This window comes from Mucilaginibacter sp. P1_D10 (genome assembly GCF_056406215.1).
The window spans coordinates 173,014-230,684 of the sequence record NZ_JBFUAP010000009.1 but is presented as its reverse complement, the minus strand read 5'-3'; the positions used below and the strand labels follow the sequence as shown (position 1 = coordinate 230,684).

General features: G+C 47.0%; 56 protein-coding genes and 1 pseudogene (2 of these 57 only partly in view). 32 read left to right on the top strand and 25 right to left on the bottom strand.

Annotated elements, in window-relative coordinates; all coding sequences use genetic code 11:
- Positions 1-1,655, bottom strand: the 5' portion of a protein-coding gene (locus tag AC1DYT_RS16300) for a M1 family metallopeptidase (protein ID WP_477470635.1). The gene continues 949 nt to the left of window position 1, outside the view; only the first 1,655 of its 2,604 coding nucleotides appear in the window; the start codon lies at positions 1,653-1,655; its stop codon lies off the left edge, out of view.
- 159 nt (positions 1,656-1,814) lie between these two features.
- Here AC1DYT_RS16300 and AC1DYT_RS16295 point away from each other — a divergent pair, with 159 nt between their 5' ends.
- The 6 genes from AC1DYT_RS16295 (at position 1,815) to rseP (ending at position 8,715) form a co-directional block, all read left to right on the top strand.
- Positions 1,815-2,765 (top strand): glycosyltransferase family 2 protein, encoded by a 951-nt coding sequence (locus tag AC1DYT_RS16295; protein ID WP_477470634.1) that lies wholly within the window; start codon positions 1,815-1,817, stop codon positions 2,763-2,765.
- Positions 2,766-2,876: 111 nt separating this feature from the next.
- The gene (locus tag AC1DYT_RS16290; RefSeq protein WP_477470633.1) at positions 2,877-3,845 is read left to right on the top strand and encodes a glycosyltransferase family 2 protein; all 969 of its coding nucleotides are present in this window, start codon (positions 2,877-2,879) and stop codon (positions 3,843-3,845) included.
- Between the two features lie 9 nt (positions 3,846-3,854).
- Positions 3,855-4,634, top strand: coding sequence for a hypothetical protein (locus AC1DYT_RS16285; protein ID WP_477470632.1), 780 nt, complete (start codon positions 3,855-3,857; stop codon positions 4,632-4,634).
- 2 nt (positions 4,635-4,636) lie between these two features.
- On the top strand, positions 4,637-6,139 hold the full coding sequence (locus AC1DYT_RS16280; protein WP_477470631.1) for a GH3 auxin-responsive promoter family protein: 1,503 nt from the start codon (positions 4,637-4,639) through the stop codon (positions 6,137-6,139).
- 38 nt (positions 6,140-6,177) lie between these two features.
- Positions 6,178-7,374 (top strand): 1-deoxy-D-xylulose-5-phosphate reductoisomerase, encoded by a 1,197-nt coding sequence (locus AC1DYT_RS16275; protein ID WP_477470630.1) that lies wholly within the window; start codon positions 6,178-6,180, stop codon positions 7,372-7,374.
- 6 nt (positions 7,375-7,380) lie between these two features.
- On the top strand, positions 7,381-8,715 hold the full coding sequence (gene rseP / locus AC1DYT_RS16270; protein WP_477470629.1) for an RIP metalloprotease RseP: 1,335 nt from the start codon (positions 7,381-7,383) through the stop codon (positions 8,713-8,715).
- A 237-nt stretch (positions 8,716-8,952) separates the two neighbouring features.
- Here rseP and AC1DYT_RS16265 read toward each other — a convergent pair whose 3' ends face one another.
- The 7 genes from AC1DYT_RS16265 to AC1DYT_RS16235 all read right to left on the bottom strand — a co-directional run bounded on the left by AC1DYT_RS16265 (position 8,953) and on the right by AC1DYT_RS16235 (position 13,860).
- A complete protein-coding gene (locus AC1DYT_RS16265) occupies positions 8,953-9,492 on the bottom strand; it encodes a DUF4199 domain-containing protein (RefSeq protein WP_477470628.1) in 540 nt (179 codons plus the stop codon).
- 117 nt (positions 9,493-9,609) lie between these two features.
- A complete protein-coding gene (locus tag AC1DYT_RS16260) occupies positions 9,610-10,074 on the bottom strand; it encodes a helix-turn-helix transcriptional regulator (RefSeq protein WP_477470627.1) in 465 nt (154 codons plus the stop codon).
- Between the two features lie 76 nt (positions 10,075-10,150).
- Positions 10,151-11,305, bottom strand: coding sequence for an acyltransferase family protein (locus tag AC1DYT_RS16255; protein ID WP_477470626.1), 1,155 nt, complete (start codon positions 11,303-11,305; stop codon positions 10,151-10,153).
- A gap of 17 nt (positions 11,306-11,322) precedes the next feature.
- Positions 11,323-11,880, bottom strand: a complete 558-nt coding sequence (locus AC1DYT_RS16250; RefSeq protein ID WP_477470625.1) for a hypothetical protein — start codon at positions 11,878-11,880, stop codon at positions 11,323-11,325.
- 1 nt (position 11,881) lies between these two features.
- Positions 11,882-12,217 (bottom strand): STAS domain-containing protein, encoded by a 336-nt coding sequence (locus AC1DYT_RS16245; protein ID WP_477470624.1) that lies wholly within the window; start codon positions 12,215-12,217, stop codon positions 11,882-11,884.
- Entirely contained in the window at positions 12,214-13,350 is a 1,137-nt protein-coding gene (locus AC1DYT_RS16240) for a SpoIIE family protein phosphatase (protein ID WP_477470623.1), read from the bottom strand. The genes AC1DYT_RS16245 and AC1DYT_RS16240 overlap by 4 nt, the downstream gene beginning before the upstream one ends.
- Positions 13,351-13,359: 9 nt before the next feature.
- Positions 13,360-13,860: a hypothetical protein gene (locus AC1DYT_RS16235; RefSeq protein WP_477470622.1), complete on the bottom strand. Its 501-nt coding sequence runs from the start codon at positions 13,858-13,860 to the stop codon at positions 13,360-13,362.
- Positions 13,861-13,931: 71 nt separating this feature from the next.
- Here AC1DYT_RS16235 and AC1DYT_RS16230 point away from each other — a divergent pair, with 71 nt between their 5' ends.
- Both AC1DYT_RS16230 and AC1DYT_RS16225 read left to right on the top strand, forming a co-directional pair.
- A complete protein-coding gene (locus tag AC1DYT_RS16230) occupies positions 13,932-14,855 on the top strand; it encodes a glycosyltransferase family 2 protein (protein ID WP_477470621.1) in 924 nt (307 codons plus the stop codon).
- A complete protein-coding gene (locus tag AC1DYT_RS16225) occupies positions 14,852-16,027 on the top strand; it encodes a glycosyltransferase family 2 protein (protein ID WP_477470620.1) in 1,176 nt (391 codons plus the stop codon). The genes AC1DYT_RS16230 and AC1DYT_RS16225 overlap by 4 nt, the downstream gene beginning before the upstream one ends.
- Positions 16,028-16,089: 62 nt before the next feature.
- On the opposite strand, the gene AC1DYT_RS16220 is transcribed toward AC1DYT_RS16225, so the two are convergent.
- The 5 genes from AC1DYT_RS16220 to AC1DYT_RS16200 form a co-directional block, all read right to left on the bottom strand.
- Complete coding sequence (locus AC1DYT_RS16220) at positions 16,090-17,133, bottom strand: adenylate/guanylate cyclase domain-containing protein (protein WP_477470619.1); 1,044 nt, start codon at positions 17,131-17,133, stop codon at positions 16,090-16,092.
- Positions 17,133-17,516: a response regulator gene (locus AC1DYT_RS16215; RefSeq protein WP_477458822.1), complete on the bottom strand. Its 384-nt coding sequence runs from the start codon at positions 17,514-17,516 to the stop codon at positions 17,133-17,135. The genes AC1DYT_RS16220 and AC1DYT_RS16215 overlap by 1 nt, the downstream gene beginning before the upstream one ends.
- Positions 17,517-17,538: 22 nt before the next feature.
- A complete protein-coding gene (locus AC1DYT_RS16210) occupies positions 17,539-19,731 on the bottom strand; it encodes a sensor histidine kinase (RefSeq protein ID WP_477470618.1) in 2,193 nt (730 codons plus the stop codon).
- A gap of 12 nt (positions 19,732-19,743) precedes the next feature.
- Entirely contained in the window at positions 19,744-21,045 is a 1,302-nt protein-coding gene (locus AC1DYT_RS16205; protein WP_477470617.1) for a sensor histidine kinase, read from the bottom strand.
- Between the two features lie 155 nt (positions 21,046-21,200).
- Entirely contained in the window at positions 21,201-21,767 is a 567-nt protein-coding gene (locus tag AC1DYT_RS16200) for a Crp/Fnr family transcriptional regulator (RefSeq protein WP_477470616.1), read from the bottom strand.
- A gap of 143 nt (positions 21,768-21,910) precedes the next feature.
- Here AC1DYT_RS16200 and AC1DYT_RS16195 point away from each other — a divergent pair, with 143 nt between their 5' ends.
- Positions 21,911-22,075: a hypothetical protein gene (locus AC1DYT_RS16195; RefSeq protein ID WP_477470615.1), complete on the top strand. Its 165-nt coding sequence runs from the start codon at positions 21,911-21,913 to the stop codon at positions 22,073-22,075.
- A gap of 2 nt (positions 22,076-22,077) precedes the next feature.
- Positions 22,078-22,557, top strand: coding sequence for a hypothetical protein (locus tag AC1DYT_RS16190; RefSeq protein ID WP_477470614.1), 480 nt, complete (start codon positions 22,078-22,080; stop codon positions 22,555-22,557).
- Positions 22,558-22,642: 85 nt separating this feature from the next.
- Here the strand turns inward: AC1DYT_RS16190 and AC1DYT_RS16185 are convergent, their stop codons facing one another.
- On the bottom strand, positions 22,643-23,875 hold the full coding sequence (locus tag AC1DYT_RS16185; protein ID WP_477470613.1) for an RNA polymerase sigma factor: 1,233 nt from the start codon (positions 23,873-23,875) through the stop codon (positions 22,643-22,645).
- A 141-nt stretch (positions 23,876-24,016) separates the two neighbouring features.
- On the bottom strand, positions 24,017-24,367 hold the full coding sequence (locus tag AC1DYT_RS16180; RefSeq protein ID WP_477470612.1) for a YciI family protein: 351 nt from the start codon (positions 24,365-24,367) through the stop codon (positions 24,017-24,019).
- 518 nt (positions 24,368-24,885) lie between these two features.
- Between AC1DYT_RS16180 and AC1DYT_RS16175 the strand changes: the two genes are divergently transcribed.
- The 9 genes from AC1DYT_RS16175 (at position 24,886) to AC1DYT_RS16135 (ending at position 34,085) form a co-directional block, all read left to right on the top strand.
- Complete coding sequence (locus tag AC1DYT_RS16175) at positions 24,886-26,031, top strand: acyltransferase family protein (protein ID WP_477470611.1); 1,146 nt, start codon at positions 24,886-24,888, stop codon at positions 26,029-26,031.
- Between the two features lie 61 nt (positions 26,032-26,092).
- On the top strand, positions 26,093-27,262 hold the full coding sequence (locus AC1DYT_RS16170; RefSeq protein WP_477470610.1) for a tetratricopeptide repeat protein: 1,170 nt from the start codon (positions 26,093-26,095) through the stop codon (positions 27,260-27,262).
- A 121-nt stretch (positions 27,263-27,383) separates the two neighbouring features.
- A complete protein-coding gene (locus AC1DYT_RS16165) occupies positions 27,384-27,950 on the top strand; it encodes a hypothetical protein (RefSeq protein WP_477470609.1) in 567 nt (188 codons plus the stop codon).
- Positions 27,951-28,211: 261 nt separating this feature from the next.
- The gene (locus tag AC1DYT_RS16160) at positions 28,212-28,655 is read left to right on the top strand and encodes a hypothetical protein (RefSeq protein ID WP_477470608.1); all 444 of its coding nucleotides are present in this window, start codon (positions 28,212-28,214) and stop codon (positions 28,653-28,655) included.
- Positions 28,656-28,710: 55 nt separating this feature from the next.
- On the top strand, positions 28,711-29,544 hold the full coding sequence (locus tag AC1DYT_RS16155; protein WP_477470607.1) for a DUF7003 family protein: 834 nt from the start codon (positions 28,711-28,713) through the stop codon (positions 29,542-29,544).
- A 469-nt stretch (positions 29,545-30,013) separates the two neighbouring features.
- The gene (locus AC1DYT_RS16150; RefSeq protein ID WP_477470606.1) at positions 30,014-30,469 is read left to right on the top strand and encodes a Clp protease N-terminal domain-containing protein; all 456 of its coding nucleotides are present in this window, start codon (positions 30,014-30,016) and stop codon (positions 30,467-30,469) included.
- 172 nt (positions 30,470-30,641) lie between these two features.
- Positions 30,642-32,036 (top strand): arginine decarboxylase, encoded by a 1,395-nt coding sequence (locus AC1DYT_RS16145; protein WP_477458777.1) that lies wholly within the window; start codon positions 30,642-30,644, stop codon positions 32,034-32,036.
- A gap of 386 nt (positions 32,037-32,422) precedes the next feature.
- Entirely contained in the window at positions 32,423-32,995 is a 573-nt protein-coding gene (locus AC1DYT_RS16140; RefSeq protein WP_477470605.1) for a Crp/Fnr family transcriptional regulator, read from the top strand.
- Positions 32,996-33,047: 52 nt separating this feature from the next.
- On the top strand, positions 33,048-34,085 hold the full coding sequence (locus AC1DYT_RS16135) for an alpha/beta hydrolase family protein (protein ID WP_477470604.1): 1,038 nt from the start codon (positions 33,048-33,050) through the stop codon (positions 34,083-34,085).
- A gap of 224 nt (positions 34,086-34,309) precedes the next feature.
- Here the strand turns inward: AC1DYT_RS16135 and AC1DYT_RS16130 are convergent, their stop codons facing one another.
- Complete coding sequence (locus tag AC1DYT_RS16130) at positions 34,310-35,242, bottom strand: AraC family transcriptional regulator (RefSeq protein WP_477470603.1); 933 nt, start codon at positions 35,240-35,242, stop codon at positions 34,310-34,312.
- A gap of 158 nt (positions 35,243-35,400) precedes the next feature.
- On the opposite strand from AC1DYT_RS16130, the gene AC1DYT_RS16125 reads away from it, so the two are divergent.
- Together AC1DYT_RS16125 and AC1DYT_RS16120 are read left to right on the top strand one after the other, a co-directional pair.
- A complete protein-coding gene (locus AC1DYT_RS16125) occupies positions 35,401-36,903 on the top strand; it encodes an aldehyde dehydrogenase family protein (RefSeq protein ID WP_477470602.1) in 1,503 nt (500 codons plus the stop codon).
- A 94-nt stretch (positions 36,904-36,997) separates the two neighbouring features.
- A complete protein-coding gene (locus AC1DYT_RS16120; RefSeq protein WP_477470601.1) occupies positions 36,998-37,372 on the top strand; it encodes a DUF779 domain-containing protein in 375 nt (124 codons plus the stop codon).
- 74 nt (positions 37,373-37,446) lie between these two features.
- Here the strand turns inward: AC1DYT_RS16120 and AC1DYT_RS16115 are convergent, their stop codons facing one another.
- Positions 37,447-37,911, bottom strand: coding sequence for a DUF6265 family protein (locus tag AC1DYT_RS16115; RefSeq protein WP_477470600.1), 465 nt, complete (start codon positions 37,909-37,911; stop codon positions 37,447-37,449).
- A gap of 149 nt (positions 37,912-38,060) precedes the next feature.
- On the opposite strand from AC1DYT_RS16115, the gene AC1DYT_RS16110 reads away from it, so the two are divergent.
- Positions 38,061-39,725: an ATP-binding protein gene (locus tag AC1DYT_RS16110; protein WP_477470599.1), complete on the top strand. Its 1,665-nt coding sequence runs from the start codon at positions 38,061-38,063 to the stop codon at positions 39,723-39,725.
- Between the two features lie 26 nt (positions 39,726-39,751).
- Here AC1DYT_RS16110 and AC1DYT_RS16105 read toward each other — a convergent pair whose 3' ends face one another.
- Positions 39,752-41,107: an APC family permease gene (locus AC1DYT_RS16105; protein WP_477470598.1), complete on the bottom strand. Its 1,356-nt coding sequence runs from the start codon at positions 41,105-41,107 to the stop codon at positions 39,752-39,754.
- 163 nt (positions 41,108-41,270) lie between these two features.
- A complete protein-coding gene (locus AC1DYT_RS16100) occupies positions 41,271-42,425 on the bottom strand; it encodes a hypothetical protein (RefSeq protein WP_477470597.1) in 1,155 nt (384 codons plus the stop codon).
- Between the two features lie 121 nt (positions 42,426-42,546).
- Between AC1DYT_RS16100 and AC1DYT_RS16095 the strand changes: the two genes are divergently transcribed.
- The 5 genes and pseudogenes from AC1DYT_RS16095 (at position 42,547) to AC1DYT_RS16075 (ending at position 45,307) form a co-directional block, all read left to right on the top strand.
- A complete protein-coding gene (locus tag AC1DYT_RS16095; protein ID WP_477470596.1) occupies positions 42,547-43,284 on the top strand; it encodes a DUF5020 family protein in 738 nt (245 codons plus the stop codon).
- Between the two features lie 378 nt (positions 43,285-43,662).
- Positions 43,663-44,086: pseudogene (locus AC1DYT_RS16090) on the top strand (secondary thiamine-phosphate synthase enzyme YjbQ).
- 89 nt (positions 44,087-44,175) lie between these two features.
- Positions 44,176-44,583: a pentapeptide repeat-containing protein gene (locus AC1DYT_RS16085; protein WP_477470595.1), complete on the top strand. Its 408-nt coding sequence runs from the start codon at positions 44,176-44,178 to the stop codon at positions 44,581-44,583.
- Between the two features lie 59 nt (positions 44,584-44,642).
- Entirely contained in the window at positions 44,643-44,885 is a 243-nt protein-coding gene (locus AC1DYT_RS16080) for a MoaD/ThiS family protein (RefSeq protein ID WP_477470655.1), read from the top strand.
- A 2-nt stretch (positions 44,886-44,887) separates the two neighbouring features.
- Positions 44,888-45,307 (top strand): molybdenum cofactor biosynthesis protein MoaE, encoded by a 420-nt coding sequence (locus AC1DYT_RS16075; protein ID WP_477470594.1) that lies wholly within the window; start codon positions 44,888-44,890, stop codon positions 45,305-45,307.
- 84 nt (positions 45,308-45,391) lie between these two features.
- Here the strand turns inward: AC1DYT_RS16075 and AC1DYT_RS16070 are convergent, their stop codons facing one another.
- The 4 genes from AC1DYT_RS16070 to AC1DYT_RS16055 all read right to left on the bottom strand — a co-directional run bounded on the left by AC1DYT_RS16070 (position 45,392) and on the right by AC1DYT_RS16055 (position 48,810).
- A complete protein-coding gene (locus AC1DYT_RS16070) occupies positions 45,392-46,309 on the bottom strand; it encodes a ribonuclease Z (protein WP_477470593.1) in 918 nt (305 codons plus the stop codon).
- An 18-nt stretch (positions 46,310-46,327) separates the two neighbouring features.
- Complete coding sequence (locus AC1DYT_RS16065) at positions 46,328-46,705, bottom strand: STAS domain-containing protein (protein ID WP_477458261.1); 378 nt, start codon at positions 46,703-46,705, stop codon at positions 46,328-46,330.
- Between the two features lie 52 nt (positions 46,706-46,757).
- On the bottom strand, positions 46,758-47,702 hold the full coding sequence (locus tag AC1DYT_RS16060) for a phosphoribosylaminoimidazolesuccinocarboxamide synthase (protein WP_477470592.1): 945 nt from the start codon (positions 47,700-47,702) through the stop codon (positions 46,758-46,760).
- Between the two features lie 142 nt (positions 47,703-47,844).
- Entirely contained in the window at positions 47,845-48,810 is a 966-nt protein-coding gene (locus AC1DYT_RS16055; protein WP_477470591.1) for a PhoH family protein, read from the bottom strand.
- A gap of 102 nt (positions 48,811-48,912) precedes the next feature.
- On the opposite strand from AC1DYT_RS16055, the gene AC1DYT_RS16050 reads away from it, so the two are divergent.
- Positions 48,913-49,689: an SAM hydrolase/SAM-dependent halogenase family protein gene (locus tag AC1DYT_RS16050; protein WP_477470590.1), complete on the top strand. Its 777-nt coding sequence runs from the start codon at positions 48,913-48,915 to the stop codon at positions 49,687-49,689.
- Between the two features lie 47 nt (positions 49,690-49,736).
- Here the strand turns inward: AC1DYT_RS16050 and AC1DYT_RS16045 are convergent, their stop codons facing one another.
- A complete protein-coding gene (locus AC1DYT_RS16045) occupies positions 49,737-50,525 on the bottom strand; it encodes a hypothetical protein (protein ID WP_477470589.1) in 789 nt (262 codons plus the stop codon).
- 190 nt (positions 50,526-50,715) lie between these two features.
- On the opposite strand from AC1DYT_RS16045, the gene AC1DYT_RS16040 reads away from it, so the two are divergent.
- On the top strand, positions 50,716-52,551 hold the full coding sequence (locus tag AC1DYT_RS16040) for an ABC transporter ATP-binding protein (protein ID WP_477470588.1): 1,836 nt from the start codon (positions 50,716-50,718) through the stop codon (positions 52,549-52,551).
- 112 nt (positions 52,552-52,663) lie between these two features.
- The gene (locus tag AC1DYT_RS16035) at positions 52,664-54,064 is read left to right on the top strand and encodes an MBL fold metallo-hydrolase (protein WP_477470587.1); all 1,401 of its coding nucleotides are present in this window, start codon (positions 52,664-52,666) and stop codon (positions 54,062-54,064) included.
- A 136-nt stretch (positions 54,065-54,200) separates the two neighbouring features.
- On the opposite strand, the gene AC1DYT_RS16030 is transcribed toward AC1DYT_RS16035, so the two are convergent.
- The gene (locus AC1DYT_RS16030) at positions 54,201-54,914 is read right to left on the bottom strand and encodes a tRNA1(Val) (adenine(37)-N6)-methyltransferase (protein WP_477470586.1); all 714 of its coding nucleotides are present in this window, start codon (positions 54,912-54,914) and stop codon (positions 54,201-54,203) included.
- Positions 54,915-55,010: 96 nt separating this feature from the next.
- Here AC1DYT_RS16030 and pbpC point away from each other — a divergent pair, with 96 nt between their 5' ends.
- Positions 55,011-57,410, top strand: a complete 2,400-nt coding sequence (pbpC, locus tag AC1DYT_RS16025) for a penicillin-binding protein 1C (RefSeq protein ID WP_477470585.1) — start codon at positions 55,011-55,013, stop codon at positions 57,408-57,410.
- Positions 57,411-57,594: 184 nt separating this feature from the next.
- A protein-coding gene (locus AC1DYT_RS16020) for a 3'-5' exonuclease (RefSeq protein ID WP_477470584.1) crosses the window boundary here: on the top strand, positions 57,595-57,671 show its start. Its footprint extends 631 nt past the window's final position; only the first 77 of its 708 coding nucleotides appear in the window; its start codon is at positions 57,595-57,597; the stop codon falls past the right edge of the window.

The following is a 57,671-nucleotide window of genomic DNA, read 5'->3' as shown; positions in this document are numbered from 1 at the left end:
CACTCGTTCCAAAACCAGCTTAGGTCCTCTCCTGCCGCGTTATCCATGCTGTGGAAGAAATCCCATGGCGTAGGGTGCTTAAAAGCCCAGCGTTTGATGTATGTTTTAAATGCATAATCGAAGCGTTCTTCGCCCAGTATCTGTTCGCGCAGTATCATCAGCCCCTGTGCGGGTTTTTCGTAGGCTGCGTTGCCCAGGTAATCGCCCTGTATCACATCCGGGGTGTTCATTATCGCATCGGCATTATCGCTGAATACGTAAGATGCGCCGCCTTGCACGTCGTCTTTGGTATAATACTCGCCTTTGTTGAACACCTTGGTATCCACTTTATTGATAAAGGTATTGAAGCCTTCGTCCATCCAGGCGTACTTGCGCTCGTTAGAGCCTACGATCATAGGGAACCAGTTGTGGCCGAACTCGTGGTTGGTAACCTCCCACAGGCCGCCGCCCTGGCTCTCGTGGCTGCAGAACACGATGCCGGGGTACTCCATGCCGCTTACCGGCCCGCCTACGTTGGTAGCCACCGGGTAAGTGTATTCGAACCATTTGCCCGAGTAAAGCTCAATGGATGCCTTAACATATTCGGTCGAACGGCCATAAGCGCCCACGCCGCCACTGGCAATTGGATAAACCGATTGCGCAAGGGCTTTTTTGCCGTTAGACAGGTTGATGCGCGCGGCATCCCACACAAATGCCTTCGATGCGGCCCAGGCTACATCGCGCGAGTTTTTGCAAGAGAAATGCCAGGTAAGCGATGGCTTTTTAACATAGGCGTTGCCTGCCAAAACCTCGGCCGAATCTTTTATCATTACGGTTTTATCGCTGGCTTTGGCTTGCGCAAGGCGTTTTAATGCGGTCGGTGTAAGCACCTCGGTCGGGTTAACCAACTCGCCCGAACCCACCAGCACCATGCTTGCCGGAGCGGTAATGGTATAATCGAAGTTGCCGTACTCCAGGTAAAACTCCGATGAGCCTAAGTAAGGGATGGTGTTCCAGCCGCTGATATCGTCGTAAACCTCCATGCGGGGATACCATTGGGCAATATCATATATCCAGCCCTGCGGGGTCTTCAGGCGGCCGGTACGGTCGGTACCGTACTCGGATATATCATAAGCGTAATCGATCTTTATCTGCAGTTTGGCACCGTTTGCCCTAAGGGTATCTTTAAGGCGTATTTGCATACGGGTATCGTTTACGATGTAATTGGCCGCCTGGGCCTTGCCGTTGCTGATGAGCGTTACCGCTTTTATTTCATCGCCTTTGGTAAAGCTGGTGTTGGCAAAGCGCCCGCCACCTATTGCCGATGTAGCCTGCCCGCGCGAAGCTTCGCGGTAGATGTTCTGATCTGTTTGCAGCCACAAAAAGTTGAGAGCATCGGGGCTGTTGTTGGTGTAGGTGATGGTTACACTGCCGGTTAGGCGGTGCTTTAGGGTATCAAGGATTACGTCGATTTTGTAGTCGGCACGGTTTTGCCAGTACTTTGCGCCCGGCGCGCCCGAGGCCGAGCGGAATAGGTTGCCCCTATCCGGGTAAAACAAGGGGCTGAACACCTTGTGCTGATCGTACTTGGGTGCGGGTTTATCGGTGTTTTGCGCTTTTGCGCCTATAGCGCAAAGCATCAGGAGCAGGCTGAGGGCCTTTTGATAACTTTTCATTTTTTAAGCAGTATGATTTAAAGGCTAATATATTGTTTTTTAACAAGCGGGCACGCTATTATATAAAGATGGCGTTAAACCCATGCCTATTTTTTATATTTTTGCAGTAATGCAGTTATGCCGCCAACAGGCATAACTGCTTTTTTCTTTCCCTAATAAATGGATATATCAGTTGTAGTACCGCTGTACGATGAAGTGGAATCATTGCCCGAGCTTACCTCTTGGATAAGCAAGGTGATGGCCGAGAACCGCTATTCGTACGAGATAATTTTAGTTGACGACGGCAGCAAGGATGGGTCGTGGGAGATGATCTTGAAGCTGAAGGAGGGCAACCCGCATATTCGGGGCATCAAATTCCGGCGCAATTACGGCAAATCGGCCGCATTGAATATGGGCTTCGAAGCTACCAAAGGCGATGTGGTGATTACCATGGATGCCGACCTGCAGGACAGTCCCGACGAGATACCCGGCCTATACCGCCGCATCACCGACGATAAATACGACCTGGTATCGGGCTGGAAAGCCAAACGGTTCGATCCGCTTAGCAAAACCATACCTACCAAGCTTTTCAACGCGGCCACTCGCAAAATGAGCGGGATTGACAACCTGCACGATTTTAACTGCGGGCTTAAAGCTTACCGCAAGGCCGTAGTAAAAAATATAGAGGTGTACGGCGAAATGCATCGCTACATACCCGTTTTGGCCAAATGGGCAGGCTTCACCAAAATTGGGGAGCAGGTAGTGGAGCACCGGGCACGTAAATACGGCAAAACCAAATTTGGCATGAGCCGCTTCGTTAACGGTTTCCTGGATTTGTTATCGATATTCTTCGTGGGCAAATTCGGTAAGCGGCCTATGCACTTTTTCGGCATGATGGGTACGATAAGTTTTTTAACAGGTTTGTTTATTGCGATATGGATTATCAGCGAAAAGCTGTACCTGATTGCCCATAATCAACATTACCGCGACATTACAGACAACCCTCTGTTTTACCTTGCACTGGTAGCCATCATACTCGGTTCGCAATTGTTCTTAACCGGCTTTGTTGCAGAGTTGGTTTCGCGAAGCGCGCCGGAACGCAATAAATATCAAATTGAGGACTCAATTTAGATATGAGATTTGAGATGTTAGATATGAGACAGGACATTGCATCCGGCCTCTTCTCTATTACTTTTTGCTTCGGTCTCAAATCTCAAATCTAATATCTCACATCTAAGAAGAATGTTTTTCTCCATCATCATCCCTTTATATAACCGCCCGCAGGAGATCGACGAATTGCTCGGTACGCTTACCCTGCAAACGTATAAGGCGTTTGAGGTATTGGTTATTGAGGATGGATCTACCCAAAAGGCAGGGGAAATTGTAAAAAAATATGCCGATGATCTGGATATTCGATACTTTGAGAAACCAAATGAGGGCCAGGGATTTGCGCGCAACTTCGGCTTTGAGCGGGCAAAGGGCGATTACTTTATCATCTTCGATTCGGATTGTTTGATACCTGCCAATTACCTGCAGATCGTAAACGATTCATTGGCCGCCGACTGGTTGGATGCTTATGGTGGCCCCGATGGCGCGCACGAATCGTTCACGCCCATCCAAAAGGCCATCAGCTACAGCATGACTTCCCCTTTCACCACCGGCGGCATCCGTGGTAATAAAAAAGGTATCGGGCAGTTCCATCCGCGCAGCTTCAATATGGGCATATCGCGAAAAGTGTGGGAAAACGCAGGCGGTTTTATCATCACCCGCCTGGGCGAAGATATAGAGTACAGCATACGCATACATTCTTTAGGCTATAAGATAGGCCTTATCCCCGAAGCCATCGTGTACCATAAACGCCGCACCAGCTTCCTTAAATTTTATAAGCAGCTGCACTTTTTTGGCCGGGCCAGGATAAACGTATATAAGTTTTTCCCTGATCAGTTGAAGGCCGTGCACTTCTTCCCGGCTATATTTACGCTGGGCTTATTATTCACTATTATCGCCAATTTATTAGGCTGGCCAATAGCTATTTTTTGTAATATCATAGTCATGCTTATTATTTTGTTGATATTTTTTCACTCGTTGTGGCAAAACAAATCGGCAAAAGTCGCATTTTTGAGCATTATTGCTGCCTTCACTCAACTGACTGCCTACGGGTTAGGGTTTATACAGGATTATTGGAAGCGGGTTGTGTTAAAAAGATCTTAAGAACGTAGTATGTACCATCCATTTTCAATTATAGAGACTATCAAATCCGCTTGGGATGTACTCAAGAAGAATTATATTTCTCTTATCATTTACTCTATAATTACTTTAGTACTATACCAGTTCATCAGCATCTTAACTTCCTTGTTCTACTTCACCGATAACTTGTACAGCAAAATGGTGGTGGTACTGTTTATGATGCTGGTTCAATCGTACCTCACGCTAAGTTTCTATAAACTAATCCTGACGCTTATCCATAAAGAGTATTACGAATTCGAGTTTAAAGATATCGTACCAACTTTCAAGATGGCACTGAATTTCGTGAGCGTGGCCTTGGCGTTCGTAATTTTGATAGGCGTGGTAATCCTGATAAACTTCTTCCTGAGGGAGAACACAACACTGATGTTCATACTCGATAAAGTTGAGATACTGTCATTGACGTATTTGCTCATCAGGTCTGTTTTTTGCCTGTGCTTTATCGTAGACGACGATTCGGGTCCGTTCGAAGCTTTGGTACAGAGTTTCAGGATTACCAAAAACAATTTCTTTAAACTGGTAGCTATTATTTTGATTGTGTTCCTGTTCATCGCCATACTACTGTTGATTATCAACGGTGTTATCACGCTTTTTATCAGCGAAGAAAGCAAGAGTATGGCCTACGTGCTAAAGATTGCCGGCATTATATGGTTTGCCATTTCGTTCCCCACCGTGCAGGTGATGATTATGACCACTTATAAAAGATTGGTTTATAGCCATCAGGACGTTGACGATGATATTGCCGAAACCAATTAACAATGGGCCTGAAAGCGATACTGAGCAAGGCATTTGCCTTTTTTGTGAACCGGCAATTAGATAATATCCGCCAAAACGGCCTTGCCCTGCAACAAAAAACCTTTACCGACCTCATCCATGCCGCAAAAAATACCGCCTTTGGTGAAGACCACGGCTTTGCTGCAATCAACAATTACGAAGATTTCAAGAAACAAGTCCCCATCCGCGATTACGAGGATCTGCGCCCCTACATCGAACGCGTAACCAACGGCGAAGCCGATGTGCTGTGGCCCGGCAAACCCGCTTACCTGGCCAAAACATCGGGCACTACCTCGGGTGTAAAATATATCCCTATTTCTAAAGAAAGCATGCCGCAGCATATCAAAGCCGCACGCAATGCTTTGCTCAGCTATATCCACGAAACAGGAAAGGCGGATTTTGTAGATGGCAAAATGATTTTCCTGCAGGGAAGCCCGGTGCTAAGCGAAAAAGAAGGTATCTCCGTAGGCCGTTTATCTGGCATCGTGGCGCACCATGTGCCGCAATATCTGCAAAAGAACCGCATGCCTTCCTACGAAACCAATTGCATAGAAGATTGGGAGCAAAAGGTTGATGCAATTGTGCAGGAAACCGTAAAAGAGGATATGCGCCTCATCTCGGGCATACCGCCCTGGTGCCAAATGTATTTCGACCGGCTTTCGGCCGCGTCAGGAGGCAAGAAGGTGAAGGATATCTTCCCGAACTTCAAGCTATTCGTACACGGGGGCGTAAACTACGAGCCTTATCGCGCCCGTATGGAAGAGGTAATTGGTGATAAAATCGACTCTATAGAAACCTACCCGGCATCAGAAGGCTTCATTGCTTTCCAGGATTCGCAGCGCGAAAAAGGCCTGCTGCTGATGGTAGATGCGGGCATCTTCTACGAGTTTATCCCCAGCGACGAGTACTTTAACGATACCCCTACCCGCATCAACCTAAAAGATATAGAACTGGAGCGCAACTACGCCCTCATCATGAATACCAGCGCCGGCCTTTGGGGTTATAGCCTGGGCGATACCATCAAATTCGTATCGAAGAACCCGTATAAAATTGTGGTAACCGGCCGCATCAAGCATTATATATCCGCCTTCGGCGAGCACGTAATAGGCGAAGAGGTGGAGCAGGCCTTAATGGGCGTTGCCGCAGCCGAGGGTGTGGACGTGATAGAGTTCACCGTGGCGCCGCAGGTAACGCCAAAAGCGGGGGAACTGCCTTACCACGAATGGTTTATAGAATTTGGCAAAGAGCCAGCCGATATAAAGGCCTTCGCCCTGAAAGTAGATGCCGCATTGCAAAAGAAAAATATTTACTATTTCGATCTAATAGAGGGTAACATTTTGCAGCCTTTGATAGTCAATAAGCTAAAAAAAGATACCTTTATAAGCTATATGCGCGGCCAGGGTAAGCTTGGGGGGCAAAACAAAGTGCCGAGGCTATCGAATGACAGGAAGATAGCAGACGAGTTAGTTTTATATATAAAGGAATAAAAACAAACGTCATTGCGACGCGCAGATAAATAAGATAATTGAGTACTCCAATTAAAAACATTGCCATACTCGGCTCTACCGGTAGCATAGGCACGCAAACGCTGGATGTTATTAAAGATAACCCCGGCCTTTTCCGTGCGTTTATGATAACTGGGTACACCAATGCCTACTTGTTGATACAGCAGGCGATAGATTTTTTGCCCGAATATGTTATCATATGCGATGAAAGCAAATATGCCGAAGTAAAGGCTGCACTCGCTCATTTACCCATTAAAGTATTGGCCGGTTACCAGGCCATAAAAGATATGGTTACCCATCCGGATATCCATATCGTGCTTACGGCAATGGTTGGCTTTGCCGGACTGGAGCCCACCATCAATGCCATAAAGGCGGGCAAAGACATAGCCCTGGCAAACAAAGAAACGCTGGTAGTTGCAGGCGAACTAATTACGGGCCTTGCCAAAGAGCATAACGTAAAGATATTACCGGTAGATAGCGAGCACTCGGCCATATTCCAGTGCCTGGCGGGCGAAGAGAACAACCCAATAGAGAAGATAATCCTTACCGCATCAGGCGGACCTTTCCGAGGCAAAACCACGGAGTTTTTGGCAGGCGTTACGCGCGAGCATGCCCTTAAGCACCCTAACTGGGTAATGGGTGCCAAAATCACCATCGATTCGGCCTCTTTGATGAATAAGGGCCTGGAGGTTATTGAAGCCAAATGGCTTTTCGGTTTGGAGGCACAGCAGATAGACGTTATCGTGCACCCGCAATCCATCGTCCACTCGCTGGTGCAATTCGAAGATGGTTCTATAAAGGCGCAGATGGGCTTGCCCGATATGAAGCTGCCTATACAGTACGCCCTCTCCTATCCAACCCGCATCAAAAACAATTTCAAGCGCTTCGATTTTACGAGCTATCCCAACCTTACCTTCGAGAAACCGGATATGGACACCTTCCGTAACCTGAAGATGGCTTACGAGGCGCTGGATCGCAAGGGGAATATGCCCTGCATCGTAAATGCGGCCAATGAGGTGGCGGTGGCAGCTTTCCTGAACAACGACACCGGCTTTTTGGCCATGAGCGATATTATAGAAACCTGCATGGCCAAGATAGCTTATGTAGCACAACCCACGCTTGCCGACTATTTGAATACCGATAAAGAAACACGCATATTTGCGCAAAATTTAATAATGCAAATGCCGTTAAAGGCATACGATCTTAACGAGAAATAACAACGGATGGATATATTGATTATGGTGGGCCAACTGATACTTGGTCTTTCGATTTTAGTGATACTGCACGAATTTGGGCATTTTATAGCTGCCCGCGCCTTTGGGATAAGAGTAGAGAAGTTTTACCTGTTCTTTGATGCATGGAATTTCAGCCTTTTTAAATTTAACTATAAAGGAGTTGAATACGGCATAGGCTGGCTGCCCCTTGGCGGCTACGTAAAAATATCGGGGATGATAGATGAATCGATGGATACCGACCAACTGGCCGGCCCGCCGCAACCCCACGAGTTCCGCTCAAAACCGGCCTGGCAGCGCCTCATCGTAATGCTTGGTGGTATTATCGTAAACATTATCGTAGGCATATTTATATTCTGGATGCTGGTAGTTAAATACGGCGAAACTTATACGCCTAACGCCAATGCTAAATACGGTATAGTGCCGGGCGTTATCGGCAAGAAAATAGGTTTGCGGGCGGGTGATAAAATCCCCACTATAAACGGCAAAACAGTAGAGCGCTTCGACGACCTGAGCAACTCTAAAGTGCTGCTGGATAACACAGTATTGAACGTTGAGCGTGGTACCGAGCATTTGGACATCAAGGTGCCATCGACCATCCTGAACGACCTTTCTGACGATGGCATCGAAGACTTTATAAGCCGTGCGCCGCGCAGCAAGTTCAGTGTAGATTCGGTTTTTGGCGATTCGAAAAAGGCAGGGCTGCAAAAGGGCGATAGCATACTGGCCGTAAACAGCAAGCCCGTGCAATTCTTCGATGAGTTCCAGGCTCTTTTACAAGCCAACAAAAATAAACAGGTGCAGCTTTCGGTAAAAAGGAGAGACACTACCGTAGCCATAACTGCCAAAGTTGACAGTACCGGACGCATTGGTTTTTACCGCCCAAAAAAGGAAGTGTTAGGTAACCTGGTTACCGCTAAATACAGTTTTTTTGCCTCGCTGCCTATTGGGGCAGCCAAAGCATGGGATATGTTCGCGAGCAATGCCAAGGGCATCAAAAAAATATTCTCGGGACAGGTTAAGGCCACTAAGGCAGTATCCAGCCCGATACGCATAGCGCAGATGTTTGGTGGTACCATCGATTGGATACGCTTCTGGACGCTCGTTGGCTTCCTCTCGATGGTATTGGCGCTCACCAACCTTTTGCCTATACCCGGTTTGGATGGCGGGCACACGGTGTTCCTCCTCATAGAGATGGTAAAAGGCAAACCGCTAAGCGATAAATTTTTAGAACGTGCGCAGATCGTGGGTTTCGTATTGCTGATATCCCTGATGGTTTTCGCCTTTGGGAATGATATCTTCAGGATATTTACAAAGCATAAATAACGTAAATACGCGCCTATAACCACAAAGCGCACAGAGATTTAAACACAAAGGCCACAAAGAAAAAACTTTGTGGCCTTTGTGTTTACAAATACGCAGATACTTGGTTAAATAGAAAACCCTACCCCGGCATTTTATATAGCTGTATCAAATTACAGCTTGGTTTTCCGTGTAGAATTGCAGCGCCTTCTCCTGGTCATCTACTAAAATACTGGTTACGGTAATCTTCATAAAGTATAATTATGCTGTTGCTAAAGTATCTGTGTTGGTTTTCTTTTTCAGGATCAATGCAGTAATGGCCGATACGATGAGTCCCACCGGGAAAATCTCCATATAGGTGTACCCCGCAAACACAAAAGGGTTGTTGTACGACACTGCCATATCTTTATAATATTTAGTTTTTTCGGCAATTACTGCAGCGCTGGCGTGGCTGTTGTGGAGCTCCTGTATTTCTTTAGCGGTGTACCTATCCATAAAATCGGGCATGTAAAAATGGTATTCTACCGCCCATGCAATTACGTACATGGTAGAGCAGATGAGGCTAATGAGCAGGCCAATCTTAAACGCTTTGCCAAAACTGATAACGCCACCGTCGTACTTATCCCGCTGATTTTTTACTGCCACGAATATCAGCGAGAAGGCCAGCAACATAGCCGAATATCCCACCACCATGCTGCCACCAGAATGCCCCGGCTGGTAACAGTAAGCCATACTGCCTGTCATAAAAACGGATATCAGCAAGCCGCTGATCAATCCAAATACCCATACGTTCTTTTTCATGTGTTTTATGTTTTAAAGTTTATGGCTCAAAGGTGATTGTTCGGTTCGTCTTTCCCCTCATACTTTAGGGTGATTTTGGCATCATGGCCCGTATTCATACCAAAGTACTATAACAATTCAGGGTATCAGGCTAAGGCGTTTAGCTTTTTCTATGGCTTGCGTGCGCCTTTCCACTTCCAGTTTCTCGAACACTTTAGACGAATGCGTTTTGATGGTATTGAGCGAAACGAAAAGCTTTTCGGCAATTTGCTGGTTGCTCAGGCCTTCGGCCATCAGTTCAAGCACCTCCAGCTCGCGGCGGCTCATGCCTGTTTTGGCTAAGGCGCTTTCATCGAATACGAATGTTGTAGTGTTAATAATGACTTGTTTCTCTATCGTGATCACTTTGGGTTTGCTCAGTTTAAGGGCCAGCCAAATACCCAGGCCGGTAAAAATAAAAGCTACGATGCCGGCGTAGATTTCGAAGGCATGATCCAGTATGATGAACTGCCACTCCAGCCATTTCATCAACAGCAACAAAGCCGCAAGCGATACACCGTAGAGGATAACGGAACGGTTTTTGGCCCAGAAGCTTATTGCCATACGATTTTGCATTGGTTGTTTAAAAGTATGAAAATGCGGGGGAATACCGGAACGATGCTGCGGAATTTATGATGCCTTAAAAATCAGTGGCCGGTTTGTTTTGCGTCACTTTTTGGAAACGCGACTTTATGCGCAAAAAGTATCGCTCGAAGCCGAAGTACGAAAGTGATGCAAGCCCAATTACCAATGCGAAGGTGCCGGTATAAATTACCAGGTTTTGCCACAATACGGGTGCAGCGGGCATATATTGCTTTACCAAATAAAGCATCAAGAACAGCGGGTATTTATGCAGCAGGTACACCCCGTATGATATTTTGCCGGAATACACCATGTATTTATTGCCGAGGAGCAACTTGCCGCTGTCCGGTTCGCACAGGCCCACCATCAGCAGGGCGGCTAAAAGTGCTATCAGCAAATCGCCCTGCCCTATTTCGCGCTTAAGGAAAAAGGTGATGAACGCCGTTATGCTTATCAGCAAAGCAATCTGCACATATTTATTGAATAATAGGTTGAACCAACGCTGCAATGCAAATGAAAAGCTTTGGTGTTTGGTATTGTAGTACAATACCGCTACTATGGCACCAATCATCATGTCGTCGAAGCGGGTAAAATAGAGGAACTGATTAAGCCCGGCCATGAAATCGTTGTATAAGCGATAATGCCGCACTATTAAATTAATCGCGACCAGCACCACCAAAATACCCAACAAGGTATAAAGGATATGCTCCGTTTTCTTCCGCCGGAAAATATGCGGGTGGAACAGGTAAAACTGCTCCTCCACGCCTATCGACCATATAGGGTCGAAGATATAAGGCAGCAGTTTAAGGCAAAATGCCAGGTTAGGCAGCAGGAAAATACTCAGCAACAGTGCCTTTGGCGATCCCTCCGCCGGGTAAATAAAAAAACCTATGATAATCAACAGGAAATACAGCGGCCATATGCGCAGCACCCGCCGTATATAAAAGTGCTTGAGCGATACATTGCCGAAACCACGCCTTTCTTCGAGCAATAAATAACTGATGAGGAAACCGCTCAGGGTAAAAAACAGCGTTACCCCCACCTTGCCCAGGTTCTTGAAATCGACCCAATCGGTGTTTTGGATGCCCTGTAGCCCTTTATGGAGTTGTATATGCGACAGTACCACCATCAGGGCGGCAATAGCCCTCAGCCCATCCAAATTGGCGAAGTAAACGTAGCTTTTTTTGAATGTTTGGGGTGCCGTATCGCCCATTAAACAGGTTGCTTTTTTTATGTTTCCAGGCCAACCGCAAGCGTGGCCGTAAAATTATTGGTACAGGTTGCTATATCAAATTCGTATTCGAATGCCAGGCATGCCCGGGTCATGATCATCAGCCCAAAATGCTCGGGCAGGTTGTATAACGCCTCGGCTGCCGGTTTTATGTTTTCTTCTATAAAAAACCTTATGCGGCGGCCATCTGCGAGGCTGCCTTTCAGGGTGCAGGTGCCATCGCCGTAAATGGATATGCTGCGCCCGCCCTGATGTACGCCTGGCAACGGCCATTTATAAAGTAAACCATCGCACCGCAGCCCTAATGCTTCGCCAATATCGCTTTTTTTGATGATAATTTTGTCTTCTGCCGCAATTACCTCTAGGGTGCATTCGGCCGCGCCGCCGTGTTTGATGGCGTTGGTCAGCAATTCTATCAGCACCACCCTGGCCTTTTGCGCAGTCGACTCGTCTATGGCCGCCTCATTTTTGATATGGCTCAGTATTTCTATAGTGAGCGGATAAAGCTGCTCGGCCTTGTTGCCGAAAGCAAATCTGGCTGTTTCTACGGTATGCATATTAGCGGTTTTGCAAGGCTTCAGATGCCGTGCTGTATATTTTGAAAGCCTTATCCAGCCGTATCAGTTGGAAAAGCCCCAGTACGTCCTTATTCAGCCCGCATACTACAATCTCGGCTTTGTTGATAATGGCGTGCTTAAGCGCGGATACCAACGCGCCCAAAAAGGAACTATCTACATACACCACCTTTTCCAGGTCTACCGCCACGTATTTGGCACCGCCATCTATCAGAGCAAGCAGCTCTGTCTTAAAAGCATCGGCTACGGTTAGATTGGCTTCATTAACCTCTACGCGTGCCGTAACGGCATCTGCGTGCAATTGGGTCTTCAATATCATCCTGCTGTTTTTTGTAAAAATATTAAGCTGCAATCATCCACCTGGTTGTTTGCTTTTTCGGCGAAGAACGTGCTTTTCTTGAATTCGGCAAAAGGCACCCCTAAATAGGGCGATACCGCCGCCTCGAAGGCCGCATAATCCGTTTTTTTACCCTCCGGGGTTTCCGTATCTATCAGGCCATCTGTAAAAATAAAAAGCTGGTCGCCGGTGCCGAGCGTAAGTTCTATTTCGTCGAAATCCCCGTCGGGCATCAAACCAAGCAGCATCCCTGCCGAACGCACTTGCCGTACCTGCTTATCCTCGTTGTTATAATAAAGCAAGGGCAAATCTCCTGCGCCGGAGTATTTCAACGTCCCCTCGGCGCCATCCAATAGCACCAGCGATAAGCTCGAAAGCACATCGCTCACTACGGGGTCGTGGTACACCACGGAGTTTATTTTTTGCAGGATGTTCCTGGTAGAGAAATTCCCTTCGGCAATGCAAATACGCACTGCTGCGCGGATATAGCTTAGGAAACCGAAGGAGAAGTACCAGGCCCCCCACTTCTTGCCCATCACATCGCCCAGCACCATAAAGGTGTACCGCTCGTCTATCTTAATAAAATCTATAAAATCCCCTCCCGGATAATTCTGGAAAGGCTTATGCCAAAAATCCGCCTCGAATCCCTTCATCTTTGGCAACGCCTTGGGTACCGAATGCAGGTTGAGCGACATAGCCGCTTTGCTTAGCTCTTTAAGCGTGCGTTCGTGCTGCTCGCGCACGGTGTTCAGGAAGTTATTGATTTTACTTACAATTACTGCTACAGGCGTATCTTTCAGTATATAATCAACGGCATCCAGATTTATGCCTTGCAGCATCAACTGGTTGTCGACCTCGCTGGTGAGGAACATGAACGGTATATCCCGGTAAGCCGCATCACCAAGCAACTGCTGGCGGAATTGGAAGCCATCCATTTCGGGCATGTGGTAGTCAGACAGGATAATATCAGGCCGTTGCTGTTGCAGCATTTGGGTAGCCTGCTTCGCCGAAGTTGCCTTCATGCAATCGAAACCCTCTTTGCCCAGCGCGCGGCCCATCATCTCCAGCACCAGCGGGTTATCATCAACCAATAATATTTTTTTGGATGCAGGCATTTGGGTGGCTTATGCGCCCGGTTTTTTAATAACCGAACTCAGGAACAAATATACGCCCGTAAACACGATAAGCAGCGATATGATATCCATTATGGTTACGCCATCGTTGGGGTTAAAATAAAATACTGTAAACATTTCGAAATACGGCGGCGCGGGCATAATGATCATGGCCATACCCAGTGTTATCATAATGATGCCGATGATGACGACCACCATTTTTTTGACGCGTTCGCGGGTGATGAACTTTTTGGTAACTTCGCTATCCAGCTGGTGCTGCGAAAGCAGGTACTCGAAACTATTGAGTAACTCCAGCCTATCCTGATTGGTATCAAGCTCTTTAAATGCTTCTATCTTTTGGGGCAGCGATGCGGCATCGAAAGCGTTGATAACTTTTTGCTGTATGGCTTTCATGCGGTCTACATCCATCCCTCCTTTGCGCAGCAAAAGCATCAGTTCCTCTGCCTTGGTCTCCAGCAGGTCCGCATCATCAATGAGTTGTTTATCGTCCAAAGTGAATTTTCCTTATAAAATGCCTAACTTTTGCTAATATTATAGCGTAAAACACACAACAAAACAATTGCATGAAAAGGGTTTCCGTAGTTACCATCAATTTCAACCAGGATAAGATAACAGAGGAGCTGTTAGATTCTATCGCAGAAACCAACACCTACGAAAATCTGGAGGTAATTGTGGTAGATAATGGCAGTACCGTAAACCCCGTGCCTAAATGGGCGCCCAAATACCCTAACGTTAAGTTTATACGCTCCGAAGCCAATTTGGGTTTCTCTGGCGGCAATAATATCGGCATAAAACCAGCCACCGGCGATTATTATTTTTTGGTGAACAACGATACCGAATTTTCGCCCGGCCTGGTGCAGAAACTGGTTGATGTGCTGGATACGCACCCAGAGGTGGGCATCATATCGCCCAAGCTGGTTTACGATTTCGACCGGAGCCTGATCCAGTACATGGGCTTTACCCTGGTAGATTATTATACCTGCCGTAACCGGGCCGTTGGCAAAGGCGAAAAAGACACCGGCCAATACGATAACTTTTTGGGCCAAACCGGCTACTGCCATGGTGGTGCCATGATGGTAAAGCGCGAAACCTGCGAAAAAGCCGGACTGATGGCCGATAACTTTTTTATCTACTACGAAGAGGTAGATTGGGGCGAGCGCATCAACAAATCGGGCTACCAGGCCTGGGTACACGGCGGCGCGGTTATCTATCACAAAGAATCGATGACGGTGGGCAAGAACAGCCCGTTCAAGGAATATTTCATGAACCGCAACCGCATCCTTTTCATCCGCCACAATGCGCCTGCCTTTAAGGCCTTTGTGTTTTATATATACTTTATGGTGATGGTGGTACCGCGCAACCTGATCAAATACATTAAAGAGAAACGTTATAACTTCATCGGCCTGCTTTTTCGCGCCATATGGTGGAACATCACCCATAAAAAAACCAGTACCGAATTAGGCTACACCATCAATAAAGTTTCATGAAAATCGCATTCTGGCTCAGCCTGTTCATTGCCTTCTATACCTTTGTGGGTTATGGCATACTGCTGCTTATTATCATCAAGATAAAACGGGCCGTAAAAGGCCGCAAAGTGCCAACTGATATTGCCGACGAACTGCTGCCCTATTGCACCCTGGTGGTTGCAGCCTACAACGAAGAGCATTTCATCAGCCAAAAGATTGCCAACAGCCTGGCCCTGAACTATCCCGCAGGTAAGCTGAAGCTGGTTTTCGTCACGGATGGCTCATCTGACCGTACTGCCGAAATCATAAGCCAGTACGCGCAGATACAACTTTTGCACCGCCCGGAGCGTGCAGGCAAGATCGCCGCCGTGCACCGCGCCATGGAATACGTAGATACCGAAGCCGTAGTTTTTACCGATGCCAACACCTTTTTGAATCCCGAAGCCATCAGGAAGATATGCCGGCATTATGCCGACCCAACCGTAGGCAGCGTTGCCGGTGAAAAACGCGTACAGATTGATGCTAACGCCGATGCCAGCGCCGCCGGCGAAGGTTTTTACTGGAAATACGAATCGGCGCTGAAGAAGTGGGATTCGGAACTGTACTCGGTAGTGGGTGCCGCGGGCGAATTGTTCAGCGTGAGGCGTAGCCTGTACCAGGATGTGCCGCCGGATACCGTGTTGGACGATTTTATGATATCGATGCTGATAGCCGCTAAAGGCTACCGCATTATTTACGAACCGGAAGCTTACGCGCTGGAAACCGCATCTGAAAACGTTGCTGAAGAACTTAAACGCAAAATACGCATAGCCGCAGGCGGCATGCAATCTATCCTGAGGCTGAAGCCCCTCCTGTTCTCGTTTAAATACCCTCTGCTATCCTTCCAATACGTGAGCCATCGCGTGCTACGTTGGACGGTTACGCCCTTCTTTTTGATATTAGCCCTCATCACCAACTTTGCCTTGGCTTTTGCGGGGCAGGGCATTATTTACCAGCTTTTATTTGCCGGGCAGGTGTTCTTTTACCTGTTAGCTTTTTTAGGCTTTATTATGGAGAAAAGGCATATCCGCGTAAAGGCCCTGTTTGTGCCCTATTACTTCTGCGTAATGAACTATGCAGTGCTGGCGGGCATTATCCGTTATTTCACCAAAAAGCAAAGCTCCGTTTGGGAAAAAGCGCAGCGGAAGATGTAAAGGCTGGTGAGTGGTACACTAAACCAAAATTCAGTAATCCCTTATTCGGTCTTCGCCTACGCCTATTCCAATACTTCGTATATGGTAACGGGTTTGGCTTTGTTCTTGAGGTTTACTTCGCCTATTTTTTCGCAGCTGAACGATTCCTTGGCTTTATGGAAAGTTTCTTCGGAGATGATAATCTGCCCTGCTTTTGCCGCCGACTGCAGGCGTTGCGCCAAATTTACGGCATCGCCTATAACGGTATAATCCAGGCGCTTTAAAGAAGCCGAGCCGATATTGCCCGATATAACCTCGCCCGCATTGATGCCAATGGCAATCTGTGGCCGGTATTCTTTATCGCCGGCGTGTACGGAATCCATGCCAGCTATATGGGCGCGGGCAGCGAGGGCGGCATCAATAGCCCTATCCAAATGGTAATTACCACGGAAAACGGCCATTACGGCGTCGCCCATAAATTTATCCACATGCCCGCCCTGTGCCACTATTTCTTTTACGATATGATCGAACAGGTTATTGATGAGCGTTACCACGGTATTGGCCGGTACGTTCTCGGTAATGGCGGTAAAGCCGCACACATCAACGAACATAATGGTGGCATCGATGGTTTCGTTCTTTAGCAGGCTGTTTTCAAATTCCTTGTGCGTCATGAAGTTGAGCACGTTCTCATCCACGTACATCTTCAGGATGTTGTTCTCTTTGATGGCTTTGATGGTTTCCTGCAATTGTTTCACGTGGAGAATGGTTTTCTCCATCGTCAGGTCCAGGTCCTCAAAATCTACGGGCTTAGTTACAAAATCGAAGGCGCCGCGGTTCATGGCCACACGTATATTTTGCATATCGCCATATGCCGATACCACCACCGCCTTTACCATAGGGTTTGCCTCGGGCAATCGGCTTAACAGGGTAAGCCCATCCATTATGGGCATGTTGATATCGCTGAGGATAATATCCAGGTCGGGATGCTCCTTTACTCTTTCCAGGGCCTCTTCGCCGTTTTGCGCGAATACGAATTCGTAGATATTCTCCCTTATCTTTTTCCTGAACTTTTGTTTTACCAGCAGTTCCAGGTCAGCCTCGTCATCTACTACTAATATCTTGGCCATTATTGCTCGGTATAGGTTTTTAGTTTTTCTTTCAATAGGTTAAAATCCAATGGCTTGGTTAAAAAGTCGTTGGCGCCTTTTTCCATAGCCTGGCGGTGGTTCTCTTCGTCGCCATAGGCGGTTATCATCATCACCACTGGCGGCGGCGGACTGTGGAAATCCTCGCGGATGTGGCCAAGCAGCTCGATACCACTCATGCCGGGCATATTGATATCGCTAAGGATAAGCACCACTTCAGACTGCTTCTGATGCAGGTAATTTAACGCCTCTTCGCCCGACTGGGCAAAACTGAACTCTATCTCGCTGTTACGTATTTCTTTACGGAAACGCTGCAAAAAAAGCGGCTGCACGTCCGCTTCATCGTCTACTACCAATATCTTCATAAGCTTTGTAAATATAGCTGTTTTAAGTTGTAGCCGGGATGGAAATTGTAAATTCTGTGTATTCCCCCTCTTTACTTTCTATCTCAATTTTGCCACCATGTGCTTTCACAATAATATCATAACTGAGCGATAAGCCCAGCCCCGTGCCCTCGCCGGTTGGCTTGGTGGTGAAGAAAGGCTGCAATATCTTATCCTTGATATTTTCCGGGATGCCGATGCCGTTATCACGGACAACAACTACAGCCCCCCGACCTCCGTTGGCTAACGGAGAAGCGAATGTTCTGATAGATATAGCCGGTTTATAGTCGGATCCCGCAGTTTTCTGCTTTTGTTGAACCGCGTAAAACGCGTTGGTGAACAGGTTGAGCAGTACACGGCCGATATCCTGCGGCACAACATTTACCAGCGGCAAGTTTTGATCAAAATCAGTTATCAATTCGGCGTTGAAGGTTTTATCTTTTGCCCGCAGGCCGTGGTATGCAAGCCGAAGGTACTCCTCTGCCAATTTATTAATATCGGCAAGTTCTTTTGCGCCACCCGTAGCACGGCTGTGCTGCAGCATGCCTTTTACAATGCCATCGGCGCGTTTGCCGTGGTGCAGTATTTTTACCAGGTTTTGTTTTACATCGCCGGCAATGGCAATGGCTTCTTCTGTGTCGCCTCTATTCAACTCCACTTCCAGTTCGTCCAGCAATTCTACACTCACCTCCGAGAAATTATTGACGAAGTTGAGCGGGTTTTGTATCTCGTGGGCAATGCCGGCTGTAAGCTCGCCCAACGATGCCATTTTTTCAGATTGCACCAACTGGTTTTGGGTCTGCTTCAGGTCGGTAAGAGATTGGTGTAGCTCTGCGGTGCGTTCGATAACCTGCTGCTCCAGCTCTACTTTCTGCGAGGCAATCAGCTCCAGGCGCTCGGCCTCGTGTTCACGGGCCAGCACTTCGCGTTCCAGTGCTTCCTGCAAGATTTGCTTTTGCAAGATTTGAAAACGCTGGATCATCTTCCACAGGAACAATATTACCAACCAGTAAAAGCAAAGCAGGGTGATATCACCGCCATAAGTATGCACAAATATCACAAAGCCGTTGTTTGCACCCGCGCCTGTACCGTAAATAATATCGGCAATGAGGTAAACAATGCCAATAAACAAAAATGGCAGCGCGGTAACCAATTTAAATACCTTTTCCTCTTTACTTTTGAATAAGCTAAATGAGAGTATAACAAACGCGTTTACAATAAATAAAGCTACTATGCTAGCCAAAACTCCCGATAATGCGATATTCGTTATAATTGAAGGCAATAGCATATTAATAGCTGATACAAATATGCAATAGCTAAGGTAATTGCTCACCTTATACCAACGCGGGTAGAGCATTGTAGCCTTGTAAAATACCGACAGGAATTTCCATAGAAAAAGCCCACAAAACGACGCGAGAACGAAATTGAACCGCGATAGCACCGGAATTTCCTTAAAAAAGACATCGTACAACGGGTAATTACCCGCGAGCAGCGAGTAAAAAAAGCCAAAAAGAGCAAAGTACAAGTGTACCTTTTCGCGGCTTACGCTGTAAAAAAACAGGTTTACAAGTGATGCGAGGATGAGAATGCCGCACAGGAATGAGATGATGCTTACATCTTTTAAACGGTCCTCGTAAAAATCCAAAGCATCGCGTTGTTCGTTTTTCAATAATTTAAAAACAACGTCTACGCTAATTCGCCTGTCTAATTTAAAATCGATGTATTGCCGCTCAAAAAAAGTTATTTGCTCACCCGGCTGCATGGCGTAAACCACCTGCCTGAACCGTTTTAAACCCGAACGCTGCGACCAGGGCACATCATACCCGGTAGTTTTTTGGGTAACAACACCCATGCTATCGATGCCAAAAACGTCTAACCGTGATATCGAACCAATTAAGGCCACATTCACAGGTTTGCCAAGCGTGTTTCTAAAACTGAATTTGCACCAGTAAACTTTCGTGTTAAAATCTTTTATGCGATAAACTTCGTTTGTTATGGGCGTAAATGGCATTACCCTAACCTGTGCGAAGGTAAGTTTTGTTGAGGGGTCTGGCAGGATTTGATAATTCTTATCCTCCAGTCCTGTAAAATCTGCGCTATCGGTTTTAATAAGGTAAACCTGCGGCAAACCCGTTTGGGCGCGCAGCATGGGCGACAAGAAAATAAAAAGCAAGCAAAGCAGGTGGCACTTCCTCATATAGCCGGCGCGTTACAACGGTAATTTGATGATAAAAGTGGTGTATTCCCCTTCTACCGATTCGATATCTATTTGCCCGCCATGGGCCTTAACAATAATATCATAACTTAAAGACAGGCCAAGCCCGGTACCCTGGCCGGTTGGTTTTGTGGTGAAGAAGGGTTGCAATATTTTGTCCTTAATTTCCTCGGGGATGCCGGTACCATTATCCTTCACCCTTATTTCTATTTCCTTGCCTTTTGTAGCCGTGCTTACTTCAACGGTAGGCTTAAAGCCTGCTGCGCCGGCTTTTTGTTTTTGCTGCACCGCGTAAAAAGCATTGTTGAACATATTGAGCAACACCCGGCCCACATCCTGCGGAACGATGTTCACTATCGGCAGTGCAGCGTCGAAATGCGTGACGAGCTCGGCATTGAAGCTTTTGTCTTTAGCGCGCAATCCGTGATAGGCCAGGCGCAGGTATTCATCGGCCAGGTTGTTAAGGTTGGTAGGTTCCTGCACGTCGCTGCTGGCACGGCTATGCTGAAGCATGCCTTTTACTATACCATCAGCGCGTTTGCCGTGGTGGCGTATCTTCTCCAGGTTTTGTTTAATGTCGTTAGCAATAGCCATTGCTTCTTCGGTATCGCCTTTCGCTAGCTCCTCGCCCATTTCATCTATCAGTTCCATACTAACCTCGCTAAAGTTGTTCACGAAGTTGAGCGGGTTCTGTATCTCGTGCGCAATGCCGGCGGTAAGTTCGCCCAGGGAGGCCAGTTTTTCTGATTGTATCAGTTGTTGCTGGGTAGTTTGCAGCAGCTTTACGGCTTCCTGTAATTCGTCTTTTTGCCTGGTTAGCTCGGCGGTACGCTCGGCAACCAGTTTATCTAATATTACATTCTGTTGGTTAATGGCCCTGAACTCCTCTTCTTGTTTTTTGGAGGTTGCCCAGCGAGCGAATATCCATGAAAAAGCAAGCAATAGGATAACCACAAAAACGACTGCATTGTCATCATAAAACTTAGGAGCTATTATATGCACCAAAGCATTTATCACCGCCACAATAACCAGCGGATAATGCGCTTCGGCATAGTATCGCATCATCTTAAAATCGTCCTCTTTGCGTTGATAGATGAGAAGGGCTGCTAAAAATGCGGCACCGAAAAGCTCGTCGTATGGGTCCTTAATCTTGTCGGCCACCCCGAATACCACCCATACCAATGCTGCGGATATATTGAGTATTGTGCTCCATTTAGGGCGTAAAGGCGTAAATTTAATTACTTTACGCACACGCATTATCAATAAAAATGCGGCAGAAAAGAGGAAGAAATGCATGCTTTAACGAATAGATTGAGTTATGGCACTAAAGATAATRTTTTAAGCAAAAGATTGCGCAACATGGCGCATAAAATGCCGGGCAGGATTGCAATGGCCTTTTTGATGCCCCGGCGTATTCGTTCGGTTACATCGGCCCGAACGTGCGTAAAAGCTTAGCGGATACCTTTACGGATACGGCTTAAGGAAGTTGGCGTAACGCCGATGAAGGATGCCAGGTACTTCTGCGGTATCTTTTGCAGGTAAGGCGGCTTGGCCATCAGGTCGAGGTACCGTTTTTCAGCACTATCGCGCTGTAGCGCCGTAAAGCGGTCGATAAGGTTAAGCACGGCATCCTCCCAAAACTTACGCATCATCTCCTGCATGGTGGGAAACCGGGCATAAAGTGTTTCCAGTTCGGCCTTGGGCAGGTACCAGATGGTGCTATCCTCTATGGCCTGCAAAAAGTAGTTGGAGGGCTTATCGCTAATGAAGCTATAGATATCGATGGCCGAAGAATCGGGGAAAGCAAACCATACAGAAATTTCTACATCATCATCCATATAATACAAACGCAGACAGCCCTCCTGCACAAAAACCAGATCCTGGCATACGGTGCCTTCGCGAAGCAGGAAATCGTTTTTGGCAACCTTGCGCTCCTTAAACCGGCTCACGATATCGCTCAGCTCCGCCTCTGGAAAGGTGGCATAGCTGCTGATATACTGTTTTAATTCGTCGGTCATGTTGGCGGTAAATTGATGGCTGCTAATTTCAATAAAAAAATCATTCCGGCGTGGAATTATTACATTTATTGGCATGAGGTAATTTTGCAAGGCCCACTTACTGCAACAATTCAACATTTATATAATTTTAACTAAATTTGAGTGTGGAAAAGAAAAAGCAAACACTTGACGAAGCCGAAATTGAACTACTGAAAGAGGGTTTAAAACGCAGCCATAAAGAACGCTTTGAAATGGCCACCCGGCTATATAAAATACAGCAAACCATGAATAAGGCTGTGGTTACACATAAACCGTTTATTTCTAAATAACCTTGGATATCTTCGACGAGGAAATATTAGCTTTTTGGAAAGCGCTTCAGGATAACAGCGTTGAATATATTATGATTGGGGGATACGCTATCAATTTACATGGCTACCAACGCTTTACTGGCGACTTAGATATATGGCTTAAAGACACTTTAGAAAATAGGCAGGCATTACGCAAAGCATTTATAGCATGCAATATGGGCGACTACCCCATGATTGAGTATATGCAATTCATACCGGGTTGGACCGATTTTTATTTAAATAACAATCTCCGGCTTGATATACTTATTGAGATGAAAGGCTTAGAAGGGTATTCATTTGGGGAGTGTTTACAGATGGCATCTACAGCTGATATCGACGGTGTAAGCGTCCCATTTTTACATATCAATCAACTTATTGAAAATAAAAAAATGGTCAACCGCCCAAAAGACCAAATCGATGTAATGGCACTGGAGCAAATACGTAAATTACGGGATGAATCTTAAACTTTCACCTGCCCTGCACAGATACCATGTATAAAAACGATTAGAACTTGCACAGGTATTTCACGTTAGCGTATTTAAAGGCAATCTACAATTTTATCCCCGCAATCTTCTTCTCCAACACTTCCCTATCCCCTTTCGATTTTGCCAACTTCAGCGCGGTTTTTAGATGCTCCACCGCCTTAATATTATCAACACCGCTATATAATTCGCCAAGCAGCGAGTGGTACAAGTGGTTGCCGGTAAGGCCCAGTTTCTCGGCTTCAGCAATTGCTTCCTGTTTGCCGTTGGCCTTGGCTAGCGCATAGGTACGGTTCAGCGCGGCCATGGGCGAGTATTGGAGAATCAAAAGCTGGTTATAAAACTGCAATATGGTTTCCCATTTTTCGGCGCTATCGGCTTTAATGGTGTGCCAGTAGGCTATGCCGGCTTCCAGGTGGTATTTGCTTATGGTGTCCCCCTCCCAGCTTAGCTGCATAAAGTATTCACCCTGCTTTACCAGTTCGGCATCCCAAAGGTTCTCGTCCTGGTCGTGATAGAGCACGGTTTCGCCGTTTTGGCCCAGCCGCGCCTCAAATCGCGAGGCGTGGAAGCTCATGAGCGCCAGCAGGGCGTGTACTGCAGGCTTGTTGGTTGCCCGATCGCCGGTGAGCAGGTGGGTAAGCCGCATAGCCTCCAACGATACGTCCTTCCGTAGGGTAACATCGCGGGCCTGCGAATAATAGCCCTCGTTAAAAAGCAGGTAAAGCGTTGCCAGCACGGTATCCAGCCGCTGGTTTATTTCGGCTTCGCCGGGCAGCTCTATCTTTACGTTAAGTTCGCGTAGCTTCTCCTTTGCCCTGTGAAGCCGTTTGTTGATGGTTTCTTTGTTGCTTAAGAAGGCAGCAGCAATCTCATCTATGCCGAAGCCGCAGAGTATGCGCAGCGAGAGGCCTATCTGCGCTTCGGGTGGTATAGCGGGGTGGCAAATAGCAAACATCATCTGCAACTGGCTATCCTTGATGTTCTGGTCAGAGAGGTCGATATCGGGCTCCTGCAATTCCGATGTGGCGCGCTGCACCTGCTGCACTATTTTATTGTGGTAAAGCGTATCGCGCTTAAGGTAGTCTTTGGCTTTGTTTTTGGCCACGGTGTACAGCCAGGCTACCGGGTTTTCGGGCAGGCCGCGCAGGCCCCATAGTTCTGATGCGTGCAGGAAGGTGTCGCTGGCGATATCTTCCGCAATTTCTATCTTATCGATGCCGAAAAGCTTGCATAGCACCGCCGTTATCTTCCGGTACTCGGTTCGGAACAGGTGCGGTATGAGTTCTTGTTGCTGCATAAAAATATCTGAACCAGGATTCAGGGGATTTTAGGATTCATACGATGCAAAATAAAAATAAGGTTTCCACAACCTAATTTTGGGTCACCTGCCTTTTTATATCCGGTAAATCCTAAAATCCCGAAATCCTGGTTCAGACGATTACGAAACGGCCATAACGCCAATTTCGCGTACCTCTACGCTGCCGCCAACCAAAAATATGGGGCAACCCTTGGCAATTTCCGTAGCCTCTTCAATGGTTTCGGTTTTGATGATGGAGTAACCGGCAATAGCTTCCTTTATTTCCATATAGGGGCCATCGGTAACTACGTCGCCGGGTTTTACCACGCGCGCTTCGGCATTGAGGCGATTGCCGCGGTCAACCAGTTTGTTTTGGGCGGCAATGCTGCCTACCCAGTCCATCCATTTTTTGGTCATTGCCTGCATTTCTTCGGGTGAGGCGGTTGGTACGGGCGAAAAGTTGCTCCGGTAAACAAGAAGGAAATCTTTCATGATGCTTTTAGTTTAATTGTTAAAAACCGAATGACGATTGGCAATGCCGGTATTGGACAAACCTTTGTAAAATATCTTATTTTTCTGCGCAGCGTTTTAGCTGCTTAAACATACAGTTTTTTCCGTCAGTAAAGCCACAAAGTGTTCCACTTTGAATGCGGAACACTATTTTTCAAATAGCTATTGATTATCAAATAGTTGCGTGTTTTTAGTGGAACACTTTAGAACATCCCCATTGTTTAAGTAAACTATGCAATAAATTCGGCATTAGATACTTAAAGAAAAACAGCAAAAACGAGCAAAACACTTTTTTGGCCGAAAGTGGAAAACTTTGGAAACACCAATTCGCGATGGGTTAATGTCTAATCCTGCATTGAGTTTACCCTTTTAGCTATTAATCCGGATGTGGGTTTACACCGAATGCAAACATGATCTTCTCCAACCCGGCGCCCCAAAACCATAAAGCCTTCCTGCTTACATTTTATATTGCTATTATTGTGTTACCTTATAAAAGCACCATGGCCCAACAACCGGCAGCAGCGGCGACAACCTCAAAGCCACCGCAAAAGTTACAGCATATAGATCAGTTAAGGGGCGTAGCTATTATACTGGTAGTTATTACGCATGTTGCTGTAAATGCTACGCATATCAACGGTTTTGTACAACAGATTTTGTTACTGGGCAGGATCGGCGTGCAACTGTTCTTCTTTTTATCAGCCTATACGCTATGCTTATCTATGAGCGCGCGGCACGATGAAAATCACGTTTCCAATTTCTATATCCGCAGGTTCTTTCGTATAGCTCCGTTGTATTATGTGGGTATCGCCCTGTATTTCCTGCTGGATGTGAACGGCTTGCTTAAACCCCATTATTACCAGCCCCCCGGTGTAGATTATACCGCCTTCAATATCCTCTGCAATGTCTTCTTCATTCATGGTTTTGTAGATAAGGCTAACAATACCATCGTGCCCGGCGGCTGGTCCATCGGTACCGAGATGGTATTTTATGTGGTTTTCCCGGCTATATTCGCTTTATTTACCCGCGTAAAAAAGCCTGTTTACTTTATCCTGCCTTTGCTGGCGCTGGTTTTAGCCCACGTTTACGTGGCTGTTTGCTACCTCATCTACCATCAGGAAGTTTTTACCAATCACTTTTTTTATGCCTCTATCTTTAACGAGATGCCTGTGTTTATCATCGGCATTAGTTTCTTCTTCCTGGATAGGCTAAAGGATATCAAGTTCTCTAACGTGGTTAGTGCCGTTTGTTTCCTGGGCTTGTTCCTGTTGGCGATGTATCTGCTGTTCACGCTCAAGAACAATATCACCCTGCCTATTTTCATCGCCGGCATTTCGTTCATTTTCCTGTTCACGCTTTTCAAGCAGGCCCAATTCAAAATCCCTTTGCTTACGCGCATAGGGCAATTGTCTTATTCTATCTACATCTTCCATTTCGTATTCGCCTATACGGTTTCCACCAAAATAAGCAGCGCGCTAGGCCTGCGGGTAAATGTAAACCTCATCTTCCTCATCAACCTGGTGCAGGCCATCTTTTTGTCGATGTTGGTAGCCATCATCTCCGAAAAACTGGTAGAGAAGCCCGGCATCAACCTGGGCAAAGCATTGATAAAGAGGATTAACGGGACGAGAACAGAAAAAAATACATAATACACTCAGGTATCCTATTGAAAAGCATCGCTTAAACCCTATTTGTGTGCACGAAAGTTTTATGGCAAACAACATCTCTCCTGACCTTCAACCCATCATAACCGAATCGAGGAAATTATCTATCGCCTGGAAACATGGGTTCATCAGCTGTACACACATCTTTGTGGCGATGTTGCAACTTAAGTGTTTGGCATCGCCTTATCTGGAGCATTGCGATACGGAATGGTGGACAGAAAAGGTAAAGGCCGCATTTCCCGCAACAGCGACACAAACTGCTAATGATAAAGTGGCGCTTACTGTAGATGCGGAACGGGCCTGCAAGCATAGCTTCAAAATTGCCGCTTTAGATAAACGCCCGGCTGCAGACACCGTCCATCTGCTGCTGGCATTTTTAAGCTTCGAAAACGACATTAGTAAAGCCTTCAGCAAAGCAGGTATTACCATCAGCGATATTACGTCGGACTACTTCAGCAACCCTATAGCCAAACTGCCACCTGCTTTAAAGCAAATACGCAACAAGCCTTACAATAAATCGGAACTGTTCTTTTTCCTTTTAGCAGGCAAAAAGAGGGAGTTGCTACGCCTCCGGCACAATGCCCACAATTTGTATGCGTACCGGCAGTATAAGGATTGCGGCGAAATATGCGCTGTTGCGCTTACCTTATTTCCGGGTAACCTGGAATTGAGTGCCCTGCAAATTTATTGCCATATAAACCTATTAAATTTTGATGAGTCGGTAACGGGATTGAAAAAACTGATTGCCGAAAAACCAGACTCCCTCAATTACCGGTTGCTACTGTCGTATGTGTACACCATGACCGGGGCTTACGACGAATCGGCCGGGATACTTGACAGTTTATTGCTTGAGGAACCACAAAATATAGGTTTTTTAAATAACCAGGGATTCAATATGCTCAAGCAGGGGCAATTTGAAAAGGCCGCTCCCTATTTTGAAAGTGCTGTTAAAGAAGACCCGACGTTTGCATACTCCCTAAATAACCTGGGTTTTGTAATGTATAAGCTTGGCAATACTGATGAAGGGCTGGGGCTTATCAACAAATCCCTGGGGTTAGACAAAAGCAATAGCTACGCATACCGGAACAAAGGAATAATTGATATGGAAACCGACAATAAACCCGATGCCATTAAGAATTTTGAACTGGCTTTAAAATATGGTTTTACCGAAAGGTTCGGCGACGAGGTGGAACAGCTTTTAAAAGATTTGATGTGATTACTTCAATGAGCCCTCATTATTAATGCCTCTTTGTTAAACATTGTTAAATACACGCCTTGTAAGTATTCATAGGAAAATATTTTCGTTTCAGATAAAATCAAAACGAAAATATCACATTATGAAAACAGCACAAAAACTTGCAGTGGCGGTGTTTACCGCAGTATTATTATTCATCGGTGTAAACAGCTTTGCACAAAGCACGCCGGCGGGTAAGTTCAATTTCAGCATCGGGTTAGATGGACTGGCACCTACCGGCATCTTCCATACGTTAACTTCTAACGTTGGCCTGGGTATTACGCCGCAGCTGCAATATGGGCTATCGAACAGGGTGGCGGTAACTTTTACCACGGGTTATTACCGGTTCTTTTCTAAAACGATGCAATATGGGTTGAACGACCCATACAAGTCCAATTACCAGGATATGATACCCGCAAAATTCGGGTTGAAAGCCTTTATCCTCAAAAATATTTATTTAGGGGCCGAGGTTGGCGCCGGTTTCGAAATCAACAACGGCGTAGGTATCAACACCGCCACCGGAGGGCGCGCTACTAAACTGCTCGCAGCGCCAGGCATCGGCTTTGCCTCAAAAAACTGGGATGTTGGCGCGCGGTACGAAAACTATTCGGGCCAGGGCAGGCATTATAGTACACTGGGCTTACGCGTGGCTTACGGGTTTGGGCTGTAATTATCGGAGTTTACGAGATGTCCCCCGGCGCCTGTTGGTGCAGGGGGACTTTTTTATTGATACGTTCTGATAATTCCTATATTGCAGTAGCAACCGATATAGCAAGCACAAGTGGAAACAAATATAAAAACTACGATTCATGCCCTATGGCTTATGTTCGTCCTGGGAATAAGCCTCGCTTCATGCGGTGGGCCCCGGAAAACGGATTACGACAAGCCTTCTTTGCCGGATACTGCTGCTTTTGAAAAAGCTCACTTCGGGATGACGGATAAGGAATACGACAAGCTTGCAAAAGATACCATCGCTATGGTAGGTAATTCGATTTTCGCCCTGCATCCCTTTTTTATCCCGAAAGACCGGCGCATGTACAGGTTGCAATTACGGTCGTACGAAGTGGGGCAGCCAAAATTCGACACCAATATTAAAACCTGCACCGGCGATTTGATAGACTATTTTACTACGCTGTACGGTTATCCGCATCACATGTACGATGACCCAAAGATTGCCGAGATGGAACCCCGGCATGTAATTTGGAAATGCGAGTGGGATTATCCTAACAAAATAATAAAGGTTGGCGTTGCGCAGCTACCGGTTAACAAAGAGTTATGGGTAGATAACCGCAAATTCATTGCCGTTTGCGAGATAACTAATAAGCCCTTATTGAAAGTTGCCAACGAACAGGTTATTTACACCGACCTGCCCTAAAATAAAGTTAACGCTAGTCATTATCAATAAACCACTAAAACAGCCGCCTACTTTGATGCTCACCACAGAAGAAATCCTTTCCACGTTAGATAATTGCGATACGACCGGCATGTATAATTTCACCACGCTGGAGCATCCGTATATTTTTACGATTGATAGTCGCCTGAACGTATTCCGCAGAGATGATGGCCGCTGGGCCATCGTTTCAGAAGTGTTGGGCTATAACCCGCGTGGCAGCATCATTGCCCTGGAGATACGCTATTTTGGCAACTGCCTCACTGAGCGCATCAGCGAAGATGGCAATAACTACAATTACTATATGGCCTACCCTATCGACTGGGATAACTTCAATGAAACGGTAGAAATAGATTCTTTAAACCCCGATGCAGCATATTGGCTGGTGCGCGGGCAACAGGTACTGTTATCGCATAACCTGCAGGATTACGCCAATGCCGACATAGAACTAAAAGAATACGAGCCCGATGAAATAAGTGCCGAAGAAGCCGGCAGATTGCTGATATTAAAACATGCCGACTTGTTTCGAGCTACGGATGAGGAACTATATGAATATATCCCAAAAGATTTAGAGAAAATATTGGTAATTGATGAGTGGTACCATCAAACGTTCAGCCAGTCGAAATCGCCTTTTGAAAGCCCCGAGATGCTGGCCCGCTTCGATCAAAGCATCCCCGATGTAAAGGCGATGATTGAACGCGAACTCGCCCTATCTGCCAGGATGAACGCGGAGGAATGGGAAAAACGCCCCAGCAGCTACGAAACCTGGCAGCAGATAGCCGAGGTAATCGTAACCGGCGATGCGTCGAAATATCAGCCGACGTTAGAGCCCAATTCGCACTGGAGCAACTGGCCCGAAGCGGGAGCTTTGTAGGTGGGTTAAGAATATGAAAGGGATTGAAGCAGAATAAAATGCGATAGGGATTGAAAGGGGAAGCCACGTGCGGGAAAGGCATGAGCGGGGCAAACGTGGCCGAAGCGCAGCGCAGCCCTGGAAAGCCCGGGCCGCAGGCATCGCCCAAAGAATAATAACTATAATAATACCACTAACTCCCTAACTTTCTCAATCAAAAAAGTGGTCTCCCGAATATGATGCTCATTTAATCGCTTGCACCTTTCATCCCATGGTAAAGTATCATCGTCTACAAACTTTGGCACCTTTATCCACTTGTATGTATTTAATATCAAGTCTTTTTCTTCCTGGCTAATCATAATTAAAGATACATGTTAATAAATTCAAATGCCTCTTCTCAAAAGTCTTTGCCCTTTCGCGTCCGGGCAGCACGCATCGCCAAAAATTGAATTAAGCAAATCAGATACCGATACTTTCGGTATTTTTAGCCATGCCAACAATAGAGTTTACAGCCTTAGTTAAAGACATTATTAAATCGTCGGGGAAACTGGCCATGCAATATGGAGAAGAATATATTGGTTCGGAACATTTACTGTTAGCAATCATTGACGAATCGTTAAAGCAAACCAATAAAAGCGAGCAAATCCTGAAGATTTTCAAGCGATTTAAACTCGATGTATTTGCATTGATAGAAGATATTGAAGCAACTTTTGACCATGACAAACCCAGGCTATATTTAGACCAAGTGCCATTGTCGAGCTCTGCAGAAAATTGCCTCAAGTATTCTTATCTCGAAGCTAAAGCATGTAACAGCGACATGATCGATGCGGAGCACGTACTACTGGCATACTTGCGCCAGGAAAATAGTTTCTATAATCAAGTTCTGCTGCCTAAACATAAACTAGCTTATCAAGATGTAAAAAAGTTTATCGAACAAAAAAATTAAACCCTTTGCGACTTCGCGCCTTTGCGAGAAACAAATTGCCCTTACCATTAAAATTACAAAACCCTAACCTAATCTTAACATACACAAACAAATTACAATCCACCTATAAATTACCCCAACATTTTCGCAAAAAATCCGTTTTAAAATTACATTTTTGCCAAAATTTTAATAAATGCAGAGTTACCAGGAATTTCTTGACTTAAGCGTTGGGTTCCCTCAGGATGGTTTCGAGATCATAGAGGACGAACTTTACTTTCAGGACTTAAATTTAATGGAGATGATAGAAACGTACGGCACGCCCTTACGCTTCACTTATCTGCCCATGATTACTAAAAAGATACAGCAGGCAAAACTATTATTTCAGCAGGCCATCATCAAGAATGATTACCGCGGCAGCTATAAATATTGCTATTGTACCAAAAGCTCGCACTTTAAGCACATTGTAGAAGAGGCGCTGAAGAACGAAATTCACCTGGAGACATCATCGGCTTTCGATATGCCGATGATAGATGCGCTGGAGAAAAAGGGCGCGCTCAATAAGGAGGTGACCGTAATTTGCAACGGCTTCAAAACCTTTCAGTACAAGCAGTACATTATAGATATGCTGCACGATGGCTTCACCAATATTATCCCCGTGTTGGATAACAAGGAAGAATTCAACCTGTACGACGACGAAATTGATATAGACACTCCCTGCAACCTGGGCATACGCATAGCGGCCGAGGAGCAGCCCGATTCGCAGTTCTACACCTCCCGACTTGGCGTGCGCATGGAGGATGTGATTGATTTTTACCATAACAAAATTGAAGATAACCCCAATTTCCAGGTAAAACTGCTGCATTTCTTCATTAACTCCGGTATTTCTGATACCCCATACTACTGGAACGAACTGGAGAAATACGTTACCCTGTATTGCAAATTCAAAAAGGTGAACCCTGCTCTGGATACGCTGGACATTGGCGGCGGCATGCCTTTTAAAGATTCGTTGGTGTTCGATTTCGACTACGAGTACATGATCAACGAGATCGTGAGCCGTATAAAAGAAATCTGCGCCGAGCACGATACCATGGAGCCGGATATCATCACCGAATTTGGCAAGTACACCGTGGCTGAGGCTTCGGGCATATTATACAAAGTATTGGGCCGCAAACAACAGAACGACCGCGAACGCTGGCTGATGCTGGATGGCAGCTTTATTACCAACCTGCCCGATGTTTGGGCATTGAATCAAAAATACATCCTTTTGCCGGTTAACAACTGGGATAGCGAATACGAGCGCGTAAACCTTGGCGGCATCACCTGCGACGGGCAGGACTACTACAACCAGGAAGCGCACATGAACAGTGTATTTATGCCAAAAACGCGTAAGGTGCAGTACCTGGGCTTCTTTAACACGGGTGCCTACCAGGAAGTATTGAGCGGCTACGGCGGCATACACCACTGCCTGCTGCCCTCGCCAAAGCACGTCATCATCCGCCGCAACCGCGACGAAACCTTCAACTTCGAAGTATTCGGCGAGGAGCAGAATAGTAAACAGGTATTGAAGATACTGGGCTACACCACCTAAGCAATAGTTTTCGATCAATCATAATAGCACTGCCCGCAAGGCGGTGCTTTTTTTTTGACGCGAATTAAGAGCTACCGAACAGTTGCAATGCCTTCCCCGCACCGAACCCAACGAAGCCCGCAAAAAACCGGCATTGGCCTGTTCGGCAACCACTGAAGCTACTAAAGCACTGCCTTTAATTGAACAGGGCGCAGCCGGCAGTTTTCTTTGGTTCGTTTCTTTTGCTGTCAAAAGAAATGAACATCCACAGACGCTGCACGACCTACTGACTTTCCTAACGAAGCGCAACAGAACCACTTTCTCCTAAACATCGTCACATTTTCTTTCAGGGGCACCCCTGATGGGTACTCGGAGACGTATTTTACATTTGCTATATTGCATACCCAATGTACACCCTACTCAAACAATTCCTTGCTCACAACATGGCTGCCGATGAGGCCACGCTGGAGGCCTTTTGCCAAAAATTCAGGCTGAAGAAAACGGGGAGGAACGAGCTGCTGCTTTCTGCCGGGGAGGTTTGTCCGTACATCTATTTCGTCAACTCGGGCTGCCTGCGCATTTATATGATGGATGTGAACGGTAAAGAATCTACCCGTTTTTTAGTGACAGAGGGCCGGTTCGGTACGGCGTTTCCTAGTTTTACCTTGCAGGAGCCTTCGCTGGCCTATATCCAAAGTATCGAACCAACCGAAGCGCTTTACATCAACCACAAAGATTTTAAGGCTTTGCTGGATGAGGTGCCCGGCTGGGAGCGTGTTTACCGCATCAACCTGGAACGGGATTATATCGCGTCTATCAAACGTATCGAAAGCCTGATTACCATGGATGCCACGCAGCGTTACAAACAGCTGATGGAAACCAACCCCACGCTTATCCAAAGACTGCCTAATAAAATCATCGCCGAGTACCTGGGCATCTCCCAGGAAACCCTGAGCCGCCTGAAATCGAAAAAAAGTTGATTATTTGACATTTGTCAAATTTGAGCCGGATACTTATCGCTTGCTTTGCTTTATGAAACATACAGCCTCGCATAAAAACATCATAACCATCATAGCGCTCCTGTTACCCCTGTTTGCAAGCGCGCAGCTAAAAATAGGCCAGCGCACCATCAGGTTTAATGATACCGCCCGGCAACGCCCGCTGGTTACCGAAATTTGGTACCCTACCGATGACAGCCGCGAACCTTTTGTTATCCCCCACTACCCTTTTGTGCATATCTCCACTATACGTGATGCCAAACTCCCGGAGGGCAAACATCCGCTTATCATGCTGTCCCACGGCACGGGCGGCGGCCGCATCACGCTGGAGTGGCTGGCCGATGCACTGGTGCAGAAAGGTTTCATCGTGGCATCGGTGGATCATTGGGGCAACACCTACGATAATAAGATAGCCATTAACTTCGTAACCCCATGGCAGCGCCCGCAGGACGTTAGCTTCGTGCTCACGGGCTTATTGCAGGATAAAGATTTCGGCAGCGTGATAGATACCGGTCGTATCGGCGCGGCGGGTTTCTCCATCGGCGGTTATACGGTGATTGCCCTTGCCGGCGGAAAACTTGATCTCGACGCATTAGACAAATTCACCAAGACAACTGAAGGCAAAAAAGAGATCACCTTGCCCGAGTTCCCAAACCTGGCCAACCAAATAGACGATAAAGCGGTAGCAGCATCATTCCGCAACAGTCCCGATCTGATGGATAGGCGCATCAAAGCCTTCTTCGCCATTTGCCCGGCCATAGGCCAGGGTTTTATCAGCAGGCAGCAGCTAAAACGCGTAACCGCCCCCATGTATATCGTAGGCGCGCAAAGTGATAGCATTGCCCCCGTTATCACCAACGCCAAAACTTTCCATAAACTGATACCAAAAAGTAAGTTGCTCACCATCCCCGGAAAAACCGGTCATTACGTTTTCCTAAACGAAGGCTCGGCAGAGATGAAGCCAACGGGCGGGATATACTTCAACGATGATGCGTCGGTGGACCGTAAGGCCATCCATCAACAGGTTGGGGATGTGGCTGCGAAGTTTTTTGTGGGGGTGTTGAAGCATTGAGGGTGAGTAGGTGATTACCGGAGCGGCCATAACCCCATCGTCTTTGCGAGGAGCAGCGGTGGGCTGAGAAGTGGGGCGACGTGGACAACCGACCGAAGGGAGCTCATTAATTCCTTTAAAAACAATAAAATACATTAATAATCATCGGTAGGCAGAGCCGCTCTGCTCGTTCGACCTGCGTGCCGATGATTGCCGCGCTTCGCTCGCAATGACGTTGTGGAGAATTAATTCAGTGTCGTCAGCTTCACCCTCAGCTTATACTGGCTCGGCGTTATCCCCTCCACTTTGTGGAAGGCGCGGCTAAAATAGTTGAGGTTATTAAAACCTGCTTTAAAGCACGCTTCGGAGATACTGTTATAAGGGCTATTCAGCAATTGTTTGGCAAATTGCAGGCGCTCTTTAATGATGTAGTCAACCGGCGATACACCCATTTCGTGCTTAAAGGCTCGGAAGAAGCTTGCCTTGCTCATAAAGGCCATGCGGCAAAGGGCATCTATGCTTAGTTTGCTGGTAAGGTTATTTTTGATGTATTCCAGTACGTAAGCAAAACGGTTGCCGGCGGCCAGTTCGTGGGCGCTATCCTTCACCTCGTGAAAATTCTGCATCTGCATAATGCGGATGAGCAGTTCCTTCAGCGTAAGGTTGGCCAACACATCTTTGGTGAGCGCATCGCCGGTGCTGATGCGGATGAGCTTATTGATGAGTTGCGCCAGTTCGTAATTATTAAAAAAGTGGAACTGGTTGTAGTTGAGCTGCCAGGCGCGGCTATCCTCGCGCGGGTAATTCTCGTTCAAAAAATCGAGCGTGTCCAGTATCTCCTGCTGGTTGATAGCCAGGGCCGTGCATTGCGATGGCTGGCTGGCCGATGCCTCGGGGAAATCAATGGTCATGGTGATGTTGGGCGGTACAATTACCGTTTCGCCGGGCAGGTAATCAAAACCGGGCTTATCAAACAAGTGCATCACCTTTTTGCCCCGCAGCATGCTGGTGATTACCAGATCGCTAAAAGTTAAAGGCACCAGTTCGCTCCGCTGAAAGGTTTCGAAAACGTTCAGTTCGCAATGGTTCATGGTATAGGCCTTGCGGTTCTCTACCAGCGTATGCAGTTCTTTTCCGTTAGACAGGCTCAGCGGAGACAGCAAATTCCTGTTGGGCATTGGCTTATGAATTGGTAATTAAAAGTAAGGCTATTTAAACTCCCCTGCAACCGCTAAAAATATTTTGACACCATTGTGCTATCAATTGATAGCATCGTGCAAATGCCCAATGGCCTGCCCGGCTACCTTAGCCCAACCAATTAAAACAAAAAATATTTATGAGCACCAATGCTAAACCATCCTTTAAGGATAAGTACGAGAATTTTATTGGCGGCAAGTTCGTCCCGCCCGTCAAAGGAGAATATTTTGATAACATATCGCCAATTGATGGCAAGGTGTTTACGCAGGCCGCCCGCTCTACCAAAGAGGATATCGAGCTGGCGCTTGATGCCGCGCACGAAGCCTTCAAAACCTGGGGCAAAACATCTGCAGCCTACCGCGCAGGCGTGCTCAACAAAATTGCCGATACCATCGAAGCTAACTTAGATTACCTGGCCGTGGTAGAAGCTATTGACAATGGCAAGGCCATCCGCGAAACCAAGAACGCCGACCTGCCGCTGGTGATTGACCATTTCCGCTATTTTGCCGGCGTTATCCGCGCCGAAGAAGGTGGCATATCCGAACACGATGAGTTCACTGTATCCATCGTACTGAGCGAACCGCTTGGCGTAGTGGGCCAGATTATCCCCTGGAACTTCCCGTTGCTGATGGCTACCTGGAAGATTGCCCCTGCCCTTGCCGCGGGCAACTGCTGCGTGGTAAAACCTGCCGAGCAAACGCCAACTTCCATTATGATTTTGATGGATCTGATAAAAGATATCCTGCCCGCAGGCGTGCTCAACATCGTGACAGGCTTCGGGCCGGAGGCGGGTAAGCCTTTGGCTCAATCTCCGCGCATAGCCAAAGTATCCTTTACCGGTGAAACTACTACCGGCCGATTAATTATGCAGTACGCATCAGAAAACCTTATCCCGGTTACCATGGAGCTGGGGGGCAAATCGCCCAACATCTTCTTCGAGTCGGTTGCCGATAAAGATGATGAGTTTTTTGATAAAGCTATAGAAGGTGCGGTGATGTTTGCCTTAAACCAGGGCGAAGTTTGTACCTGCCCATCTCGGATTTTGGTGCACGAGAATATTTACGACAAATTCATGTCGAGAGTTATAGAGCGCACCAACGCCATCAAAATGGGCGATCCCTTGGACGATAGCACCATGATGGGCGCGCAGGCAAGTAACGACCAGTACGAAAAAATACAATCGTACCTTAAGATAGGCAAGGAAGAGGGCGCCGAGGTGCTTTGCGGCGGCGAGGTAAAAAATCTGGACGGCGAACTGAACGGGGGCTATTATATACAGCCTACCCTGTTCAAGGGCAATAACAAAATGCGCATCTTCCAGGAGGAGATATTTGGCCCGGTTGCCTGCGTTACCACTTTCAAAACTACCGAAGAGGCCATAACCATTGCCAACGACACCATGTACGGTTTAGGTGCCGGCGTGTGGACCCGCGACGCACACGAAATTTACCAGGTACCGCGAGCAATACAGGCCGGGCGGGTGTGGGTAAATAATTACCACGCCTACCCTGCCCACGCGCCTTTCGGTGGTTACAAAAAATCGGGCTTCGGGCGCGAGAACCACAAGATGATGCTGGAGCATTATCGCCAAACCAAAAATATGCTCATCTCTTACAACAAAAATAAGTTAGGGTTCTTTTAGGATTAAAAAAGGCTGAAATTTCGACCAAAAAGGTGGCTATTATTGAAAATTCACGGAAATAAACGCAAGTAATTTTGCCCAAAAAACCGGATAAATGGTAAAAAGAGTATTGGTATCATCGGAAGCATCCGCCCTTATTGCCGACCTGAAAAATCGCTTCGGCGAGCTGATGTTTCACCAAAGCGGTGGCTGCTGCGATGGTTCATCGCCCATGTGTTTCGAAAAGGGCGATTTTAAACTTGGCGCTGCCGATGTGAAATTAGGCGAGATTGATAGCTGCGAATTTTGGATGAGTAAAGATCAGTTCGAATATTGGAAACACACGCAACTAACGGTTACTATCACCAAAGGCCGGGGCTCCAGTTTTTCTATCGAGATACCCACCGGGAATAGGTTCCTGATACAGTCGCGCTTGTTTACCGATGCAGAATTGGCAGATTTGGAGCCCGTTGAATTTATTGAAGAGTAAAGCTTTATTTTAGTCGAAAGCTCGGTTTGCGCAAGCTCCGGGCTTTTTTATATTAATATTAGCAAGCACCCGGCCTAATCTTTGGCCTTCACGAATAAGTAATCTATTGCTTTGCCGTTACCGGATATGGTGGCTTTCAGCTTATCACCATTGAGCGTGTAGGTAATAACCTTCGGGAAGTCGTGTTCCGGATTTTCGCATATAAAGCTGTTATCTGTCAGTTGGGTAAGCTTAAAATAAACCGGCTTCTCGTTCTCTGCTACATCGGCCACGTAATAGATAAAGTGGTCTTTCAGTATTAGGGTGGTTTTTTCGGTTATGGTGGTGTCGCCGGCTTTTATACGTGCGCCTATGCCCTTCATCTCGGTGATGGATACCCGCTCCCAGCTTTCGTAGCCCGATGTACCAGGCCTTGCGTTGGTACGTATCCATTTACCCACTAGCCAGTTAAGTTTGCTCATATCAGGTTCAGCAGGGTTGCGTTGGGCAAAACAGGCAATGGCCGGTAATAACATCATCAAAGTGAGCAGCTTACGCATGGTGTATTATGATTTGTATCAAATATACAAGGTATTTATCAAAAACACAGCCTTATCGGTCACTGGGTAAACTTCTGCCTGCCCGTTTTTTTAAATCTATAGTAAATATTAGTAATATTGTAGGTATCTATAAATTGGGCTGAGATCGTATGAGCAACATACCCGCAAACATACAAGCCGACATTGATGCCGTAAACAAAATCCCTATCGTAGAATCGATATTGGAGGTTGTTTGCCGAAGCACCGGCATGGGCTTTGCGGCCATAGCACGGGTGACAGAGGACCGCTGGATAGCCTGTTGCGTGCGCGACGAGATTTCTTTCGGCCTCGAGCCCGGCGGCGAACTGATATTGGAGACCACTATTTGCGACGAGATTAGGCAGAGCCACGAGGCCGTCATCATAGACCATGTAGATTTAGACGACACCTTCCGGAATCACCATACCCCAGCTAAGTATGGTTTCCAAAGCTATATCTCGGTGCCCATCCTTTTAAAAGATGGCAGCTTTTTCGGTACGCTTTGCGCTATCGACCCCAAGCCCGCTGTACTGAATACGCCGCAAACAACAGGCATGTTCAAGCTCTTTGCCGAGCTTATCTCCTTGCACCTGCACGAGGCAGATAAACTCTCCATATCCGAAGAACGGCTGATGGAAGAGCACCGTAACTCGATACTTAAAGACAGCCTAAACCACGAACTGGAAACCGCCAACCGCGAGCTTAACCTGATACAGGGCAACCTGGAGAACGTGATAAGTAAGCTGATGGACAGCGAAGAACGCCTTAAGCAAGCCATAAACACCGGGCGCATGGGCACCTGGAGCATCGACCCGGAAACTTACAAGGTAACCATGTCGGCCTTTATCAGGGATATGTTCGGCTTCCCGCAGGATGGGGAGGTACTAATGGAAGATATTATGAACGCCATCCATCCCGAGTACCACCAGATGCTGAACGATGTACTGAGGAACGCCATAGAGAAGGGCAAAAGCAGCGATACCGAATACAGTATCATCAACCAGCAAACCGGCGAGGTAAAATGGGTGCGTGCTACCGGCAAGGTTTTTAAGGCAACCGATGGCAAACCTGCCGAATACTCGGGCCTGTTCATGGATATTACCGAACGCAAGCTGGATGACCTGCGTAAGAACGATTTTATAGGCATGGTGAGCCATGAGCTGAAAACGCCGCTAACCACCCTTAGCGCCTATGTACAAATGCTGGAGTCGAAAGCAAAAAAAACCGACGACGCGTTTACTGCCGGCGCGCTGGATAAAGCAAACAACCAGATAAAAAAGATGACTGCCATCATCAACGGCTTCCTCAACATTTCCAGGCTGGATGCAGGCAAGATTATCCTTAACAAGCAAAAATTCGAGATTAACCAACTGGCCTTAGATATGGTAATTGAGGCTAAGCTCGCCATATCTAAACATCACATAACGTTCATACCCTGCGAGGCCGTTACCCTTAATGCAGACAGGGACAAAATAGGCAGCGTGATAAGCAACCTGCTCAGCAACGCCGTTAAATATTCGCCCCGGGGCGAAGCTGTAGAAGTTGCGTGCAGCACCGATGGCAGCACCCTTACCCTGAGCGTACGCGACGAAGGAATGGGCATAAAACCGCAGCACCTGGATAAATTGTTCGATCGTTTTTACAGGGTAGAAACCAAGCACACCCAGCACATCAGCGGTTTCGGTATCGGGCTTTATCTCAGTGCCGAGATCGTGCAGCGTCACAATGGCAAAATTTGGGTAGAAAGCGAAGTGGGCAAGGGCTCTACCTTTTATTTTAGTTTGCCGCTTGCCTAACCGGACACACTAATTCTGAAAATTCTTTAATCCTGCAAATTCTGATTCAGACGGAACGGCCATTCCTTGTTTACTTTAGCTTTTATGAAGTACGCTATAGTACCTGTTGCGATAGCCACCAGACCGCCTAATACCATGTGCAGGCCGGTTGATACCAATATGCCTAACCATATCAGTATGGCGAGATACACCGGTAGCGGGAACAAGGGCATCTTATAAGGGAATTGCCCGGTTTTGCGGGCCTTACGCAATAGCAACAGCCCAACGGCCTGCGCTATGAATTGGGTGAGGATACGCATAGCCAGGATGGCGTGTATCACATCTACCAGTTTCAGCTGCAGGCTGAACAGGAACGCGATGCCGCCAAGCACCAGCAATGATACATATGGGAAGTTTTTGGTGGGATGCAGCCTGCCGAATACTTTGAAAAACGCGCCATCGGCGGCGGCGGCATAAGGAATACGGCTATAACCCAGCGTAGCCGAAAATACCGAGGAAAAAGCCACCAGCAATATAAGGCAGGTAACTACTTTGGCGGCTGTAGTGCCCATCAACAATTGCATGAATTCGCTCACCACAAATTTGCTGCCCATGGCCTGCTGCCAGGGTATAACGCTCACCACGCTTACGTTCATCAGCATATATAAAACTGCAATACCGGCTATGGATAAGAACATGCTTCGCGGTATGTTGCGGGTTGGGTTGATGATTTCGCCACCCAGATGGCAAACATTATAGTACCCCAGGTAACTGTAAACACTTTTTACACTGGCAAAGCCAATTGCCGCCACAAAACCATAATTAAGGTTGATACCATCGTTTATATGGGCTATAGGGTGCAGGAAATTGCCATGCACTATGCCGCCGAAGATTATCCAAAGCATGGTAACCAGCACACCCACCCAAAGTACTATGCTTATTTTGCCTATAGCTTCTATTTTGCGGTAAAGCAGTATCACGATGCATATTACCACCCCGCCGCTCATGATCTTGCTTTGCATGGCCGATAACGGCAACAGGTACGAAAAATATTCGGCGAAGCCGATAGCCGCCGAGGCTATAACCAGTGGGGCCTGTATCATGGTTTGCCACACAAACAAAAAGCTCATCAATTTGCCCAGTTTGGTTTTGCCGTAAGTTTCTTTAAGGAAGTTGTAAGATCCGCCCGCCATGGGGAAAGCTGCGCCAAGTTCGCTCCAAACCATGGCATCAACAAAAGAGAGCAGCGCACCCGCCAGCCAGGCGTATAAAAACCAGGGGCCGTTCATGGTGGCTATAACCATAGGCAGGGTAATAAAGGGCCCTATGCCTACCATATCCGTCATGTTTATGGCTGTTGCCTGTGCCAGGCCCAGGCGGCGTACAAGTGATTTTTCAGCCATGCGATATATCTATCGCAAAAATAAATTTATTAAACCAAGCGGTATAATTTATTGGGTCAGTGGTTTGTAAAGGTTAATTTGGTGAGTTCTTAATTTAGTGAGCGGTGAAATGTAACCCGGGTTATCAACCTGGTGGGTTATGCTACCGACTATAAGTTGAGCATCACTCGCAAGCGATGCCCTCCAGCGTGAATTTTTTCACCCTTACCGGCGCAATGGGCGTTTTATCCACCCGCCCCTTTAGTGCAAAAATAGCAATGTAACGGGGCTCTATCCCCAGCTCTTTCACAGCAAGTTCTTTAAAGGCTGCGTTAGAGCCTGCTCCACCGGCGTAAAGCAGCCGGTATTGGTTGCCTTGCTTTTCTATCCGGATGGCGGTATTCTTCAAATTGTTCAATACGCCGGGGCTTCGGGTGGTGCTGTCCAGCGTCAACACGGTACTATGGATAAACTCTTCGGGCTTGCCCTCTTTGGCGGGGGTTGATATGGCTTGCACCAAAATTTCGGCAGGTTTGGTAAAACCACCAAAAAAATCATTAAAAGCCAGGGAAATACGCATGCTGGGGCTATTGAGGGTAGTATCGTTCAGTAACAATAAACCGGCCTGCTGCCATTCGCCGCCCGGTATAAAATCTTCCATCTGCAGCTCGGCAATAAAACAACCAGGCGGCAACGGCCGTATCAGCAGGTTCTTTATCAACGGTTTTGCAGCACTATCAGGCCAGTTATCGCCGGGCAGAGTAAAAAGGGTAAGCGCGTTGGGGAAATCGCCGCGCCGGCTCCAGTAGTTTTCCTCTTTATTAAGCACCTGCCAACCCTGGGCCATGAGGGCGTTTTCGCTCAAATCCTCAAATTTTTCGGTAAAGGTTACGGGCTTATTGCGCTGATACCAGGTGTATCCGGCCAATAAGAGTACCAATGCGGCCAATACCGGCCTGATCCACCCGAAGCTGCGGGGCTTAATAACCGGTGCAATGGCCTTGGCCAAGTGTCTTTCGCGATACAAAAACCAGTATGGGTGGTGCGCTTCGGTGTTCTTGCGGTCAATTTCATTCGTGTAGGGTGCCTTCAGCACATAGCGGGCAAGCGTATCCAACGAGGCCACAGAGGGATTTTCTTTTCCCTTTTTATTCAACACGAAAATGGAATAGTTCTTAAGCGTGCGCCAGCCAACGGTGAGGCCGGTGCAATCCAGCAGTTGCTGCTGAAAAAGCTTACCCTCGGTTTCGGTTAGAGGTTGCGCAAGCGAAACGCCAAAGCATCGTGAATGCGCCTCGCGGTATAACAGCGAAAACACAGCTAATTCAGGTTCTTCCATATAACGATAGGTAGCAGCAAATATACAATTCCGTTAGGTTTCCGCTCGGTTACCGCACAAAATAGTTACGATGCGCGAGTTTTGCCCCATGCAATATCGCATTCATTAATATTACTTGTAGATGAAATCTTTATGTTTTTTCATTTTCCTGCATTTATCGGTTTTTGCGGCGGCCCAACAGCTGCAATTGCACTACGATGCACGGCACACGCTAAACCCTCAGCGTAACACCAAAAATTACCCTACCCTGTATTTCGAATATTTTAAAACCCCGGATACGGGTAAAAGCGTAATAAAGCCCGGCTCCTTCCTGCTCAAACTGCAAGCCGATTTCATAGGCGACAAAAACAACATGGGCAAATACTATATGCAGGTTTCGCAGGAGCTGCGGTTTTGGCGACCAAAGATATTCATCAACCTGCAGTACAGCGGCGGATTAGGCATTACCACGCCAAGGCAGTACAGCTATTACATCGTCAATACGTATTCGGCAGGTGTAAGCTATCCCTTTAAAATAGGCAATGCTTACCTCAGCAGTGTACTCAATTACCGCTACACGCCCTACGCAAAACCCAGCAACGATTTTTTATACACACTGTACTTTTACAAGGGCCTTTTTAATTACCGCGCCGAATTTGCCGGCAGCGCATCGATATGGACCGAAAATAAATACCATGGCGATGGTGCTACGCCCGCCCTACCCGGCAAGCGCTTTTACTTATATGCCGAGCCACAGTTTTGGTACCGCTTAAAAGGAGGGCTGTACATGGGCACCAAGCTTAATACCTATTATCATGTAAACACTGCAGATGATGTATTGGAGCTTTACCCCACCCTTGCAGTGAAATTAAAGCTCTGATTTATTACGTAGCCTGTTGCATATCTGCGCTTGCATCCGTTATATAGATGAAACAGCCGGGATTCGCCTATTTGTTAAGTGGTAGGCGAAAGGGCATCTCGCGCGGGGTGCTTCAAAATATTGAGTTAAGTGATTTTGACCGGCTGTTTTTTTTAATGTAAAAGCCCGCGCTTGCGCAACGGGCTTGGCTTTTATAAGATCAGTATAATAGCGCTAAAGATTATGTGTCTTGATGGATGGTTAAAATGTATATAAAATCCATAGATTTTATATACATTACAAATGTAATATATAGGCCGTCTGCAAGCAAGTTATTTTTTGTTTTTTTGCTGATATTGCCTGCCAGGAACTTCTGTCTGAAAGCAGTGTTAATTTAAGATGAAAATATACCAGCAAAGCCTGCACCTGAGGCCCTATCGACGGGGCTTCCATATCATTACATCCGAAGTGGTAAACGCTATGCCGCAACTTACCGAATTCAAAACCGGGATATGCCAGGTGTTCATTCAGCATACTTCTGCGTCGCTTAGCATCAACGAGAATGCCGACCCAACCGTTCGGCAGGATTTTGAGATGTATTTCAACAAGGCCGTACCCGAGGACGACCCCGACTACCGGCACGACGACGAAGGCAGCGACGATATGCCCGCCCACCTTAAAGCCGCTATGCTGGGCTGCTCGCTTACTATCCCGATCCGCAACGGCAGACTGGCATTGGGAACCTGGCAGGGCATTTACCTTTGCGAACACCGTAACCACGGCGGGGCAACGCAGCCTGATGATAACCGCCTGGGGGGAATAAATACGTCATATAACGCCCGTTTTTTGTCGCAATCAGCACTTAGCGGTTTATTGTTTATTGCCGATATTCGAGTATTAAACTATAATTCTATGCAAACCCTGGATATTATAAACGACGCAAAGAAACTAAATGTAGAAGAAGCCAACCTAACCGGTTCTACCATCAGGATGGCCTGCCTTAATGATACTACGATGAACGATGTATCGGCTACCGGGATGAAGATAACCAACGCTAACCTAAGCGATTTGGAAATAGAGGGCGCGCAACTCGGCGGGGCGTTTATACATAACATCGGCATGCCGCCTAAGGGGCACCCCAATCACGATCCGAATGCGAAACAACGCCCCCTGAGGTTTGAAGATTGCGACCTGAACGGCAGCACAATAGTTAATTGCGACCTAAGCAATACAGCTATCAGCGATTGCGATACTACCGGCATGACGATTAACGGTATATTAGTTGATGATTTGCTGGCTGCATACCGGGCCGGGGAATAAGTGTTTCCTTCGATAAATTCTGATTGGATGAGGCCGGATAATCGCATATTTGTAAGGTGATGAAAATAGAGATACTGGCATTCGGCATAGCTAAGGATATATTTGGCGCGAGCACACTAAACGTGGACCTGCCCGGAGATGCCAGCACGGGCGATTTGAAAGCCCGGTTAGAGCACGCCTATCCCCGCCTAAAGCAGTTGGCCAGCTATATGGTTGCCGTAAATAACGAATATGCACAAGATACCCTGGTGCTGACCGAAAGGGACGAGGTAGCTATAATACCACCTGTAAGCGGAGGATAAGCATGGATACCCAAGTAAAAATTCTCTCCGAGCCTTTGGATATCAAGGCCTGCATCGATTGGGTGATGTCGCCACAATCGGGCGGGATTGATGTTTTTATAGGCACCGTTCGCAATGCTACCAAAGGCAAGCCCGTAGTTAAGCTGGAATTTGAAGCCTATATACCTATGGCAATCAGCGAGATAAATAAAATAATTCAACAAGCACTTGAACGCTGGCCGATACAGAAGGTGCTGGTACACCACCGCACGGGCGTATTGCAAGTGGGCGAAGTGCCTGTAGTTATTGCCGTATCTGCCGCGCACCGCGATGCCGCTTTCGAAGCCTGCCGCTATATCATCGATACCCTTAAGCAAACGGTCCCCATCTGGAAGAAAGAATTTTTTGAGGATGGCGAAGTATGGGTAGCGGCGCATCCTTGAGGAGATTGGGAAAAGTTAGAAAAGTTATAAGAGTTGGGAATGAACGTGTGCAACTAAGATTTCCCCATTATCCACTCACCTGTTTTACTCCGATATAACGAAAGTTTTCCCTTCTGTGGCCAGCTCTGTATTGGGGAACAGGCTTTGGGCTTCGTCCAGCAGTTCGTTAAGGGTTTTGTACCGTGCCGAAAAATGGCCGATGATGAGTTTAGTTGCGTTGGTTTTTAACGCTACATCTGCAGCCTGCAGAGCGGTAGTGTGGTGGGTAATAGCGGCCCTATCCAGCATATCATTCAAAAAAGTAGCTTCGTGGTATAGTAAATCAGCAGAAGCTATCTGCGCGAAGTATCTTGGGTTATAAAGCGTATCTGAACAGTAGGCATATGATTTGGGCGCATCAGAATCGATAGTGAGCGTATCGTTTTTGTAGATGGTGCCATCCGGGGCCTCATAATCGCGGCCTTTTTTTAATGAAGTGTAATAAGGCACCGGTATACCAAGCTCCTCTACTTTCTCTTTAATGAGCTTGCGCTGTCGCTTCTTTTGCCTAAACAGGAAGCCCGTAGTGGTGATGCGGTGATCCAGCGGGATGGTTTCTACGGTAATATCCTGATTATCCAGTATCACCATCGGCTTCTCGTCAGATGTAAAAACGTATTCCAACGGGTAGTGCAGCGTAGTTTCCGAATATTTTAGCTGAAGGTCGATGATTTCTTTAAGTGCAGGCGGGCAAAAAAGCTTCATGGGCTTTTTGCGGCCGTTGAGGTGCATGGACGATAGCAGGCCCACCAACCCCAGGTAGTGATCACCGTGCAAGTGGCTGATGAAAATATAATCTATCCGACTGGCTTTTACATCGAACCGCAGCATTTGTTGCTGCGTCCCTTCGGCACAATCAACAAGGTACAGTTTCTCGTTGATGTTGAGTACCTGGGCCGTTGGGTTACGGTTGAATATGGGAGTTGCAGAGCTGCTGCCCAGTATTGTTACTTCGAATTTCATACCGGGCGCCGCAAAAAATTACCTGATTTCTCTTTTCAATTCTTTTTCTATCTCCTCTATAAAAATAAGGTCGATAGCTTCTTCGCAGGTAGGCACTACGGATAGTACATTATCCAGTTGCGAAATGGTTACCAAACGGGCCACAGCATCGTTAAGGCCGGCCAAAATGAAAGAACCATTTGCGTTTTTGCAAAGGCGGTGGCCAACCAATAAGCTGCTTAAGCCCGATGAATCGGCAAATTTTACTTGCGATAGGTCGAGCACGATATTGCGCTGRCCCTCAGTATTGATCAGTATCAGCTCAGATTTAAGCTGCGGCGTAATCAGCGAGTTCAGTTTTGATTCGTTAAGCTTAATAAGGATATATTTCTCGTGCTTATCAACCGTATATTTCATTTTAGGATAATTAGAAAGCTAAGATATAACTTTTATCTTCAATTAAAAAAAATTACAACGCTGCCAATGCGGTGTTGATATGCCGCTCTACCCTTTGCAAAACATCCTCGTCGCCGGGTTTCTCAAATGCTTCGCCGGTAATTTGCTGATATAGTTCGATATACCTTTCAGAGATGGAAAGCACTATCTCGCGCGTCATTTCTGGCACCGTTTGCCCATCTTTGCCCTGGAAACCGTTCTCTATGAGCCACCTGCGTACGAATTCTTTGGAAAGCTGTTTCTGCGGCTCGTTGTTCGCCTGGCGTTCCTGATAGCCATCGCTATAAAAATAGCGCGATGAATCGGGCGTGTGTATCTCGTCTATCAGGTAAATGGTATCGCCCACTTTGCCAAACTCGTATTTCGTATCAACCAATATAAGCCCCTGCCCTGCCGCAATCTCGGTACCGCGGGCAAAAAGCCGGCGGGTGTAATCCTCCAGTTGCACATAGTCTGCCTCGCTTACGATGCCTTTGGCTAAAATATCCTCGCGCGAGATATCCTCATCGTGCCCTACCGATGCTTTGGTAGTTGGGGTGATGATGGGCTCGGGCAGAATGTCGTTTTCCTTCAAGCCTTCGGGAAGCGTAACGCCGCAAACCTGTCGTTTGCCCAAAGCATATTCGCGGGCCGAGTGGCCGGCCAGGTAGCCGCGTATCACCATCTCTACCTTAAAAGGCTCGCAAATGCGGCCGATGGTAACGCTTGGGTCGGGTACGCTTACTACCCAGTTGGGCACGATATCCGCTGTGGCTTTTAAAAATTTAGCAGCGATTTGATTAAGCACCTGCCCTTTGTATGGGATAGGCTCTGGCAATACTACATCGAATGCCGAGATCCTGTCGGTAACCACCATAGCCAGGTATTTATCGGCAATGGTGTATACATCGCGCACCTTGCCTTTATAGAAGGCCGTTTGCCCTTCGAAATTGAAATGTGTTTCTTTTATAGCGTTCATGTTTTAGATATGAGATGTGAGATATGAGATGTGAGACAAACCTCGTTTGTCGCCAACTCCAATCATCACAGCTAAATTCTACAATACAGATGTTAAACGAGATTGAGCTAATCTCAAATCTCATATCTAACATCTCAAATCTCTACTGTATATCCCCGTAAGCTTCCAGTATCCTTCGTACCAATTTGTGCCTTACTACGTCTTCGCCGCTTAGGTAAACGATATCGATACCTTTGATGTCGGTTAAAATGCGCAGGGCGGTGTACAGGCCCGATTGCTGTTTCTTGGGTAAATCTATCTGGGTTACGTCGCCGGTTACGATAAATTTGGCCGATGGCCCCATACGGGTAAGGAACATCTTCAGCTGCATATCGGTGGCGTTTTGTGCCTCATCCAATATCACAAAGCAATTATCCAGCGTACGGCCGCGCATAAAGGCCAGGGGTGCAATCTCAATGGTGCGGTTCTCCAGGTACAGTTTCAGCTTTTCGGCGGGTATCATATCGTCCAGCGCATCGTATAAAGGGCGCAGGTACGGGTCGATTTTTTCTTTCAGGTCGCCCGGCAAAAAGCCCAGGTTCTCCCCTGCTTCTACAGCCGGCCTGGTTAGGATAATACGTTTTATCTCTTTGTTTTTGAGCGCACGCACGGCAAGGGCAACCGCGGTGTAGGTTTTACCGGTACCTGCAGGGCCAATGGCAAAAAGGATATCGTTTTTGCCGATACCATCAACCATGCGGTGCTGATTGGTAGTGCGGGCACGTACCATTACACCGTTCGGCCCAAACACCAATACCTCGCCGCTGGCAAATTTATCTGCTGCGGCAGGCTCACCGGTTGATGATGCAGGCTTAGGCTTAGCACCCAAAATGCGCTCCACATCAATTGCGTTAAGGCTTTCGTATTTCTCCAGGTGCTGCACCAGCCGGTCGAACTTATCCTGGAACAGTGCCAGTTCGGCTTCATCGCCCAAAACCTTTACATCGCTGCCGCGCGCAACTATTTTAAGCTTAGGGTATTGCTTCTTAAGTATCTCGAAATGATCGTTATTCGGGCCCCACAATACCGCGGGGTTTACTTGCTCGATAGATAGTTTTAGCTCGTTCAATACTAATTGATTTTTTCGGTTGCAGATTTTTATGAATTAAAAATTTAATATTTGCACCTTTAAATGCTCACACAAGATTAGCAATAAATATTTATAAAATTAATGGCGATTATAACTTTAACTACCGATCTGGGCGATAAAGATATTTATCAGGCTGCCCTTAAAGGTAGTATTTTAAAGTTGTTGCCAACAGTAAACATCGTAGATATTACTAACAATGTGTCGGCTTTCAACGTGCAGCAGGCGGCATTCATCCTCAAAAACAGCTTCTACTATTTCCCCGATGATACGGTGCACCTCATTGGTATAGATACCGTTTACAACAACGCCACCCGGTACCTGGCCGTGCGCTATAAGAACCACTTTTTTGTGGGGGCAGATAACGGCATCTTCTCGCTGATGTTTGATACTGAGCCACAGGAGATTGTAGAAATCAACATTATGCAGGACCTTAAATTCCTGCACTTTCCGCTTGCAGATATCTTCGTAAAAGCGGCCTGCCACCTGGCCAAAGGGGGCAAACTGGCCGAGATAGGCCTGCCGGTAAGCGATGTGGAAAACAAAACCAACCTGCACCCGGTTATCGATAGTAATCTGATACGCGGGGTGGTCATCTATATCGATTCGTTCCAGAATGTGATTACCAATATCACCAAGGAGTTTTTTAACCGCGTGCAGCAGGGCCGCCGTTTCGTGCTCTCGTTTAAGCGCAACGAAACCATTACCCACCTCAGCTGGCATTACAACGAAGTACCCGAAGGCGAAAAGCTTTGCCTCTTCGGCATCAGCGACCACCTGGAGATTGCGATAAACAAAGGCAACGCCAGCGGGTTGTTGGGTTTGAATGTTGGGGATAGCGTGATTATTGAGTTTAGGTAGAGGAATAATTTCACGCAAAGGCGGTTAGGCGCAAAGAGCAAATTTTGTCAACTGTAATAATCTAATATCTTCCCTTGATAGCCTTCTAATCTTTTCCGGAGCTCAACAATGTCATAAAATAATTGATCAGCTACACGATAATGACAAGCTGAACTGCTCCTTCTATAATTAGAATCGGTCTTTTCTTCGGAGTCTTCTCTTAAATTTTCCTCCCTTATATCTACAAGTTCTAATGTTGCTTGTTCCTGGTAGTCATTAGGCAATTCGAAATCAGTAACAACACTGTCCTGATACCGATTGAAAGGATTATCCGGGTATTCTTTATCGAGGCATATTGCCTTAAGGACTGTCAATAAGTATGTCAAATAACACTTGTAGACAGTATTCGACAAGAGCGTATAACGTCCATCGTAATTTTCCGGATCCTTTAAATTGTTGTGGTATACAAATGAATAAATCTGATTACCATATACCCAACACATAGATTTACCGCGAGCATCAAAAATTTCCTCGAAACCGTAGAAAGAGTAGATGTCATCAGCCTCATCTTTTTTGAAATACCCCATTTCATCCAGATTACTCAGCCAATCTAAAATGATTCCCAAGTAGGTCGCGGTCGCATAATTTTCCAAATCTTCTAAAGCAAAAAGTATCTTAGATAATTCTAAAGACTCAATCACCTGGTTATTCTTGTAAATACTTCTACCCATTTCCTCCTTTTGCGCATTTAAATATTCAGAAAATGAAGGTTTAAATAGTTGATCATTTAAAGCCGTAACTAAATTAAACCGAATTTTCTCGGCATTTAATTTATATGCACAGCAGTATACTCCCATTGTTTAAATTAATAAGCAAGCAATTTCATAAAATTAATTGGCATCCAAAGCCTTTTTTTTCTTTGCGTCTTCGCGCCTTTGCGTGAGATTAATTCACCCCACTCCTCACAGTTTCGTCAATTTTGACCTTGCTCACTTTTTATCATTAATAAACCCTTAGTTTTGCAGGTTGATAATCATAAACTGATACATGGCAAGAGGACGATTGAATAGTGGCAGCAAAGCAGAAGCTGAATTACCTAAAGCGAAGATAAATAAGCAAAGCCTGCGTAACATTGGCAGGCTGCTTAGCTACATAAAACCTTACAGGGCAAAATTTATAGGCGGCTTGTCGTTTCTTGTTTTATCCAGTCTTGTAGGCCTTGCGTTTCCCGGTTTTTTTGGCGCATTGGTAGATGCCGCGCAGGGAGTACAGCGTTATAAATTTATCCCTGCCGATCTTACTACCATTGGCGAGATAGCTATCGTAGTTTTATTTATTCAGGGCTTCGTATCGTTCTTCCGCATTACCTGGTTCGTACAGGTGGCGGAGAACGCACTCGCAACCCTAAGGCGCGATACTTATTTTAAGCTGATCACCCTTCCCATGAATTTCTTTGCCAACCGCCGCGTTGGTGAGCTAAACAGCCGCATATCTGCCGACCTTTCTCAAATACAGGATACCCTTACCACCACCTTTGCCGAGATAATCAGGCAACTCATCATCATGATTGGTGGTATTACGTTGCTGGCTATCGTATCGCTAAAACTAACCGCTGCCTTGCTTATTGTATTGCCTTTTTTAATTGGTATAGCTATATTCTTCGGTAAATTCATCCGTGCATTATCGCGCCAGGCGCAAGACCAGTTGGCCGAATCAAACACCATTGTAGAAGAGACCCTGCAGGGCATCGCGAATGTAAAAGCTTTCGTGAATGAAGCTTTTGAAGCCGGGCGCTACCAAAAAAATTTACAACAAGTGGTGAATATCGCGGTGAAAGGGGCAAAATATCGCGGCCTTTTTGGTGCGTTTATTGTTTTCTGTTTGTTCGGCACCGTATTTTGTGAGGTATGGTACGGCTCATATCTGGTATCTATCCACGATAACGGGATGACCTTTGGTAAACTTATCACATTTATTATCTACGCTGCCTTCATTAGCGCTGCTATGGGTAGCCTGCCCGACTTATACGCCAACCTGCAAAAGGCAATCGGCGCTACCGAACGGGTGTTTGAAATTTTAGACGAGACCGGCGAGGATATCTCCATGAATAAAATTGATAACGATATCAAACAGAAAATCCACGGCAACCTATCTTTCTCTGACGTGCAATTCGCCTACCCTTCCCGTTCGGAGCTTACCGTTTTGAATGGTATTTCTTTCGATGCTGAGGCTGGGCAAAAAGTGGCCATTGTAGGTCCGAGCGGTTCGGGAAAATCTACCATGGCGGCATTGATATTGCAGTTCTACCATCCGCAAAGCGGCACGATATTGTTTGATGGACGCCCGGCCGATGAATTTGCCCTGACCGATATCCGCAACCAGGTGGCTATAGTGCCGCAGGATGTATTGCTTTTTGGCGGTACCATTATGGAGAATATTGCCTACGGCAAGCTGAATGCCAGTAAGGAGGAGATTATACAAGCCGCCAAACGCGCCAATGCCGATCAGTTCATCACCTCCTTCCCCGAGGCTTATGAAACTGTTGTTGGCGAGCGCGGCGTAAAACTTTCGGGCGGGCAGCGCCAAAGGATAGCCATCGCACGTGCATTGTTAAAAAATCCTGCTATATTGATCCTCGATGAGGCAACCTCGTCTTTAGACTCCGAGTCGGAGCGTTTGGTGCAGGAGGCTTTGGAAGAACTGATGAAAGGTCGTACGTCAATCATTATCGCGCACCGCCTCTCCACCATCCGCGAAGCGGATAAGATAATCGTACTGGAGAAAGGGCACATCATCGAAAGCGGCACCCACCAGCAACTGGTAGCCAACGAGCAGGGCCTTTACAGGTACCTGAGCCAGTTGCAGTATGAAGTTAGTTCATAGCTTATGGTTCATAGTTAATGGTAGCTCAATATCAGGCGTTTTTGTTACTACAAACCATCAACTATGAACAATCGGCTATGAACTATGAACAATCAACTATGAACTAAGAAGAATGAAACTAACCATACACGGGGCGGCCCGGCAGGTAACCGGCAGCATGCATTTATTGCAGGTTGGCCAATATAAGATACTGATTGATTGCGGGCTCGACTACGAGAAGGACCATAATATACAGGTTAACGAGGATTTCGGCTTCGACCCGGAGAAGATAGATGTGGTAGTGCTCACCCATGCGCATATCGACCACTCGGGTAACCTGCCTACGCTGGTGCGCATGGGTTTCAGCGGGCAGATTTTATGCACGCCCCCCACTGCCGACCTTACCGAACTGTTGCTGATAGACTCCGTCAATATTTTTTTAAGCAAAGCCAACAAGGGCAGGCACAGCCGTAAACGCCATAAACACAGCAGCGGCAACGGCCCGCAACCATTGTACCTGCAAAAACATGTGATGGATACGGTGGAGCGTTTTGTTACCATTGGCTATAATCGTCCGTTCCGCATCAACGGGGAAATAGAACTTACTTTTATACAGGCAGGGCACTTATTAGGTGCTGCGGCCGCAGTTTTTAAAGTGACAGAAGATGGCGTGGAGAAGTCCATTGCCTTCACAGGCGATATAGGCCGCAAAAACTACCCCGTACTAAACGACCCTGAACCCCTGCCACAGGTAGATTACATCGTAAGCGAGGCTACCTACGGCGGCCGCATGCACACCAAGGGCAAAAGCGTAGAAGAAACCTTGGTGGAAACCATCGATAAAGTATGTATCAAAGAGCAGGGGCGGTTGATTATCCCGGCATTTAGTATCGGGCGCACGCAGTCGTTGGTTTTTGCTTTGAATAAGATATTCAGCAGCGGACTACTGCCGCCGGTTGCCATTTTTGTGGATAGCCCCATGGCTACCCGCGCTACGGAGATATTCCGCAAGCATCACAGCCAGGTAAACCCCGAGGCGCAGGAGTTCTACAACCGCCAGGGCGATGAGTTCGAGTTCGATAACCTCACCTATGTGGAAACACTTAAGGACAGCCGCCAGGTATCTAACTATTACGAGCCTTGTATAATCATCTCCTCGGCAGGCATGCTGGAGGGTGGCCGCATACAGGACCACCTGTTTTATAATATCCAGAATTATTACTGCACCATATTATTCATAGGCTATTGCGCCAAGGGCACTTTAGGCTACCGCCTGCTGCGCGGCGACCCTATCGTACACATTAAAGACCGCGACCTGTCCGTTTACGCCACCATCAAAAAAACAGATGTACTAAGCGCCCACGGCGATCATGAAGACCTGATGAATAACATCATGCAACAGGATGTTGATAAGCTAAAGGGTGTATTCTTAGTACACGGCGAACAGGTAAGCATGCAGGCATTGGCGGATGCACTGGAGCCGGAGGGTTATAAGGTAACGATACCGGAGAAAAGTGTGGTTTACGAGTTGTAGAATATCTGAACTCGAATTTGCTTTTTGTCTGAACTCGAATTTTATGGAATTAGAGGAATTTATAGAATTAACTTTTTGTATGCACAATAATTCTGTGAATTCATAAAATTCGTTTAATTCGAGTTCAGACAATCTTCTAAAATATCGTCAAAAACCCCCTCAATGCATTCTGATACCCCTCCGAATACACCTTCGGCGCATCATAAATAACAAATTCATCTTCATCCACAATTTTCTTGTGCCTGCCAATGGTAAGCAATTCGCGGTGTGGTATCGATTCGGCGAAGGATTTTATGCTGATGGTGCTTTGCACATGCAGCTCGTTTTCCGGCAATAGCACTTTTACCAGGTTGGCGGTTTCCAATGGCAATATCATGCTGCATAGGCCATCCGAGGTTAAGTGCCCGGCGACGCATTTTATCAATCTTTCAAAAAAAGCATCATCGGCATGTCGCGCCAAATTCCTCGTCGCCCAGGGCGAATTGAGTGAGTTTATAAAGAATGGCGGGTTGCTTACGATAAGGTCATACTTCACATTGGGATAGCTTTCGAAATACGTTTCGAATCCAGAAGCAAATAAATTCAGCCGATCGGCAAAGGCTGATGCTCTGAAGTTTCCATTAGCCGTTTGCGCCGCGCCTGCATCTATCTCAACGGCATCTATCTGTGCATCAGCAAATCGTTGCGCCAGCATCAGGGCAATAACACCTGTTCCGGTGCCGATGTCAAGAATGCTTTGGGGCTTATCAGGAGTGGCCAAAGCGCCCAGCAAAACGCCATCTGTGTTTACCTTCATGGCGCAACCGGCCTGGTCAACGTCGAACTGCTTAAATTTAAATATATCTGCCAATTTAGATCAGGGTAGCCGTTAATTAAATATAGTGTCGCCGTTTTGTTATCGATAATTTAGCTATTTTCAGGCTGGATTTTAAACGCCCGGCTTTTAATGCAATTTTCTGTACAGCACCTCAAACAACGATTCAAAAAGCCAAAAGTAATTATTATAACGACCATTTTACTGGCCTTAATCACCTGGTTTGCGCTTTGCCTGCCCAGTCCGCTATTCAACTCCCCTACCTCCTACGTTATCGACGATGACGCGGGTCAGCTACTGGGCGCATCCATCGCCGCCGATGGGCAGTGGCGTTTCCCTTACAACGATAGCGTTCCCGAAAAGTTCAAGCAGTGCATCATCGCGTTCGAAGATAAGCGTTTCCTGCACCACCCCGGTTTCGACGCGCTGGCATTCGGCCGTGCCATCAGGCAAAACATCCGTACCGGCAGGGTAACCAGCGGCGGCAGCACGCTCACCATGCAGGTAATGCGCCTGGCCACCCGGCACAAACGCACCATCCTCAATAAAATAGGCGAAATATTCATGGCGCTGCGGCTGGAACTTGGCTACAGCAAAAATGAAATACTGGCCATGTATGCCAGCAACGCGCCATTCGGCAGCAACGTTATCGGATTGGATGCCGCCTCGTGGCGGTATTTCGGTCGCGGGCCGGATAAGCTCTCCTGGGGCGAGATGGCCGCACTGGCCGTACTGCCCAACTCGCCATCATTGGTGCATCCCGGCAAAAACAGGCTTACCCTTTTAAAGAAACGCAACCTGCTATTGAACAGGCTTTATAAGCAAGGCATTATAGACAGCACCACCGCCAAACTTGCCGAGTTTGAGCCTGTGCCGGATAAACCCGTAGCCCTGCCGCAAGTAGCCCCCCATTTGTTGCAACGCTTCAAGGCCGATTCGCGCAGCCAACCGCTGGCAGATACCCGCATCACCACCACAATAAAAACAAACCTGCAGCAGCAGGTTGCCGGCATTATAGAACAGCACCACCAGGCTTTAAAAGGCAACGACATCAACAATATCGCGGCCATCGTTCTGGATGTGGAGACCGGCGCAACGCTGGCCTACGCGGGCAATATATCGCACCGCGACGACCCCGAAATGGAGAGCGACGTAGATGTCATCAACGCGCCACGTAGTCCCGGAAGCACGCTTAAGCCCTTGCTTTATGCTTCCATGCTGCACGATGGCCTCATATTACCCAATAGCCTGATACCCGATGTGCCCACCCAAATATCAGGCTATCATCCCGAGAATTTCGATTTGAGTTATGATGGCGCAGTGCCCGCCGCAAATGCCCTCTCGCGTTCGCTTAATGTGCCTGCAGTGAAAATGCTACAGCAATACAAGTACGAACGTTTTTATGATATGCTGAGGAAAGCCGGCGTTACCACCCTGAAGCAGCCGGCCGACCATTACGGCCTCTCGCTAATATTAGGTGGCGGCGAAAATACCCTTTGGGAACTCGCCGGCATGTATGCCGATATGGCCCGCGTAGTAAACCATTACCAAAAATACCGCGGCAAGTACGATGCGGCCGATTACCACCCACCGGTTTATAAATTGCCTGCTAAAGAGGAACCCCAGCTCGAAAAAAACGGATTGCTGGATGTCGGTTCGCTTTACTTTACGTTGCAAGCTATGGAAGAAGTGATGCGCCCCGGCGAGGAGATGCTTTGGCAGCAGTTCAGCTCTACGCAGCGCATCGCCTGGAAAACGGGCACCAGCTTTGGTTTCCGCGATGGTTGGGCCATTGGCATTACGCCCAAGTACGTGGTAGGCGTTTGGGTGGGCAATACCGATGGCGAGGGTCGCCCGGGTCTAACGGGTATCAATACCGCTGCCCCTGCCCTGTTCGAGATATTTCGCCTGCTGCCTGCCACGCACGATTGGTTTGCCATGCCCATGGGCGAGATGGTGAAAATCAGCGTATGCAAGCAAAGCGGATACCGCGCCGTGCAATACTGCAATGATACCGAGGAGCAATTGGTGCCGAAAACCGGGCTCAAAGCAGCCGCCTGCCCATGGCATAGGTTGGTTCACCTTTCGCCCGATGAAAAATACCAGGTTACCGGCAATTGCGAATTGCCGGAGCGCATCGTCAACAAAAGCTGGTTCGTGCTGCCGCCATCTATCGAATATTATTACAAGGCCAAAAACTACCAATATCATGTACTGCCGCCATTTAAACCCGGTTGCGGGGATGCCGACTATGGTAACCCGATGGAGCTCATCTACCCTAAAGAGAACGCCAAAATATACGTGCCGCTGGAGGCCGACGGCAAACGCGGCCGCGTGGTATTCAACGCTGCGCACCGGCAGCCGGGCATCAAAATATTCTGGCATCTGGATGATAAGTACGTGGGAGAAACAACCGCTTTCCACCAGGTGGCGCTGAACCCATCGGCTGGGAAGCATAAACTGACGCTGGTAGATGCGGCTGGAAATACCCTGAGTGCTTATTTTGAAGTGCTCGATAAGAATAAAAAATGAGACTAATTGAATGAACACGAATTTTCCTTTCGTAGAGACGCAATATTTTGCGTCTCCAGCAGGACAGGTAAACGATTTACATGACTGAATTGCATGACTGATTTGCATACGTCAGACGCAAAATATTGCGTCTCTACAATTAAGGATTTTTGCTTTCGTGAAATTTCGTTTAATTCGTATCATTATGCTTGAACAATACGACCTGGGTAACCTGATGGTTTTGGATATTGAAACCGTACCGCAGTATCCCGCTTTTGCCGA

Coding starts and splice junctions, on each gene's coding strand:
- AC1DYT_RS16130 (WP_477470603.1), bottom strand. CDS start 35,242: ATGCCCAACAGGAATTTGCTGTCTCCGCTGAGCCTGTCTAACGGAAAA.
- AC1DYT_RS16145 (WP_477458777.1), top strand. CDS start 30,642: ATGCAGAGTTACCAGGAATTTCTTGACTTAAGCGTTGGGTTCCCTCAG.
- AC1DYT_RS16080 (WP_477470655.1), top strand. CDS start 44,643: ATGAAAATAGAGATACTGGCATTCGGCATAGCTAAGGATATATTTGGC.
- AC1DYT_RS16165 (WP_477470609.1), top strand. CDS start 27,384: ATGAAAACAGCACAAAAACTTGCAGTGGCGGTGTTTACCGCAGTATTA.
- AC1DYT_RS16210 (WP_477470618.1), bottom strand. CDS start 19,731: ATGAGGAAGTGCCACCTGCTTTGCTTGCTTTTTATTTTCTTGTCGCCC.
- AC1DYT_RS16260 (WP_477470627.1), bottom strand. CDS start 10,074: ATGGCAATAAGCTTCTGGGCCAAAAACCGTTCCGTTATCCTCTACGGT.
- AC1DYT_RS16200 (WP_477470616.1), bottom strand. CDS start 21,767: ATGACCGACGAATTAAAACAGTATATCAGCAGCTATGCCACCTTTCCA.
- AC1DYT_RS16285 (WP_477470632.1), top strand. CDS start 3,855: ATGTACCATCCATTTTCAATTATAGAGACTATCAAATCCGCTTGGGAT.
- AC1DYT_RS16075 (WP_477470594.1), top strand. CDS start 44,888: ATGGATACCCAAGTAAAAATTCTCTCCGAGCCTTTGGATATCAAGGCC.
- AC1DYT_RS16105 (WP_477470598.1), bottom strand. CDS start 41,107: ATGGCTGAAAAATCACTTGTACGCCGCCTGGGCCTGGCACAGGCAACA.
- AC1DYT_RS16180 (WP_477470612.1), bottom strand. CDS start 24,367: ATGAAAGATTTCCTTCTTGTTTACCGGAGCAACTTTTCGCCCGTACCA.
- AC1DYT_RS16255 (WP_477470626.1), bottom strand. CDS start 11,305: ATGGGCGATACGGCACCCCAAACATTCAAAAAAAGCTACGTTTACTTC.
- rseP (WP_477470629.1), top strand. CDS start 7,381: ATGGATATATTGATTATGGTGGGCCAACTGATACTTGGTCTTTCGATT.
- AC1DYT_RS16220 (WP_477470619.1), bottom strand. CDS start 17,133: ATGGCCAAGATATTAGTAGTAGATGACGAGGCTGACCTGGAACTGCTG.
- AC1DYT_RS16225 (WP_477470620.1), top strand. CDS start 14,852: ATGAAAATCGCATTCTGGCTCAGCCTGTTCATTGCCTTCTATACCTTT.
- AC1DYT_RS16160 (WP_477470608.1), top strand. CDS start 28,212: ATGACGGATAAGGAATACGACAAGCTTGCAAAAGATACCATCGCTATG.
- AC1DYT_RS16070 (WP_477470593.1), bottom strand. CDS start 46,309: ATGAAATTCGAAGTAACAATACTGGGCAGCAGCTCTGCAACTCCCATA.
- AC1DYT_RS16085 (WP_477470595.1), top strand. CDS start 44,176: ATGCAAACCCTGGATATTATAAACGACGCAAAGAAACTAAATGTAGAA.
- AC1DYT_RS16115 (WP_477470600.1), bottom strand. CDS start 37,911: ATGCGTAAGCTGCTCACTTTGATGATGTTATTACCGGCCATTGCCTGT.
- AC1DYT_RS16265 (WP_477470628.1), bottom strand. CDS start 9,492: ATGAAAAAGAACGTATGGGTATTTGGATTGATCAGCGGCTTGCTGATA.
- AC1DYT_RS16170 (WP_477470610.1), top strand. CDS start 26,093: ATGGCAAACAACATCTCTCCTGACCTTCAACCCATCATAACCGAATCG.
- AC1DYT_RS16050 (WP_477470590.1), top strand. CDS start 48,913: ATGGCGATTATAACTTTAACTACCGATCTGGGCGATAAAGATATTTAT.
- AC1DYT_RS16040 (WP_477470588.1), top strand. CDS start 50,716: ATGGCAAGAGGACGATTGAATAGTGGCAGCAAAGCAGAAGCTGAATTA.
- AC1DYT_RS16245 (WP_477470624.1), bottom strand. CDS start 12,217: ATGATATTGAAGACCCAATTGCACGCAGATGCCGTTACGGCACGCGTA.
- AC1DYT_RS16295 (WP_477470634.1), top strand. CDS start 1,815: ATGGATATATCAGTTGTAGTACCGCTGTACGATGAAGTGGAATCATTG.
- AC1DYT_RS16175 (WP_477470611.1), top strand. CDS start 24,886: ATGGCCCAACAACCGGCAGCAGCGGCGACAACCTCAAAGCCACCGCAA.
- pbpC (WP_477470585.1), top strand. CDS start 55,011: ATGCAATTTTCTGTACAGCACCTCAAACAACGATTCAAAAAGCCAAAA.
- AC1DYT_RS16290 (WP_477470633.1), top strand. CDS start 2,877: ATGTTTTTCTCCATCATCATCCCTTTATATAACCGCCCGCAGGAGATC.
- AC1DYT_RS16280 (WP_477470631.1), top strand. CDS start 4,637: ATGGGCCTGAAAGCGATACTGAGCAAGGCATTTGCCTTTTTTGTGAAC.
- AC1DYT_RS16060 (WP_477470592.1), bottom strand. CDS start 47,702: ATGAACGCTATAAAAGAAACACATTTCAATTTCGAAGGGCAAACGGCC.
- AC1DYT_RS16120 (WP_477470601.1), top strand. CDS start 36,998: ATGGTAAAAAGAGTATTGGTATCATCGGAAGCATCCGCCCTTATTGCC.
- AC1DYT_RS16240 (WP_477470623.1), bottom strand. CDS start 13,350: ATGCCTGCATCCAAAAAAATATTATTGGTTGATGATAACCCGCTGGTG.
- AC1DYT_RS16140 (WP_477470605.1), top strand. CDS start 32,423: ATGTACACCCTACTCAAACAATTCCTTGCTCACAACATGGCTGCCGAT.
- AC1DYT_RS16045 (WP_477470589.1), bottom strand. CDS start 50,525: ATGGGAGTATACTGCTGTGCATATAAATTAAATGCCGAGAAAATTCGG.
- AC1DYT_RS16135 (WP_477470604.1), top strand. CDS start 33,048: ATGAAACATACAGCCTCGCATAAAAACATCATAACCATCATAGCGCTC.
- AC1DYT_RS16205 (WP_477470617.1), bottom strand. CDS start 21,045: ATGCATTTCTTCCTCTTTTCTGCCGCATTTTTATTGATAATGCGTGTG.
- AC1DYT_RS16155 (WP_477470607.1), top strand. CDS start 28,711: ATGCTCACCACAGAAGAAATCCTTTCCACGTTAGATAATTGCGATACG.
- AC1DYT_RS16125 (WP_477470602.1), top strand. CDS start 35,401: ATGAGCACCAATGCTAAACCATCCTTTAAGGATAAGTACGAGAATTTT.
- AC1DYT_RS16035 (WP_477470587.1), top strand. CDS start 52,664: ATGAAACTAACCATACACGGGGCGGCCCGGCAGGTAACCGGCAGCATG.
- AC1DYT_RS16215 (WP_477458822.1), bottom strand. CDS start 17,516: ATGAAGATATTGGTAGTAGACGATGAAGCGGACGTGCAGCCGCTTTTT.
- AC1DYT_RS16110 (WP_477470599.1), top strand. CDS start 38,061: ATGAGCAACATACCCGCAAACATACAAGCCGACATTGATGCCGTAAAC.
- AC1DYT_RS16100 (WP_477470597.1), bottom strand. CDS start 42,425: ATGGAAGAACCTGAATTAGCTGTGTTTTCGCTGTTATACCGCGAGGCG.
- AC1DYT_RS16150 (WP_477470606.1), top strand. CDS start 30,014: ATGCCAACAATAGAGTTTACAGCCTTAGTTAAAGACATTATTAAATCG.
- AC1DYT_RS16250 (WP_477470625.1), bottom strand. CDS start 11,880: ATGCATACCGTAGAAACAGCCAGATTTGCTTTCGGCAACAAGGCCGAG.
- AC1DYT_RS16095 (WP_477470596.1), top strand. CDS start 42,547: ATGAAATCTTTATGTTTTTTCATTTTCCTGCATTTATCGGTTTTTGCG.
- AC1DYT_RS16230 (WP_477470621.1), top strand. CDS start 13,932: ATGAAAAGGGTTTCCGTAGTTACCATCAATTTCAACCAGGATAAGATA.
- AC1DYT_RS16185 (WP_477470613.1), bottom strand. CDS start 23,875: ATGCAGCAACAAGAACTCATACCGCACCTGTTCCGAACCGAGTACCGG.